The organism is Tumidithrix helvetica PCC 7403 (genome assembly GCF_965232925.1).
Lineage (GTDB): Bacteria > Cyanobacteriota > Cyanobacteriia > Pseudanabaenales > Pseudanabaenaceae > Tumidithrix > Tumidithrix helvetica.
On record NZ_CBDDRA010000023.1, the window covers coordinates 1 to 57,671 of the forward strand.

Below are 57,671 nucleotides of genomic sequence, written 5' to 3' on the forward strand. Positions count from 1 at the left end.
CTTAGGGAAAAGGTAGACCAACTTCTAGCAGAATTAACTCCCCAAGTTATAGCATCGATTACTGGATATCCTTTCATTTTGGAAGCCCTATCTGTTGCCAATATAATTTAAATTGGTATCATTTTTTTCTTGTGTCTCAATTCATGTTTTCTCAGACAGGATCGACGATTTTTTCTGGTTAGGCTTTGTCGTTGCTAGTGACAGAATACTGTGACTTGAGTAAGGCATTTCCTTAACGATTCATGGCAGTTACCCTTTCTAGCGATAAAGACCTTGAACTGATCATTATGCTGTCAAAATTGGCAGTGTCTCTAAGCGTTATGGCTTTTATGATCAGTTTGATCTTTCTGCTTAAAATCGTCAATTTAGAAAAACAACTCAAGGGTAAATTAGGGCGTAGTACAAAGTTAGAAAGGTTTTCCAGCCCCAAAACTGAGTTTTATAGTCCCCCTACCGAGCAAAGAATTCCAGTCAATCAATTAAGTCAGTTTCATACCCAAAACTTCGATCGCGAAGTTGAAAGATATCCGCTCAAACGCACGATCGCAGCACAAAATTGGAGTCGGTCAAATCATCCTCGCAAAGGGAACAAACGAAAAGATAAATACATTACCTTTTTCTTAATTACGATCGCATTATTTTTAATTTGTACTGTGGTGGTTTTTCAATTGGGTGATGTATTTGGCAAGGGAGATTACCCACTCTATCTGTGGCTGATTGTCGGCTTTGTGATGTTAGCGATCGCTACAGTCAGTGAGGAGCTATTTTTGAAATAAAGCCGCTGCTTCAAACTTCTACTTCAAGTTTGGTAAATATCCCACCTCATCCTGAATCGTGCTTGAATAGTCCTAGGCTTTTGAGGCGATCTAGGCTATGAGCGACCTACCTGATTTCTCATTGTATGGCTATCAAATCCACCGAGTACTAGCGCCCAATTACTTGAATGGGGCGACCTATCTTGCCACAGACATGCACAGGCAAGAAACCGTCGCGATCGCAGTATATCCTTTTCCTGAAGACCCCGCGATCGCCCAATCAAAATTTCCCCAAATCGAACGAGGAATAGAACTTCTACAGAGATTAGACCATAGGGGCATTCCCAAATATCACGGGGTCTTCTTTACGGAATCTAGTTATTGTGTCGTGCAGGCATATCAAGAAGCTGAAACCTTAGTCAGCCTGTCAGACTTTCCCCTAGAGGGTGTCAAGCAGATCGCCATCCAAGTCTTAGAGATTCTGATCTATCTCCAAAGCCACTATCCCCCGATCGTTCATCAGAATATTAGACCCGAGCATATTCTGCTCGGCGGTACGCATCCTGAAAGGAATCGCAGCTTCAATCACGTTTATCTGATTGGGTTTGAGGCGATCTTGTTTCGCGATCGCAGCGATTCCATGCAAGTTGTGGCTGAGCGATGCAGTTTTTGGGCGCCCGAACAGTGGCGCGATCGGGAATTGACCGCAGCGACAGACCTCTATGGGTTGGGAGTTGCGCTGATTTGCCTGCTGACAGGTACTCAACCTACAAATGTCAGAACTCTCTACGAGCATGGCAAGGTTGTGTTTGCCGATCGCGTTCCCCACATCGATCTTGGCTTAAGGGAATGGTTAGAGAAGCTGGTAAAACCAAATTCCAAATATCGCTATCCTGATGCGAAAACAGCGATCGCAGAACTCGAAACCATTGGGTTGAATCGCTTGCCCGAAGTGAGACTCAGCCACCAGCAGTTACATTACCTAGCAACCGAGATAGATGAAACCCTGGTACAGACCCTGACCGTGACAAACCCCATTCCTGAGGCACTTTTAGAAGGAAGTTGGTCGGTTATCCCCCATCCCTACGATCTCTATGCTTGGATTGCAATTGAGCCCTCTCGCTTTAGTGGCAATTGCATCACCTGTAATGTCATCCTCCAAACCAATCGCCTCATGGCAAATAGTCTATTTCAACGCCAGATCGTTTTGAATTCCAATGCTGCTGAAACCGCTGTATTAGTGCCTATTTCCTTGAGAACAGCACCCTTTATCCCCAGCGCGCCAACCCTACCCTATGCGGCGATCGCTATCTTTCTCCTTTGTTGTCTGACGATTCCTGGTGTATGGGGCTTATCAAAAACATGGCTTTGGCTGTTGTTCGGGATTGGTTTAGGCGCTATCACGGTCAATCTAGCAAGAAGATGCGATTGGAACATCACCGTATCTACGATCGGAGGTGGGCTCTTAGGATCTTGGGTGATTGCTGGCTCTTGGTCTTGGGTGGTCACGCGCTTTTGGCAGATCGCCACTGTTTACAGTGGGTATTTGGAAGAACATGGTCAAACAGTTCAAGATCCCTATGGAGGTTTTGCAGGAGTGTGGGGGATTTTAATTGGTGTCGCAATTTGGGTAGGATTTCTGACGGGGAGTGCGGCAACTGTAATGGTTGGAGCTTGTTTTCAGAAAAGATTGCCGCGCTCTTTTATTCTTCAACTTTTAGGTACGGCTTCTCTTCTCACGCTCAGTGTAGCAATCACCGCAAAATCAGAAACAGCGAATCTTTTGGTTTCTCTAATTTCCATAGGAAGCTTGGCAGGATTGGTTTTCACGATTTATAGACCCATACAAAAATTTCGCCAACAAATGTCTGCCTATAAAAAGCGAGCCAAGTCTTTGATTAAGTCGTGAGAAAGTTCTCGTAAAATGAGAAAATGCCCTCATGCCAATGAGGTTATCAAGGTGGAGTGAGATATGCAACAGGCTGTTTTATGTGGCTACTATGGCATGGGAAATGCAGGGGATGAAGCCCTATTGGCAGCTTTGCTGCAAATGTTGCCGCCAACAGTTCAGCCTTTGGTTCTCTCTGCGAATCCCAAAGCCACAGAAAAGCTCCATCAGGTAGAGGCCTGCGATCGCTATTCTGTCTTTTCTCTTATCAAAGCCTTAAAGCGATCGGATATCTTTATCTGGGGTGGGGGAAGCCTCATGCAGGATGTTACCAGTGCTAGAAACCCAATTTATTACGGGGGCTTGATGGGGCTGGCCTATGGCATGGGTCTCAAAACCGTAGCTTGGGCGCAAGGCATTGGGCCTTTAAATCGGGGACTAAGTCGGGCGATCGCCAAACAAGCCTTTCAACGATGCAGTCTCGTCAGCGTGCGGGATGGTGGCTCAGCGCAATTGCTCGCTGATTGGTCAGTGCCCTCTGTGATGGCTCCCGATCCAGTCTGGGCGCTAACTTCCGAACATCCTCACCATCTGTCTTCTATCCCTGCACCGCGTATTGCGGTGATGTTACGATCGCATCCCTTATTAACCGCCGAACGTTTAGCCCATGTGATTGAGGCGCTTATATACCTTCAGAAAACGACGGATACTTATCTCTTGCTGATTCCATTTCAGCCAAGTAAAGATCTGGCGATCGCAGAGCAAATTCATGGGTCGATACCCGAACAAAGCATCGTTTTGATGGATGAGAACCCACGATCGCTCAAAGGGATTTTTCACGGTGTAGAAATGGCGATCGCCATGCGATATCACGGCTTGATTATGGCGGCGGCTGAGGGCTGTCGATGTTCTGCGATTAGCTACGATCCCAAGGTTTCGCGCTTGATGAACGAGCAAGATATTCCTGGTTGGGATCTGGGAGATTTACCTGACGATCCGCACGCGATCGCAACAACATGGATAGAACAGTTTGCCAACGGCGATCCTATGAGTCACACCCAAATTTCTTCACTCAAAGATCGCGCGTTAATTCATCACCAACTTCTGACGAATTTGTAAAGCTCTCGTTTCCGCATGACAAAATCTAAACAATATGGCAATTCCCGACTTTCAAACTTTGATGCTTCCTTTTATGAAGTTTTCTAGCGATCGAAAAGAGCATTCGTTAAGAGAAGTTACTGATTACTTGATCGATGAATTTAAGCTGTCTGATGAAGAGAAACGAGCACTTTTACCTAGTGGGAAACAAAGGATTATAAATAATCGAGTTGGTTGGACAAGTACACACCTTAAAAAAGCGGGATTATTGGAATCTTCTAAAAGGTCGATTTTTAAAATTACAGCCAGAGGACTTGAAGTTTTAAAAAGTAACCCTACAAGGATCGATCAAAAGTTTTTAAGACAGTTTAAAGAATATTTAGAGTTTGTAGGTGCTTCAAACGGTACTGAGAAAGTAGTTGATGTTGTTGAAGAACAGGTAACTCAGGATACTCCAGATGAAATGCTGGACTTTGCCTATCAAAAGATCAGACAAGCTTTGGCACAGGAGTTATTGGATAAGGTAAAAAGTTGTGCGCCTAGTTTTTTTGAAATTCTAGTCGTTGAACTCCTCGTTAAGATGGGATATGGCGGCTCGATTCAAGATGCGGGAAAAGCGATCGGGAAGAGTGGCGATGAGGGCATAGACGGCATCATCAAGGAAGACAAATTAGGACTAGATGTAATCTACATTCAAGCAAAACGCTGGGGAGGCTCAGTGGGGCGACCAGAGATTCAAAAGTTTGTGGGGGCTTTAGCAGGACAAGGAGCAAATAAAGGAATCTTTATTACAACATCAACTTTCACAAAAGATGCGAAGGAATATGCCCCTAAAAATGCTGCCAAAATCGTCCTGATTGATGGTGAACAACTTGCCCAGTATATGATCGACTACAACTTGGCAGTCTCAACCGTATCAACCTACGAAATTAAAAAAATTGATTCAGATTACTTTGCTGATGAGTAAAACGATCTGAAAAAATATAATTATTTCTCACTGGAATTGCGACAATAACCAAGCTCCTGTTTTACTCTGATCGGATTGACGACTGCGTTGTAAAGCTTGCTCTAGAATAGAAATTTCTAAACCTGACAGAACTTGAGATTGGGTAATTTTCTCGCGATCGCGATCGGCAATCTTAAAAGCTAAAATTTCCATTTTTTCAACATTGACTAACCAATACTCAGGAACGCTTACATCTTGGTAAAGCAAAAGCTTCGCTTCTTTATCGTCTGCCAACGTTGTGTGTGAAATTTCAATCACTAGATCGGGAACTGGTGTTCGATCGAGATTTACCACAGAACTACCAAAGGGCGCAGATTGTAAGTTTTCATTCAAGTAGTAAGAGATATCTGGTTGAAACTCGCGTATACCATTTTTGCGATAACTACAGTTGATCAGTCCTTTATGGGGAATGCCTCTAAGCGTACAAAACAGACCGATCGCAAAGTGAATAATTCCATTGTCACTAGCATGATCTGCCCCCACTGGCATTGTCTCAATCCTCATCTGACCATTGTTGTAATAGCACCGAGCTTTTGCATAGGCAGGATCTGCTGTGATTTTGGCAAATTCATCCCATGTAGCAGTAACCCAACTACTAATCTTAGTCTGTTGTTTAGCTTCAAGTTCGAGCATTTCTACCTCCTGCTAGAGCCTGTACTAAAACTATGCTAACCGCGATCGCTCTATGATTGCAACGGATCTAGCGATCGCCTCATGCTCTTAAGAATACCCTTTATAAAAACTCAATGAGTCCGGTAGGGATCTACCAGACTCATGCAAAAATATAAATCACTATTTGAGGTTAACTAGGGTTTACTAGAGGTGGCTAATTGAACGAACTATCCTTTCCGATCTCAATAACCTTGAGTAGCTTGTCTTTAAGTCTTTCTATTTCTAACTCCTAGCAACTCCCTAGAACTAAACAGTCTCTAAAGGAACGTCCTAGCAATTGCTTCACCTGCCGATACTAACCTGTTTACTACTATGACATTTCATATTTAGGTTTGCTTTCAAGCAGTCTCAAATCGTTGTAGCTATCTCGTTTACCTAGGCTCTTATGAGCATAGCCCTAACTTTAAACAACAGAAAATAAGAAGCTGAAAAACCAAATAGTAACGCAGCGATAGTAACATTTACGGCAATCAAAAACCAAGAAGAAATTAGTAAATGTACTTGAGCTTAAATGACGTAAAACTAATTAGAAAGATATTGCTTAATTAGCTCTATGACTGGCTTGGGGAGGAGGCACTGCCCAGAACCACTTATCTATATGTGCCTATGAATACAATAGAAACAATTTCTTAGAAATGCAAGCGTTTTAACATATGTTTATATTCTGTGGTGCTAGATTGCACTTACAAAAAACTATTCTAAATACTACAATTCTTTGATTGCTGCCTCAGCGATCGCAACAGCACTGCTTAGAAGATTTATGCCTATGCAGACAAGATGCCTGCGCTACCAATAAATTAAAACTTGTTTGGGATTGCGAGATAACACATAGATTCGGTACGATAGGCTCCCTTGGGCTTTGGTTGGGAGATCGCGCTACAAATTGCCCTTAATCAATTGCCTTTACAAAAAACCCTTATAAAAACTCAGTGAGTCCGATAGAAGGCTACCAGACTCACGCAAAAATATAAATCACTATTGAATTATTACTAGGGTTTACTACAGTTTACTAACTCTACAACCCGTACTTTCTCTTCCTCAATTAACTTGAGTCGCCCGCCTCTCGATCTTTTCATTTCTAACTTTTCCCAGCAATCCCCTAGAACTATTGAGCAATAAAGGGAAAGTGTTCTAGCAATTGCCTTACCTGACTTTACTAACCTGCCTACTACTATGACACTTCATAATTAACTTGGCTTTCTATCCTCCTTGCCCCGTTGTATCAATCACGTTACCTAAATCTCTTCGAGCTTAGACGCAACTTTAACTAACAGGATACAAGACAGCAAAAACCAAATAGCAGTACAGGGCTAGTAACACCTACGATAATTAAACACCAAGGAAAAATTAGTAAATGTACTCAAATCTAAGAGAGACAAAACTAATAAGAAACAACTTGCTTAGTTAGCTCTGCAACTGGCTTGGGAAGGAGGCACTGCCCACAACCACTTGTCTAAATGTGCCTGTATTTAGAGTATTAAATCTGACGCTAAAGCGCAAGGATTTTAATATAAGTTCATAAAGTTTCTACCACTGCCCAATTAACTCTGAGAGATGGGTTGCCACGGCTTGCACGGAAGCGATCGCGCGTTCGTAATCGAGGCGGGTTGGGCCTAAAACACCAACACTACCCACAGGGGTGCGATCGCAGCTATAGGTCGTAGAAATCAGGGTGCAATGCTTGATTGGTTCCAGCGAAATTTCAGAGCCAATTTTTACAGTGACGCTATTTGGCTGTGCAGACTCAGGCCGATCGAAAATTAGGGGCAATAAAGAAGCCTGATCGGCTTCTAAAAGTTGGATCACGCTTTGGATTTGGCTAAGTTGGGTAAATTCGGGCTGACGTAGCAATTCTGTCATGCCACTGATGAAGAAATGTCCGACAGCGACAGGGTTGTAAATTCGCATCAACTGATGCAAGGACTGTTGCAATAACGTAGCGTACTGTTGAAACTTACTATCTAGTTCGTGCCATTGCAAAGTACTAGTTAGATCTGACCACCGCTTATCTCGCAAGTGAGCATTGAGAAAATTATTTAAAATTTGCAGTTCTGCTTCTAGCAACTCGGCATCGGTCTCTGAGGGCAAATCCATCATGACTGAGGCAGTATGGTAAGCGTCACTGACAGCGACCACCATGACCTTGCAGGTATCGACCATCACCAATTGCAAATGACGAATCTTGACCGTCTGCATATCAGGCGCGGTGATCAAGGCAATACAACCACTTAGAGTTGCCAAAATTTGCGCCACACCCCGTAAAATTTGCTCTAGGCTATTATTCCCAGATAAGCCCATTTTGCTCTGCAACATCTGAGCCGCATTATCCGTCAGTTCGCTGGAAGGGTTAATCAGTTCATCTACATAAACCCGATAGCCTGAGTCAGAGGGGACTCTGCCTGCGGAGGTATGGGGCTGGTATAACAGACCCGAACGGTCTAGCATACTCATAACATTACGAATCGTGGCAGAACTAATATCAAAGTTGTACCCTTCTAACAAAGCTTTTGAGCCAACTGGTTCAGCTTTTGCGATGTAATAGTCGATCGTCGCCCACAGAACTTTTTGTTCTCTAGCGTTCAGCTTTGTCTTCATAGGTTTTTGGATGAATCGAAATGGAGGTTAATATAGTGAAAACTAAAAAATAAAATTATGTTTTGTTTAAAATAAAGTCTGATTCTACTAGGATACTCAGATTAGACCAGAATTCTAGTATCACGTTAGACAAGTGTTTTGGGATCCCATCTGTGAGATAATTCTGAGATTTTGAACGATCGTATACTTCCCTATGAATAAGCAGGATCAATCTACGGTAATTCCGCGACAATATCTCTGGGCGGTAGGGATAGATACGGAAGCATTTCCTCAAGGATCGATGCTAGGCGATCGCTATCGTGTCATAGATTCTCAAATTGTGGTTGACACGCAAAGTTTTAAGCTGCCCGAAATTCCTGACGAGTTTCCCAACGATGTGGTTTCTTATCTCAGGTTATCTCGGCTAGTGATGCACTTACCTCGTCCCTATGGGTTATTGCGATTTGGAGAAGAGCTAGGCGTATCAGAAGTGTTGTTATTAGAAGATGTGCCGATTGACAACAGAGGCAAGCTTTTACCCACCCTAGAGGAAAGTTGGGGACAAGCTACGCCCTTGCGTCAAATTAACTGGCTCTGGCAGGTTTTGCAGCTGTGGCAGCCCCTTGCCGAGCAAAACATGACTAAAACACTGCTCAAGCCCGAATTTTTGAGGGTAGATGGGGCTTGGTTGAGACTTTTAGAATTGCAAGCTGATGATACTCCAGTTACGTTAACCCAACTCGGAGATCTATGGGTACATTGGTTAGATCGGGCTCAGCCAGAAATTGCCGAACCTCTTGCCGAGTTTTTCTATGGTTTGGGGCGGGGCGATCGCGACATTACCAGTGCGATCGCATTTCTAGACCAGTTATCTGAGCAAGTTTCACAAACTTTACCCCTCACCGTTCGGATTGCTAGCGCTACCGATAAAGGGCAAAGGCGCGACCATAACGAAGATACTTGCTACCCCGACCCCAAACGTCAAAAGAGATCGCAACAAAATGGGATGCTGCGCGATCGCGTCGCCATTATTTGTGACGGCTTAGGCGGCCATGAGGGTGGCGAAGTGGCAAGCTCGATGGCAATTAAAACCCTAGAACAACAGCTTCAGGTTTTATTACGCCAAGTTGAAACGGATTCAGAACCTTTCTCTGCTGCGGGATTTATCGCCCAGCTAGAAGCGATTGTGCGGGTAGTGAATAACCAAATCGTTGCACTCAACGATCAGCAGCAACGGCAGGCCCAGCAGCGTATGGGCACGACCTTGGTAATGGCAGTGATTCCTGCCCCTCAAGGGAAAACTCGCCATGAGGTCTATATCGTCCATGTTGGAGACAGCCGCATTTATTGGATTGATGCCGAAAACTGTCGCCAAGTCAGCTTAGATGATGATGTTGCCACCCGTGAGTCTATCCTCGGCTACAACTTTTATTCCTATGCTACGCAACGCATTGATGGCGGTGCGTTGATTCAAGCACTCGGAACTCGAACGTCCGATATGCTCTTGCCACGCGTTCAACGTTTCACCATTGATGAAGATTGCTTGCTGCTACTCTGCTCCGATGGGTTAAGCGACTTCGATCGCGTCAATATGCTTTATGAGTCTCATATTCGCCCAATTCTCACGCAAGACAAGCCCCTCGATCGCAGTTGTCAGGAACTGATTAAAGAAGGAAATCATCTCAACGGGCATGACAATATTACGCTAGCCCTGATGCGTTGTCGCCTTACTAAGCCAAATCCTGAAGAAGATAAAAAAGAAGAGGAAGAGCAGGCAACAGTCTTACAAACCTCTACCTCTATCTTGAACGCTAGTACCAATGTTGCGATCGCAGGGGCAAAAGCAAAATCTCAGCCCATCGATCCTGCATCCGCATTAGTTCTATCCACAACCAATGCAGATAACACAGCAGAAGAAAGCATAGACAACGAAAAAACAGAGCTAGGAGAAGTAGCGCCTAAGCAGACCAGTCAAGGGTTCTTGATCCTATTGGTCTGTGTGATGTTCCTCTTAGGCAGTGGTTTGGCAGCGACACAAATTCCTTCGGTACGAAAATGGCTAGAGAGGCAAATTCCTAAAGAATATATTCCACCTAAGATGTTTTAATACTTCCCGCCTAAAAGCACGAAATTCTTTCTTCTACGGGAATCACATGACCTCTTTCGGTTAAGCATTACAGTAGTAGGTAATACCAATTTCACATAAATTTGCAACAGATCGGTGTTTAGGCTCCGCTCGGAGCGCGGTCTTTCAAAAACAATGCGTCGCACTACTTTTTGAAAATGGTATTACTGTATTTAAATTGGTATCAGCAATAAGCCGCCAATTCAAGCTTGAATTGGCGACTGCGATGTCATTTTATTATAACAACAAAGAAGCTATTGACGAGAGCATCCAAGCTTCAGAAGCTTTTGCAGATTCTCTGCGTCCTATTTATTCTTCTGTTTTGCCAGAAAAATCAAGGTATTAAGGAATGTCAGAACGGATTCGTTACTCTGACTTTCAGGTAATTCTCTGCTCAGCCACAAAAGTTAGACCCATCCATTCCCCCTGGGCATTGTAGCTGCGAATTATGCGTTGGTGCAGATCGGGTTGCACGAGCCAAGAAACCGCGAGGCGAAATGGTTGGCCGAGTCTAAGGTGGGTGGGAGAAGTAGAGGAACTGCTATCGGGTAGAAATAGCGTCTGAATTGAGAGATTACCTGACATCGAGCCTGGTTCAAAGTTGAGGATATTGGGATTGGACTCATGGATGGTGGCGATCGAGGTAATTGCAGGAATAGAAGGATCGCTTCCCATCCTTAAGGTCATGCTCACTTGTCGATCCTGCTGGCTCCAAGCGCTGGCAGTTGGATAAATCTCCGATCGCCAATCAGGATAGATCGTAACCGCTTCTCCCTGCCAATGTCCTAGTAGAGATTCCAAGTTTAGTGGTGGTCGCTCTGGGATATCGCTCTCAGGTAAGCGCTCGCGAATCAAGGTTAAACTATCTAGGTTCCCTTCTTTGTTAAAGAGTTGTACCAACCGCAGGCGACGGGTACGATCGATCGATCCAAATTCAGCACCAAACTCAGATTGAAAACCTAGTTGTATCGATCCCTGAGAGAAGGCTCCATTCTCAAAAAGCAATATATTTCGACCTAAAGACGAGTAGGTTAAGACTTTCTCTTGGGTGCGATCGGGATAAAACTGACGAATGGTTTGCTGAATCGTTTTGCGATCGTCTAATCCTTCTAGAATCGTTTCGCTTTTGATATCTTCTCTAAGCTCACCTTGAGGTGATAATCGCGTGAATGAGCCTTGCCAGCAGCCAAGATTGAGTAATAAGCATTCCCACTGAGTTAAACCTTTGAGTGTTGTCATAAGCTTGAGAATTCTATCTCTACTATAGATATAAGTCGGGCTTCCCCCCTTTAATCCCCCATTTGTAAGGGGGAAGATCGGAAATTTAATTCCCTCCCCTGCCCTGCGGGAATTCGCTTCGCGGCTGGTAAAAGGGGAGGGCTAGGGTGGGCTAATTCCATCTATTTTGCGATCGCTTCGCTCCCAATCGCAAACCGCACCTTATCGATTAATGTATTAAATTCATCAGAATAGAGGCGATAGCTGAGTGGATGGGCAATCAGTCGGGCTGTACTTTCAAATAGGACTTCAATTTCCACCAGACCATTTTCCTTAAGCGTGCGCCCAGTCGAGACTAAATCGACGATCGCTTCTGCCATACCCGTAATTGGGCCAAGTTCCACCGAGCCATAGAGCGGAATAATTTCTACGGGTAAATCTAAGCTTTGGAAATATTCCCGCGCGCAACGCACTGACTTAGAAGCAACGCGGCAATGGGGTGGTAACTCTAACGCCGAGGTAAATCGGCTAGCCTCTGAGACAGCGACCGACATCCGACATTTGCCAAAGCCTAAATCGACTAAACAAGCAACCTTAGGTAATTTTTCACGTAAGACATCTTCACCCACAATGCCTATTTGTGCCTGCCCATATTCAACGTAAACAGGAACATCCTGCGCTCTCACCAGCAAAGCCTTTGCCGAGCCAGTGGGGTCAGCGATCTGTAACTGGCGACTGGACGGATCGAGAAAAGCACTAAAATCCAAGCCAACAGACTTTAGTAAGCTAATCGAATCTTTGAGTAGCGATCCTTTGGGTAAAGCGAAGGTAAACATAAAAAGGTAAAAGGTAAGGGGTGAGAGGTTATCGGTTATCGGTTATCGGCTATCGGTATTTTGGGATTAACACTGAAAACCGATCGCTGACAACTGACAACTAAATAACTGACAACTAATAACCTATTCTGTCAGCATCGATAGCAGTTTGAATAACCCTGCCGCTAAAATCGCCGCAGCAGGAATTGTGATTAACCATGCCATCACTACTTTTTTCATTACGCCCCAATCGATCGCATTGGTTCCAGTGTTGAGTCTTTTGGCTAAACCAACCCCCAAGACGGCTCCAACTAAGGCATGGGTTGATGACACAGATAGGCTGAGGCTAGAGGCAAGCAAGACCGTAACTGCGGTTGATAGCTCCGCAGCAAACCCACTTTGCGGCTCGATCGCGGTGATCTCAGAGCCAACCGTAGCAATTACTTTTCTACCGAAAATACTTAATCCCAGCACAATGCCCATGCCGCCCAAAACTAGGAGCCATAGGGGAATCGTTAATTCTTGAGACTGTAAAGCTGTACCGTTTGTGACGATCGCCACTGCCACCGCTAAGGGTGCGATCGCATTGCCGACATCATTAGAACCATGGGCGAAGGCAACAGAACCAGCACTCAAAATTTGCAATTGCCCAAATACTGGGGTCATGCCTTCTTTACTTTTGTGCCATAGCCTGAGGGTCAAACCAGAAACCGCGATTGCCCCAAGCCCAAAACCCACTATGGGCATTGCAAACCGATCGCCTAAACCGCGATCGATATGATTCACAGATAGTCCCATTAACCCCAATGTCCCGACACTGAGCCAAGGTATCCATTCAGATAGGGTGCTAGACGATATCCAAGTGTGCATAAAGGTAAGCAGCAAAAAGCTAATCGTGCCACTAACTAAGGGTGTGATCAACCAAGCCAAACTCAGAATCCCGATTTGATGCCAGTAAATTGCTTGAATTCCTTGGGCTATGCAGCCAAACCCCACCAAGGCCCCAATAATGGCATGGGAAGAAGCCACAGGTAAGCCTTTCCAGTTAGCAAAGTTGAGCCAAATCGCACAGGCTAACATGACTGTTCCCATGCCCAACAGTAGTTGATTGGGGTCAGCACGAAATACTTCTGGCGAGACCACACCTGTGGCGATCGCATTGGTAACACGATGCCCAAAAAGAGATGCCCCAGTAAACTCGGCGATCCCCGCTAAAGCGATCGCTTTTCTAAGGGACAAGGTTCCCGACCCCACAGAGGTTCCCATCGAGTTGGCGACATCATTTGCGCCGAGCATGGCTGCTAAGTAAACCGCCAAAAGGATCAGGAAAAAAAGCGCAAAGGACATTCGTGCTAACGCCGACTAATCTCTTCACCGATCGCAGCTAAGGTTTCTCTTAGAGAAGCTTTAAAGATTTGATAAAAAACATCTGCGGGTGTGGAGTCGTTGGGTTGAACGTTTACCGTATAGGTAATCAGCACCTGGGTTGGGGGTTGACGCGGTACGACAGAAACAGGTTCGATCAGCCAAGAGCCTGTGAGCCCTGCTAGATCGCCACTGATCAAACTAAAATCAATCTGTTTCTGATTTGCCTCTGTAATTGCCAATTTGGTGCGAGAGGTAATTGTGGTCAAAAAGACTTGGCGCTGATCGACCTGCTCCACCACCTTGCGATCGCCATTATTCTCTAGTACGCGACTAGAAGCCATGTTGGGAATAAAGTTGGCAAGGTTGCCGTAGTCTGTAAGCACATTCCAGGCGGTAGGTACAGAAGCATTGACCAAAATTCTTGCAACATACTGACCGCGATCGCCTGTTACCACCACCATGCCCTTGCGGAGGGCGTCCCGTTGAATTGGCGGTAACACATCGACTGGGCCATCAAAAAATTGAGCCTGTGCGGGTAATGCACTCGTAGCACCGCAGACAATTGCGAGAACTGTGACGCAAGTTAGGCTAACTTGTTTAAATGTACGAGTGAGTCTATTCACCCTAGAGGGATGACCCTGAAATTCGATCGGAGATTTGGTGGGAATCACTAGGTTTCGATCTAGGCTTTGATTTGGGGTTCGATCTAGATTTAGGTTCCTTGGCATTTCGCTTTTCACGGGTACTCTCAAGATTATGTACGTCAAAATTTGTGGAATTACGCAGCTAGAACAGGGCTTAGCGATCGCCAAGATGGGAGCTAGCTGTTTGGGATTTATTTGTGTACCCTCATCGCCACGCTACATTGATTCTAAGCAAATTCGTCTAATTACCGACAAACTGCCTTTTAGTGTAGATCGGGTTGGCGTATTCATGGGTGTAAGTGTAGATACAAGCGTTGATGAAATTTGCCAAGTTGTCCGACAGTCAGGATTGAGTGGTATACAGCTCCATGGTAACGAATCTCCTGAATTTTGCCGCGAAATTAAAACGAAGTTACCCGATCGCCAATTGATTAAAGCCCTCAATATTCGATCGCCACAGGAATTAACGCGGGTCGATGCCTATAGTAACTACGTAGATGCGATCTTACTGGATGCATACGATCCCAAACTGGCGGGTGGTACGGGTAAAACCCTTGACTGGCAAATGCTCGCGTCATTTCGCCCTCCCTGTCCTTGGTGGCTGGCTGGGGGCTTGTCACCTGAAAATATTATGAATGCTTTATCCCAAGTTTCGCCCGATGGTGTAGATGTATCGAGCGGTGTCGAGCGATCGCCTGGAGACAAAGATCTAGAGCGTGTAAAGAATTTTATTGAGGCTGTCAAAAAGTCAAACGACTAAATCTCAATTTCTCAATTAATGTTTTAGCAACTCGATTAATACTCTTCCTATAATCCCTCCGAAGGTTGCTGTACCTGAAATCACTCCAGAGGCTTGTGCCACCATCTCCCCACTGTAATTAACTAGTACAGCGTGGCATAAGTAAATCGACTATTTAAAATTTCAGACATCAGACACTATGTACACGATCACTACTCAATGGCGCATGGATTTCCGCCACGGTGTACTAGCTTGCTCCTAACAGCATGCAAAAATAAGCTTCTTACTGAGTATGATCGTGGACATTATTTAAGTAGAAACTTGTGTTAGCTATTTGAATCTACTTCAGCATATATTGTCAAAACCCCTCGACTAGGAAGAGATTCGATGTTTTCCCATTTTCCGTTTCTAGTCAACGTGCTGAATTTATATTTGAAGTCTTTTAGGAGTTTAACTAAAGCTTCAAACTGATTAATTTCTGATTCTTTGTATCTAGATGGGGAAAATTCAAACAAAAGTTTTGGTTTGTGCTTGACAATTGTTTCACTCATGCCTAATAGGGCTTTTACTTCTGCCCCTTCAATATCCATCTTTATAAGATCTAACCTAATAAGGTTTTCTTTCTGAACAAATTTATCTATAGTAATACCTGCTACCTCGATATCACCTATCTCACTACTAGATAATGAACCAGATCCTTGCTCTTGAGGGTTTCGTGGAAGATTAAATTTTAATATACCTTCATTGTCGGAAACTGCAAAATTCAAGGGGGAAATATTTTTATTGTTACTTAAACAGCAGTTTTTACAAAGTAATTCATAAACTCTTGGAGATGCTTCAAAAGAAAAAACGTGACCTTTTAATCCAACTCGCTTTGAGGCAATGAGTGAAAAATAGCCTATATTAGCTCCTAGATCCATTACTACATCATCTAGATTTATAGAGTGGGTAAATTTTCTTGTCTCATATCTTTCATATTCGCCAAGAAAATACATGTACGATTGGATTCTTTCAAATATGTCAACAAATATTGGTATATCATTATCAACCGTAGCTTGACGCATAGTACCTTCAGAAAAATTCAGGGATTTTCTAATATAATCTACGATTCTTTCCTTACCTTTTCGGATTGGAATTAGCTTTATAAGTTTTAGAGACAATTCTTCTAGAAAGATTTGAATTGGCGTTGTTGTATTCATGGAATCTTGTTTCCTCTTGGGTAACTGATCAGCGCAATAAGCAGAGTGTAATTGAGAATTAGTTAAGATAGCTTGTCTTTATTTATAGGGTAATTATCACTTAGATCTTGAAAAAGCCTAAAGCTTACAAAAACACCGATGTTACTGCCAAGCGTTGTTGCAAATACCCATTTAATCCAAAAACTTTCATTCACTGCAATCTAGGATATCTGCAAATCTTCTTTTTGTTTAAATTACTTTTTTAGGAGATCAATCAATGATCTTCCTGTAATTTTGCCATAGGTTGCTGCACCTGCTATTCCTCCCGTGATCGCCCCGCCCTACCCAGAAGCAACATCCCCAAAGTCTCCCATGAGTAATTAATTATCGCGCCAACAACAATCCAAACTAAAACAAAACATAAGCATCCTACGATCGCCAAGCTAATTAGCCCCCCTAAAGTTTCTAGCACCCACTGCCAAACCTTTGCTTGCCCCAGTACCCTACCTTGAGCAATTCCCATCCCGATAAATCCTTGCGATCGAGGCTGCGGTTTGAATCATAAGCTGCAATAATTAGAGCAAAATAAAACATTTCGTTAAGGTAATTAAATATGGATATTGATTTAAGACCAGTACTAGTCTTAGGCCCAATTGTTCTAGTAATTGGCTGGGCAGCTTTTAACATCGGCAAGGCTGTAATCAGTGGTGAAGCTTCCCTATTTGGTAGTAGAGGCAACAACCCATTTAAGTAATTGGGCAAATAATTCAATGAGCCAAAGGCTGTGGTTAGCATTGCGTTAGTCCTCAGCCTTTTTGTTTTAGCTATTTTCTCGTCAGCGATCGCGCATACCAGAATATTTCTAAAATCCAGCCAACCGATCGATACCCCTAAGGGCGATTTGGTAGATCGCGCGTAACTCGTAGTATGAGTAGCGATCGCAATTCCTAGCAAACTTGATATCAAGCAATTTGAAGCTCAGGCTTAAGAATGATGGATGGCGAGTGAGATGCTAGATTTATGATCGAGATTCTGAGTTGCTTCAGAGACATTTGTAAACATTCTTTCAGAGTTAAGGTAGCTGTTTATGGCAGTTGGTGAATATAAGCCCGGGTTAGAAGGAGTTCCTGCTACTCAGTCCAACATCAGTTACGTAGATGGACTAACGGGGCTACTGGAATATCGGGGTATCCGAATTGAAGACCTATGTAAGTACAGTAGTTTTCTAGAGACAAGCTACCTGCTCGTATTTGGAGAATTACCTAAAGCACTGCAGCTCAAAGAGTTTGAACATGAAGTCGTGCATCGGCGGCGGATCAAATATCGCATCCGAGATATGATCAAGTGCTTCCCAGACAACGCCCATCCCATGGATGCGCTTCAGACCTGCGTGTCTGCTTTGGGGATGTTTTACCCCCTCGAAGACTTGCATGATGCCGAATATATCTATCAAGCCGCGATTCGGTTATTAGCCAAAGTCCCCACAATGGTGGCAGCATTTCACATGATGCGGCAGGGTAACGATCCAGTCATGCCCAAAGATGGTTTGGGTTATGCCGCCAACTTTCTGTATATGCTCAACGAGAAAGTGCCCGATCCGCTGGCTGCCCATGTATTTGATGTTTGTCTTACCTTACATGCCGAGCATACGGTCAATGCCTCAACCTTTTCGGCTTTGGTGACAGCCTCCACGCTCACAGATCCCTACACGGTTTTAAGCTCGGCGATCGGTACGCTTGCAGGACCTCTGCATGGTGGGGCAAATGAAGAAGTCATGAAGATGCTCGAAGAAATCGGCAGCATTGAGAATGTTAAGCCCTTCCTAGAACGCAAAATTGAGCGCAAGGAAAAAATCATGGGCTTTGGGCATCGCGTCTATAAAGTTAAAGATCCCCGCGCTCCGATTTTGCAAGATCTAGCCCACAAGTTATTCGATCAGTTTGGTCACGATCGCTACTATGACATCGCCCTAGAACTAGAAAAACAGGCTACCGAAAAACTCTCTGCCAAAGGTATTTACCCAAATGTCGATTTTTACTCGGGCTTGGTTTACAAGAAACTAGGTATTCCTTTGGACTTATTTACGCCGATTTTTGCGATCGCCCGCGTACCAGGTTGGTTAGCCCACTGGAAAGAACAGCTTGCGGATAACCGCCTTTTCCGTCCAACTCAGGTTTACACGGGGTTGCACGATATTACTTACACGCCGATTGAAGCAAGGGAACCCACATAAGTTAAAATACCTATTCGGTATCCTCTCACTATTCCCAAGATCCGAGTCTGCTAAAATCAGGTCAGATTTTGTTCGATCTGTTACTCTTTAGTCCCAAAACGGGAAATTTGATTATCCCATCACAGCCATGATGCAATCTGAAACAATCCGCCAACGCGCTTCTATTCTGGGTGTACAAGTTATTAGTAAAGCGACCGCCACGAGGTTAGGTATTGTTACGCAAATTTGGCTGGATGTCGATCAGCGCAGAGTAATGGGACTAAGCGTAGCTGAGCGGTTTATTCCGGGCACACCGATCGGTATTGGTGACACCTTTTACATGACCCTCGATCGCATTTCACTGTTGGGGCCCGATGCCATCCTCGTCGATGATGAATCGGTCTTAGAAGACATTCTCGTGACCGAGAAATATACCAACCTGATCGGGAATGAAGTGGTCACAGAATCGGGCGAGTTGCTGGGTAAAGTCAGAGATTTTAAGTTTGACCCTGAGACTGGCGATCTGGTCTATCTCATTTTGGCTTCCCTCGGTAGCCCCTTGATTCCGTCCGCCGTGATCAGCACCTACGAGCTTGATGTCAATGAGATTATTGCCGTCGGCCGCGATCGCATCATTGTCACCGAGGGCATGGAAGATCGGATGACGCAGCTTTCTAAAGGGATCTTAGAGCGACTAGGTTTAGGCAAGCCTCCTTGGGAAGACGAGTTTGAGGATGAGTACAACATGCCTCCTGCCACCTTTAACAACTTGCGCGATAACGCCTTGTCTTCGGGCAAGCGATCGAATAGTTCCTATAGCGATCGACAACCAGAGCAGCGTCCAGTCTATCGTCGCGAAGAAGCATGGGAAGAAGAGGATAACTGGTCAGAAGAACGCGTACCCGTCTCACCACCTCCACGCCGTCAAGCTAGAGCCGAGCCTAGACCCGAGTCCAGACCCGAGCCTAAACCTGTTAGACCAGTCACACCTCCACCTCTGGATGATGATTACGATGACTATGATGACTTTGAGGATGGCTATCCTAAAGCCAAGGGCTATCGCGAAGAAACCAGGCAGCAAATTAAAGATGCTTGGGGCACGGATAAGCCAAAGCAAGTAATCCCCGAAGAAGAGTTTGAAGAACTATAAAACTGTTTCGGGAAACCCTACAGAGTAATCGTGCCGAAAAGTCTTAAACTATCTACAGTTAAAGCGTTACAGTCGTAATTATTGATTTCGATGTGTAACATTTAGCAGCGATCGCAGCAAGATAGTGAAGGTAGAGGCATGGTTTTTAATTGGTTTCGGCGCAAATTTGACGATGAAAAGCAGTCTGAAGCGCAGTCTGTAGAAGAGCAAAAAGCTGAAAGTCAAGCAGAGGCAGAACCTGTCGCACCTCCAGCCGAAACCACAGCTACTTCTACGCCTCAGTCTCAAGATTTACTCAATTGGGCAAAAGCTGCCTACGTCAATATTCAAAAGCAACAGGCTGAGGTCGTTCAACCTGAAGTTACCGAATCAACACCTGCGACATCACCAACGACTGAGCTAGTCACCGAACAGCCACCCGAACCGCTGACAGAGTCGGCGGAACCAGTTGCAACAGAGCCAATTGCAGAAACTATTTCAGAACCTGTTTCAGAGCCCGTATCAGAACCTATTTCAGAGCCGATCGCCGAAGCAGCGACCCCAGACATCTCTGTTGAAGCAGAAGCAGAGTTGCCCACAGAAACGATCTCTGCCGATCCTGTTGCCGAGCCTATTACAGAACCTGTTGTAGAGCCTTCTAGCGAATTCATCCCAGATGCAGTTCCTGAAACGACTCCTGAGCTAGTAACCGCTCCCCCAGTGGAAGCAAGTCTTGAGTCCGAACCTGAAGCGATCTTAGTAACCGATCGCAGCCAAGATACGCCGTCAGCGGTCGAACCCATCGCCGAAACCGTTGAAATCATTGATGCAGGGATTCCAGAAACTATCCCCGAGCCTGCTGCTGAAAGTATTCCTGAAACTGCTGTTGAAGCCGTTATAACTCCGACTGTTGAGGAACCTGTTGTTACGGACGCACCTATCGTCGAACCAACACCTGAACCAATTGCAGAACCAGTTATAGAAACTGTTGCAGAGCCTGTTGCCGCCGAGTCAGTTCCAGAAAATTTGCCTGAATCCTCGACCTTCGATCCCAACGAGGAACCAACCGTACCTTTACCATTTTGGATGCAATCTGAGTCCGATCGCCTTGCCAGAATTGCGGCATTGGAGGCAAATGCGATCGTCGAACCAGAACCCGAAACTCCTCAGCCCGTGGTTGTAGCCCAGACCCAACCACAGGTTCAAATCACTTACGAACCCCAACTCCCCTTCGATGAGAGTTTTCTGTGGTCGGCAGAGGTTCTAGCCTCTCAGGGACGGCGACCCGAAGATATTTCGGCAGAGGAAATCACATGGTTAAAGCGCTTGCGTCAAGGCTTAGATAAGACGCGGTTAACGCTGGTAAATCAACTTAAAGCCTTAGTAGGAAAAGGGCCTCTCGGTGCTGATGATGTTGATGAGATTGAGGCTTTATTGCTGCAAGCCGATGTGGGCGTACAGGCAACCGACAAAATTGTCCAAGCCCTGCAAACCAAACTCAGAGATGAAGTCTTACCACCAGAAGCCGCGATCGCCTTCTTAAAGCAAATTTTGCGAGAAATGCTGGATGCACCGCTGTTGGTCGAGAAAAAAGGGGCTAACAAGAAACCACCGGTTGCCAATCTAGTCCCCGAAAAAAATCAACTAAATATCTGGTTGATTACGGGCGTTAATGGAGCTGGCAAAACTACTACGATCGGCAAACTTGCCCATATTGCTAACAAATCTGGATATAAAACTTTAATTGCTGCCGCCGACACATTTAGGGCAGCAGCCGTACAGCAGGTTCAGGCTTGGGGCGATCGCTCGCAGGTCGAGGTGATCGCCAATACGGGTAAAAATACCGATCCCGCCGCCGTGGTGTTTGATGCTATCATAGCGGCGCAAGCGCGTGGCTCGGAACTGTTGCTAATTGACACGGCTGGAAGACTCCAAAACAAAAACAATTTAATGGAGGAACTCAGCAAAATTAGACGCATTGTTGATAAAAAAGCGCCTGAGGCAACCATTGAGTCTTTATTGGTTTTAGATGCCACGTTAGGGCAAAACGGCTTACGCCAAGCTGAGGTCTTTTCTAAATCTGCGGGTATTAGCGGTATCGTGCTAACCAAATTAGATGGAACAGCCAAAGGCGGTGTAGCGATCGCGGTCGTACAACAACTCGGACTCCCCATTCGCTTTATTGGTGCAGGCGAGGGGATCGAAGACTTAAGACCCTTCTCTAGTTATGAGTTTGTTGAGGCACTCTTGAGCAACTAGATTAAATCTCCCCCCGATGGGTTGACACTTCGATCTAAGTAAATCCTTAGTAAATCTCTCAACCCATATGAATACTGAATACATAGATATTTATCAGCTTTTGACTGCAAGTTACGCTAAACTATTTGACTAAATTTGCTGAATTACTTTCGAGAATTTTTTTTATTTCTAGCATTTTTGCCCTAGACTGTTGCCTAAGATTTTCGCCCAAGATTTTTGCCACAGTATGTCTTTATCACTGCCACCTAGAAAATCGTCTCCACCCAAAAAAGTCTCTAGAACTGAACTAGATGACTCGCTTGTGTTGGTGAAAGATCTAAAAGAAATCTTACGGCGGTCCAATCAAGATCGTGAAAAAATCTCTGAGCTATTGAGCTTCTTGGGCTATGCCCTCCGCAGTCTGAGTAACCTCAACCAGTTTTTAGAATTAATCCCCCTAATTGCCTGTCGGGTAACTGACTCCGATGGTGGGGCGCTGATTTTATTTAAATCAAGCGGACAGATGAGCCTAGAGTCTTTGCACTGCCCCGATAATGGTGCCCATGGCATGCAATCTCAACAGGTGCGGTATGCGATCGAACGGGCAATCCAGCAAGTATTCTCAGGTTCGACGACAGCTTTAGATGAATTAGTCAGTCGCTACTTAGGGGCAGATGTCCATCTATTCGGGACATCGATCCTAGTCAAAAATGCCGTGCGCGGTCGCCTGTACATCTTTAGCCGCAAGACTGATTATCCTTGGGATGATACCAAGCGCAAGTTGATGCGCCTAGTTGCCGATCAAACGGCAGTGGGTCTAGAAAATAACGAATTAGCCGCAGAATTAATCAAAAAAGAACGCCAAGATCGAGAGCTAGAGATCGGTGCAGAGATTCAACGGCAACTCTTACCTCGCAACTGCCCAGTGATTCAAGGGATAGAAATTGCGGCGCGTTGTCTGACGGCAAGCCGTGTCGGAGGCGACTACTACGACTTCATTCCCATTCAAAAAGGCGAACGTTGGAGTTTTGTCGTTGGGGATGTCATGGGGAAAGGTGTGCCTGCGGGTCTCATCATGACCATGACCAGAGGAATGCTGCGGGCTGAAGTGCTGAATAGTCATTCCCCCAGTAAAATTCTCGAACATCTAAATGAGGTTATGTACGATGACCTAGAGAAATCTCATCGTTTCGTGACCATGTTCTACTCGGAATACGATCCCAAAACACAGATTTTATCCTTTAGCAATGCGGCGCATACCCCTGCGTTGCTGTGGCGATCGCAAACCCGCACAGTCCATGCTTTAGATACAGTTGGGGCGCTGATCGGTCTAGAGGTCGGCTCCAAGTTTGAAGAGCGTAGCGTCCATCTACAGCCCAATGATGTTGTGATCTACTACACCGATGGCTTTACCGAAGCCGCCAATGATAAAGGCGATCGCTTTGACGAAGAAAATCTACGACAGGCTTTAGATTATGCTTGTCAACATTGCATTCCCGAGTCCTCAGAAATTAACCATCCTCAGGCAATACTTGACTACATTTTCAAACAGGTGCAAGATTTTATCGGAGAAGGTCATAGTCATAGCGACGATATGACTTTGGTCGTCCTAAAATGCCAAAATAAGCAAGTCTCAGCTTAAGTACAATCTAAGTCCCCTTCCAACTCCCGCCAAATTTAAAAGTGAACTCTGTGGTCTTAAATTATGATTGATATTCTCTCTTCCCTAATTGGTTCTGTTGATGTTAGCAGTTTTGATGTCAATCTTTTTAACTTCAATCTGCTAGATTTTAATGTTTTCGATACAGATTGGACAACCTTAGCCCAACAGTTTAACCAAGATGTTTTAGGTGATATGGGCAAAGGCTGGAATGGTTTCGTCAAGTCTGGGCAAATTTGGGCACTTTTGATCGGGTTAATCGCTGGCTATCTATTTAGAAGCATTACGGCTGGATAGCATTTACATGAGCTGTTTTGCCAACATCGCGATCGCAGCTTCGGCAGTTGCCAGATTGACCGCGATCGCAACATTGTATAGTTCGCAAACACGTAAAAGCGCCAAAATATCTGGTTCGTGCGGCTGAGCGTAGAGCGGATCGATAAAAAAGAAAACAGCAATGATATTGCCTGTAACAACTTGCGCTGCAATTTGGGCATCACCGCCCAATGGTCCTGATAACACGCATTCCACAGGTAAGTCTGTCGCGTCTTGAATGCGCTGTCCAGTTGTTCCTGTAGCAATCAGATGGAATCGAGCAAACACATCTTGATGCTCTTTGACAAACTGAACGATGCTATCTTTTTTGCGATCGTGAGCGATTAAGGCAAGGGTTTTCATGTTGGCAATGAGCGTTATTTCAAGCTTTCGAGCAGGGCTGAGTATAGACTAAAAAACTTAGCTTCTTCTAGAACTGTGGTGTTATTCCATGTGGCTGAGACACAATAGGTTTTTCCACTTTTGGCTTTAAGCCATGTGGTTAGATTGAGAACACCCATATCAGATCCGCCTTTAAATGCAATGCGCTCCCAGTCTTTCGGATTTGCGACACCAGGGTTAATCGACATTAACGGCAGGTCTGCAACATCTTCGATCAAATTGCAGAGTTCTCTATTGGTCAGAAACCATTCTGCTTCTAACTCGATACTAGGTATTAATGAAAGTTCCTCAGCTTTTGGGAGTGGAAGCTTGGCTAGCTCCATCAATAGGCTCCTTCGTTCTGCCTCACTGCTAGAATGATAGCGTTTTAATAACTCTGAATTTTGGGAACTCTTGAGTACAAAGAATTCTCTCAAAGTTAAAAGAGGACGATTTCTGGTGGCGATCGCTTCGATTGTCTCTCTCCCAACCAGATCGATCAGCATATCGGTAGCTGTGTTATCGCTTTGGGAAATCATCAAACTTGCCACGCTTTGAATCGTTAGCTGAGATCCCTCTGGCCAAGTTTGCAAAATTCCTGTGGGGAGTACTTTGTGTTTGGCTTTAAGCGAGATCGCCTCGCTCCAAGTTCGCTTGCCTGATGCAATCTGAGCTTTAAGTGCCTTTAACACCGCTAGTTTAAAAGCCGAACCCACAGCAAGGGGAGTGTCTTCATCGATCGTAATGCGTGGAGAGGTTTCTTCCATGACCAAAAGCCCGACTTGACCTGGTAAATCTTTAAAGCCTTTCACAACATCCTTGACATCGTTAATGCTTGGATTGCCAAAATACAAACCAGAAATTTGCCCGCGATCGTTCAGCGCAATTGTGACGGGAAGTGTGCCGCGCTCGCCAATTACCACATAGTTTTCCCCTGATTCTTTGACTTGTTTGTAAGTGCCTAGGAGGGGTTTGAGACTGGCAATTATCGCCTCAATTTGGTCTGTTGAGACCTGTGCCAAAAACTCGGCGGCAAACCAATTCTTTTGAAGTTTAGTTGTAAAGAGTCTTTCAATGACGGCTTTAGGAGTTAACGGTCTGATAAAACTTGTAGGTTTGTCTGTGGGTCTATTTGTGGGTTTGGTCTCAGCGATGACATTCGCGTCGGAACGAATCCTGAAAGAAATCGCGCTTTGCGATGTTTGAGAAAGCTTTGCCGCAAAATCTGCTGGACTTTTGATGACTTCCAGCGAAGGGGCGTTCAGCAAGGTAAGCAAGAATAGTTTAAATAGCATCACTCACACATCTCCCTCTAAATTCGCAAGAATTGGTTAAACCTAATTACTGAATTTACTACCTTACTGGGTGATTTAAACGCGATCGCTTCTCTCAAAAATAACTTTTCAGTAACCTTCTGTACAGATAGCTTGAAGTAACCTTACCTAACTAAACATAGCTTGAGATTTTGGCTGCCTTTTCAAATCAAATTTCTTTGCGAACAACTTTACAAATCTAAAGACTTAGATTAACAAATGTTGCGCTTACATCACAATTTAGCGGTTTAGAACTTAGCAGATGCCTTACCCCTCAATGTCTCTACTAAGCTAAATAAGCTGTACTCTCCGTCTTGATTAAGTTTTGGTAATTAATGATTCGTTGCTAAAAGTTGCATTACAAACAACTAAAGTTGCTTACTGTGTGGGTATTTCACCTATATAACAGGAAGACTTATAAATAACGTCTACATGCTACATATAACTTTTATATAAATTTTATATAACTGATGGAATAACTTTGCCTAGCCGAAAACTAAATGCAGATATGTTACGGTTAGCCTACACAGTTTATTGACATAACCTTTAGAGTTCTGTTTTAAGAAATCATCAATTCTCATCATTGTTTTGGTTAGCTCCAAATAAATCGTGAAATCGGAAGCCCCATTTTTCTGTAGCGAAACGTCATGAAAAATGAAACTTAATGAAACTTTCGGAGTTCTCAAACAGTCTCTTCAGTATCGATAGTATTCTCTCTTAGTTCATTACCCCTCTAATAAAACTATGAAATTATCTAAGGCTATTGCTGGAATATTTGGCATTGCGTCGGTTTTGGGTATTGCTAGCTCAGCCCAAGCTGCTTCCATTACAGGTATCACTGGCTTTCAGACTTTTGGCGATCAAATGACTGGAATGCAAGTCAAAGTAACCTATACTGACAATTCAACTAGTTCGGCAGTATGGGCGGCAACAGGTGCTGGATCAGGGGGAGCATCCACAAGCGACTGGTCTCTATCTCAAACAGGAGATACCTTTGGTGGAGATTGGACGTTTATCAACACCGGATCCAAGACTATATCTTCTTTGTTCATTAATGCGATTACTGGCTCGACAGTTTTTGATCAAACTGACCCATCTCCAGGTACACCAGACTCAGCACAAGGTATAACTTTCGCTGCCGCCATCGGTTTTTTAGCACCTGATTTCGTTGAGTATGGCGATATTGTTAATGTCAATGGCAATCCTGCTGTCGGCGATATCTATGGCAATCTAACACTTACCTGGAGAAACGGTTTCGCCACAAATCAAAGGTTGGTTTTTGACGCAGATACCGATACTGTAGCGAGACCGGTACCAGTTCCTGGTCTTGCTGTTGGAGCGATCCTTGCAGCAGGGGTATTCAGTGGTGCTGAAATCAAGAGACGTAAAGCTCAGGCCAAGCAAGCTCAGGCTTAATTTAGAGTTTGAGAAGGCAATAAATATAAAAACCTAAAAGAGAGGGACAATATACTATTGTCCCTTTTTGTTTTGACCGATGGCTAACTACTGCAATGCTTGCCAAGGATATCAAATCTTGTTGACTTTCAAGCCTCAACCTTACACCTGATAGAAATTTGGGCAATCATCCATAACTTTCCATTAAACTTAAGCTATTACAAGCATTCCCAAAACTTGGCTCAAGCTTGACGAAATGAATGAAACATTGAATACCGATCGCTTATTATCTTGCCTACAAAAGTCCAAGCGCAGCCTTTGGGCAATTACATGTGGATTGGCTAGCAGTTTTGCGTTTCCCCTGTGTGCTTTCGCGCAGCCCGTATCGGATGGCACAACTGGAACGCAAGTTACCCCCAACCTTATAATTAATGGAATTCCTAGCGATCGCATTGATGGGGGCACGCAACGCGGAAACAACCTTTTTCAAAGTTTTACGAGGTTCGATGTCGCCAATAATCGCGGTGTATATTTTAGCAACCCTGCGGGTATCACCAGTATATTCGCGCGGGTGACAGGGGGGACAAATTCAAATATTCTCGGTCGATTGGGAGTTCTGGGTAGTGCAAATTTATTTCTGCTCAACCCCAAAGGTATTATTTTGTCACCGAATGCGAGTTTGGATGTTACTGGCTCTCTTGTGCTGACATCAGCCGATCGCATCTACTTTGTAGATACTACGACCTTTAGTGCGGTCAATCCTGAGCCTGCATCTTTACTGACTTCTAGCATCCCGATCGGTTTGGGCTTTGGTAATAACGCTGGAAACGTTCAATCTAATGCCTTAGAAAGCCAATTTGCTGCTCCACTAGCGATCGTTCCCAAAAATGGCGGTGATTTTTTAGTTAGCAATGGTTTGTTGACGGCACCTAGCGGAAAAATCCAGCAAGGTAATGGGAATAGTTCAGTGGGTATTATTCTGCAAGCTCCTGGTACAGCAGGCAGCAACAATTCGATTTTTTTGAATGGGCTAGGGGCGGGTGGCTTACGTCTTTTTTTTAGCGGTCAATTTGCGTTGCTCTTTGGTGCATCAAATGCTGAAGGTGGATTCGGAGCCACAACCATTACCAATCTGATTAGCAATATCCTTGTATTTCGAGAAGCAGAATATTTGGATTTAGCAGACTATCTTAAATTTGCATTATTATTAGGTAATTATCGGGAAAATAACATTCTTATTACCAATAGTTGTTTGGCAAAGCGCAATGCTGCCCAAGGCAGTTTTGTCGTTACTGGAGCGGGTGGTTTACCCTATAATCCTTACAATCGATTTGTGGGCGAGTATCATGTAACATCAATCCAAGACTTGCCGCATATCCAAGTCAAGCCCTTGCTAACACCAGGCGCTGACCAGCGATCGCCTTCATCTAGCTGGCAATGGCAGGTAGGCGATCCGATAGTCGAAATGCGGGGGGTAACCAAGACCGCAAGTGGGCAGATCGTGCCTGTCATAACATATGCCGATGCAACTGCGTTGGGATGCCTGCCAGATCGAGGTCGCCAGCCATAAGTTAACTATCGAGCAGAATTCGCATTCTGTGACGAATTTACTCAGTTTCAGTAATATTTACAGTCCCAATCGTGTATTTGGGTAACAGGCTTTTTTAAATCTATGAAGTTGGATAAGTTATGGCTCTTGTTCTTTGCCGCTCAAATAAGCTTCGCAACCGCAGTTAGCGCTCAGAACATCCCTCCAAACTCTCCTGCGATCGCCCAAGAAGTGACTGTAACTGTTCGCAAGATTGAAATACTGGGCAGTACGGTCTTTTCCGAGCAGGAATTACAGCAAGAAGTTGCTTCTTTTTTAGGCAAGTTATCCACCACACAAGACTTATTGGCAATTCGTGCTGCCATTACCGATCTCTATACACGCAACGGCTATCTAACTTCGGGAGCATTTCTACCCGTACAAAACCAAGATTTTACGAAGGGGATCGTTCGCGTTCAAGTCGTAGAGGGTGAACTGGAACGTATTGATATTGTAGGCTTGTCCCGTTTACAGGAGGATTACGCGCGATCGCGTCTTACGCAAGTGGGATCGCGACCAGTTAATATCCGCAGCCTCGAATCAAGTTTGCAACTCTTACAAATCAATCCCTTATTTAGTTCTGTAAAAGCTGAACTAAAAGCAGGAAGTAGTGTCGGTCGCAATGTTTTGACCGTGCAACTGACAGAAGCGAATCCTTGGATCGGCTCGCTGACACTTGCCAATATTGAGTCTCCTAGCGTGGGGGATACGGGGCTATATGGTACTGTGGCTACCCGCAATCTCACTGGTTTTGGCGATCTTTTGAGAATCGATCTAGGAGGTACGGAAGGCACGCGCAGATATGGCGTGCGCTATGAATTACCCATAACTGATCAGTCCGATTTGTTACTGCGTTATGACTGGGATTCGAGTCGAATTATCGAACCGCCTTTCTCATCGATCGGAATTAATAGCCGATCGCAAACTGCTTCCATCGGTTATCGCCATTTCCTGTTTCGCGATCCCAACAGCGAACTTTCTTTAGGTCTGACGCTTGACCTAAGGGAAAGCCAAACATTTTTACTCGATGATATTCCCTTCTCTTTTTCAGTTGGTCCTGAAAATGGACGTTCGGCGGTGAGTGTTTTGCGCGTTAGCCAAGCCTGGTCAGAACGTACGACCAATCGAGTGTTGGACGCGCGATCGCAGTTTAATTTTGGGCTTGGCATTTTTGGCGCAACGGTGAATGACTCGGGAACAGATGGCAGATTTTTTAGCTGGCAAGGACAGTTTCAGTGGGTACAAGCCCTAGGAAAGGACTTTATCTCAATCGTCCGATTGGGGACGCAACTCACCGACAATTCGCTTTTACCGCTCGAACAGTTTGGCATTGGTGGCAGTGAAACCGTGCGTGGCTACCGCCAAAATCTGGGTGTTGGCGATAGTGGAGTGCTCGGTACGGTCGAATTTCGCATACCCTTGTTACGCGATCGCGCGCTAGGCTTAGTACAAATCGCTCCGTTTTTCGATATTGGTCGGGTTTGGAGTAGCCGCAATAGCGATATTCCTCCTAGTACGCTATCCAGTGCGGGCATCGGTCTACATTGGAATCCTCACCCCAATGTGCGGGTAAAGTTAGAGTGGGCAACACCGCTAACTTCTGTCAACAACCTCGGAAGTGGAACCCAAACCCAAAGCCTTAATTTTTTGTTGCAGGTGACGGGTTTTTAGGATTTGGAGGACATAGCAACGCGATCGCCTCGGCATAGGAAACCACGGGTAAAATTTCTCCGCTACTTGTCTTCGCTAAACCTCGCACCTCCACAATCGGATCGCCTGGTTGCCATTGTCGGTTATCCTGTGGATTCTTTAAAGAGTTAGGGGGTAAGGAGCTAGGGCTTAAAGAATTAGGATTTAAAGAGTTAGGATTTGTGGAGGGTGAAAGGGAACTTGCCAAGTCGGGAATTGGCTGAATCGGTGTCACAGGATATCCCCCCACAAAACGATTGTAAGGATTATCGGGCAATCCGCCTGCCCCCGTTACGACAAAGCTGCCCTGGGTGGCATTGCGCTTTGCCAAACAACTGTTTGAGACTAGGGTATCGACCTTGACGAATTCGAGCGATGGCGAGACAAAAGCATTTTTGGAAGTTAGATCGAGGTTCGAGACAGATACAATCCCACTAATACCTAATGTAGAACTGGCTGTAATCGAACTATCAGGCGTAAAAAACAAGCCTTGTGCCCTAATAAAAATATTGCCACCTGTCCCCATAAATGCGTTCGCATTAATTTGGCTTCCTTCTACACCCACGATTAGCCCTGCATCGATTGTAATGTTGCCGCCATTTCCCGTTCCCCCCGCAGTGGCTAAAATTTGACCGCCTCGCAACAAAAGCAGATCGCGCACCTGTAAGTTAATATTTCCTCCTCGACCCAAAGCAGTTGCTGCTGTGATGCTACCGCGATCGCTGACTAAGATGGTATTTGCATTCACGCTTAAATTTCCAGCCACACCCATACCATCATTGCTAACAGAAACCCTTGCACCATTGGTTACTTCTAGTTTGGGCGTATTGATAGTTAACTCGCCAGAATTACCGACTAAAGGCAATGTCACACCAATAAGTTGCTGTAAAGATGGATCGAGCGCATTTGCTGAAGAAATAATCAAACTGGGATTGCGGGAATTCGGTACAGTACCGCTGACTAAAATTTGTTCGGAAGCATTGACCGTCAAACTGCCAGCCGAACCAACAGCAGCAGTGGAAGCATCGAGTCTACCACCATCTAAAACAGACAATAAACGCGTGTTGATGGTTACGTTGCCAGCATTGCCCAGTGTGAGCGTTGAAGCAGAAATTGCACTGGGGATAAAGAGCGTCGGGACAAACCCTTGAAGTTTGATGGAATCAGCTTGAATGTTAATATTCCCACCATTACCCGTTCCTACTGCGGTCGTCGTGAAGATTCCCCCGTTTAATATTTGAAATTGCTTTGTGGAAACACTTAAATCCCCTGACTTTCCATTCGCAAAGGATAAGGAATTCACTGTACTCGTAACAATATTATTGCCAAGCGCACTCGCACTAAAACCATCGATAGAAAAAGAATCTGATATGTTGAAACTGATATTTCCACCGTTGGCATTGCTATAGGAACGCGTAGCAATGCCTGTACCATTAGCGATCGCCAGATGTTTCGCCGAAATCAAGATAGAGCTACCTGCACCTGAGCCAAAAATTTCACTTCTAATATTTCCAGCTTCAATAGAGCCTGTGGCATTAAGGATAATATTCCCTGCGGGCAGATTGCTAAAATTTTGAGATAAAATATCTGAACCGCGCAAGTACATATTTTCTGCTTGCAACTGAATCAATCCACTGGCGTTTAGTCCTGCGGCAGATCTGGTTTCGATGTTGCCAAAACTTATGATATTACTGTAGTTAAGTGTCGTGTCTGGGTTTAAGCCAACGATTCCTCCTCGCACGCTACCTAGCTCAATTTTGCCATTAGGGGCGGTTAAAATGCCACGATCCAAAAGGATATCGCCACCAATTAGGGCAATGGTTTTTCCTGGTTGAACTTTTAATCCATCAGGAGAAGTCGCTGTATTAATTGGACTATAAATAGACTGTGTTACAAGCTGATTTCCTAAGCCTTGGACTACAATTCGACCAGGATTAGAGCCAAAACCAAGACCGACTGGAATGCTGGAAGTCAATAAAGATGAAGGCTCAGGGTTGACCGCACTAAAGGTTGTCCCATCGGCAAAATGGATGCGATCGGCTGAAGTCACAAATAGAGAGCCATTCAAATCTAAACTTGAGTTAGGTCCAAAGAGAATGCCCTGAGGATTGAGCAAAAACAGATTGGCATTTCCTAACACACCCAATCGCCCGAGGATCGTAGAAGCCGTGCCACCCGTCACGCGGGCAAAAATATTTGCGACATTGGCAGGATTGCTAAAATAAACACCCCGTCCGCCTGCCACATCAAAGCGGCTAAAGCTGTGGAAGAGATTATTCACTCTCTGAGTTCCCCCATCAATGCGATCGCTAGGAATTCCATTAATCGTGAGATTGGGTGTAACCAGCGTCCCAGTTGTGCTATCGGATACGGGCTGCGCCGAAGCGATCGATGGTTTGCATAGTAAATTTCCTACAAAACTTAAACCTAAGGCAAGCACTCCATTTGCGATCGCTTGCAAGGCTAGATTTGGATATTTACTGTGATAGGTTCGCAAAAAAATCATACTTACATTGTTCACGACATCCTGTGATGTTCGTGTCTTCCCCCCTACACCATCATAGTGCCACATTCTCCCATCGATCTAAACTTTACGCAGCTTTACATTTTGGCAAGGACTTCTATTTTATAGAGTCAAGTCTAATTTCCTACCAAGATAAATGGAGACCAGATCGCAGGATGCCCGCTATAGCTGGTAATGCTCTTGATTTGGGCGCGTTGCAATGCCACCGCTTTCGTTACGCCAGGTTTGCGCAATTCACGATAAAAATCTGCCATCAAAGGGACTACATCCTCATCATTCACTGCCCAAAGCGGTGCAAGCACGCTTTTTACACCCGATCGCAGTGCCATGCCTGCCAATCCTAAGGTTGCGCGGTTATCACCCTCTGCGGTCTGACAGGCGCTTAAAACCAATAGTTCGATGGAACTAGCACTAGAACGTAATAGCGTTTCCAATTGCTCTAGGGAAATTTGGCGATCGAATGCCTGGACAAATGTTGCGTTTGGCGTAGTCCCAAACTTAGCATGGGATGCAATATGGACAACCGTAAAGCCCTCTTTGATTTTGCGCTCTAAGGTTTCAAAGGTAAAATCGCGATTTAGAAACTTCTCGCCGCCGATTAAGTTGTTAATTTCTTGAAGTTCTTGGGGCACGCTTGGCAAGGCTGTAAAGGGCGCAATCGCTTCGCTGAGTCCAAAGGAAATCAGGCGTAGCTGAGGCAAATCTGTGGATGCGCTGGAAAGATTTGTGCCTAACAGAGAAACAATGGGGTATTTTTGAATTAAGAATTGCTTGCCGTCATGTAAGGCTGCCATCGGAATGCTTCGCAAAGCCCCATCATTAATAAATACTAGTAAATCGATCTGCGATCGCGCTAAATCTGCCTCCATCGGACGGATTAGTAAATTATAAATTTCTTGAGAAGGCAAGAGGTATTCGTCAGTGGCGATATTTTCTAAGGCAAAACGGAAGGACTCGATCTTTTTGCCAAACTGCTCCTGCGATCGCTCAACCTGAAAGGTCTTGAGCCTGCCATCGGGTAAGCGTAGAACCATGTAAGTTTGGCGATCGAGAATAATGGAATAGACAAAGGCGGCTTTTTGTTGCCCAAAAATTTGCTCGACTTGACGCACGGCCTGAATTTCTAAGCATTCATCGCCAAAAAAGTTTTGTAGTTCCGATAAACGCAATAGTTCGGAAACTTGTAGGGCTTCTTCGATTTGGCGGTTGCGAGTAGGGGATTCGGGTGCTGCCAACAATAACTCCATCAACTCGCGATAGACGGGCTCAACTTCGTCGCGCACGTCAAATTGAAAGCTGCGATCGGCGGCGATAAGATCGCTGCGAATGCTCTGTAAGGATGCGATCGCTTGGCGATAAGCCACGATCGCGTCTTGATGTTTCCCTTGCGCTTTATAAATCCTGCCTGCTTGCCACTGCCAGCGATAGAGGCTATCTCCTGCATTAATTTGTTGGGCGATCCATTGGGCGCGATCGGTAAAAGTCAGTGCTTGCGCCAGCTCGCCGCGCAGTTCGTAAATTCGACCTAGCGAACCTAGGGCAAAGGATTCCGATCGCCGATCGCCAATGATTTGGGCAGTAGCGATCGCGTTCTCGAGGGTAACAATCTCTTGGGTAGAGCGGATTTTAGGATTCAATGTTGGAGAAAGAGAAGCCAGATCGATCAGGGCTTGGACTTTGTCGCGAGAAGGAGGGATTGCAGCAAGCATTGCTGCGGCTTCCTGTTGATAGCTGGCAAATTGTTCGTTTTTAGAATCTCTAAGAAGGTGGGCAAGATTGAGCAGAACTTTTACCCTAAATAGCGGATCGGGATGTTGGAGCTTTTGATTGAGGCTGCGATCGTAGGCACTGCGGGCTTCTGCTAAATCGCGATCGCGTAGTTCTTTTAGGCGTGCTACCTCTATCCGTTCTCCCTCATCTTTTGCAGATTTAATCTGGATATTGTAACGTTCTGCCCGTTTGGCTAAGGCATTACCGACATTTAGCCATCCCAAAGCTAAGGATTTGGAATTCTCTGTAAGTGCAGACGCGAGGTTCATCCCCTCCTGATAGAAGGTTAGGGCTCGATCGTAGTCACCCGCAGCAAAGTAGGCATTCCCTAGGGCTCCCTGGGTGGCGATCGCCAGTTGTTGATATTCTGGACGCTTGGCCGATTGCGCTAACAACGGTACTACCGATCGCAGTAAGTCGATTGCCTGTCGATGTTGACCGATCGCTGTATAGGTCTGTGCCCGATCGATCGTTACTTGGATGAGTTTCGTGAGATCGCTTGGGTCGTTAGAGGTTTGATAAATGGTTTGATAGATTTTAATCGCCTGCTGCCATTGCGCGATCGCCTCAGACATCTGCCCGACTTGACGATAGGCAATCCCCAAATTGCTATGAAGTGCTGCTTTGATTGGGGGACTCGTCACCTGCTCCAGCATTTGCAACCACAGGGCGATCGCCTCGCGAAACTGTCCCTTCTGATAAAAAGACTCCGCCTGTTGACTCGTACCTTCGGTTTCTGCCCATGCTCTTGTACTTGGCAGGGTTGGACAACTGAACGTAGCATTTAGCCAAGCAATCGTAAGCCCCAACCAAAATAGAGAGCTAGGATGATTCTTGGAAGGAAATTTGGCACGGTTTGGATGTCGCAAGTAGATCGTTGAGTTCAATGGGATCTTCATAGAAAACTCTGACAATAAATTAGACAATTAATTGCCACAGGACATTTGATTGCTTTAGAGTTCAATCCGAGATAAATATATTGTAGACTGGGATTGTAACCTACACAGTTTATGGTTTTTATTAGGTTTCCATCATTTTTCTGTTAAGAATTTAGTCATAAAATTTATCTTTGAGTTCAAATTCTAAAATTTTGTAGGTTCTTAGTGATTCAGTTTTATCAGTCAACAAACATCCAAAGTAACCGTCGATCGGATGTGTTTTGGGCTAAGACATCTAAAAATTATGAGGTGGGTAATGACTCCTATACTAAAAAAATTACATCTTCACGCTTCAATGGGTCTAGCTGGAGCTTTGCTGATCGGGTTGTGTGAGCCAGCGATGTTGTTCGCACATACCGAGCAGGGATATGTGCCTCCAGCGGGTCGCTCTCGTCCACAGCGCACTCAGGGAGGTGGCGCAAGAGGATGCCCCAACGCTCAGCCTGTCAGCCTACAGTTGCTAATTCCTAACGATCATACCGCTCGCACGATCGCCGCTCGTCCCACCTTTGCTTGGTATCTCTCCGCAGTCCCCTCGATGCCATTGCAATTTGCCCTGACTGAAACGGGTGCAGCCCAGCCTATTTTCGTTAAGGAGCTACCTGTTAAACAGGCGGGAATTATGCAATTTACCCTGCCTCCTGAAGCAGCAGAGCTACAAGTTGGTAAAGAATATCGCTGGACAGTGTCTTTGATTTGCAATCCCGAACGTCCTTCCCAATCGGTTTATGCCCGTGGCTGGATCGATCGCGTTACGCCTAGCACAGAACTCAAGGAATGCTTAGCGAGGGCGACATCTAACGTTCAAAAAGCTGCTGACTATGCAGGTAGTGGACTCTGGTACGATGCCCTCACTGCTTTGTTGGATACACCAGCAAGTAGTCCCGATCTCGCTAAAGGAGAAGCACTGCTCCAGTCATTGCTCCATCAAGTTGGGCTCAACGAAACCATTGCCAGCAAGTCGATGTAGCGATCGCCATTAAACAATTGAAATTCTTTAGGGCAACGCTGACACAGCAGCTAAAAAAGTGGAGCGGTCTAGCGCTCTCTGTATCGAGTGTTTCATTGATCGTCCTAGGTGTACGTTGGTTGGGGTGGTTGCAACCGAGCGAGTGGACAGCCTTTGATGTATACATGCGTTTGCGCCCAGCCGAAGCATTGGACGAGCGCATATTAATTGTTGGCGTCCAGGAGTCGGATATTCGTTATCTGGGTAAATGGCCCCTATCGGATGCGACCTTGGCGCGATTGCTACGTCAAATCCGCGCTCAAAAGCCGAAAGCGATCGGCTTAGACCTGTATAGAGATGTACCCGTTGGTTCTGGCTATAGCGAACTTGCCGAAGTTTTTAGGACGACCCCAAATCTGATTGGCATTGAAAAAAGCATCGGCGATCGCTACAGTCCTAAAATTTTACCGCCACCTGTTTTAAAGCAACAAGGACAGGTCGCTGCCAATGACGTGATTGTTGATGCCGATGGGAAACTGCGGCGCGGCTTACTTTACCCCATGCCTGATGGTGAGGAAGAACTGCCGAGTATGGGCTTGGCATTGGCTTTGGCTTATCTCAAAGATCGGGGTGTCTCGTCGAAAACATCCAAGGATGGATTTCTGCAACTCAGCAACACAGTTTTTGCACCCCTTGAAGCAAACGATGGGGGCTACGTTCGCACCGATGCGGGCGGTTATCAAATTTTGGCAAACTATCGCGGCTCGACGCTCAAATTTCGCAGCATTTCATTGGAAGATGTCTTAGAAAATCGCATTCCTGCCGATCTGATGCGCGATCGCCTCGTTCTGATTGGCGCTCAAACCCCTAGTTTAAATGACGTTTTTTATACGCCTTACAGCAGTAACTTTTCCGCCTCACCCATCCAACTTTCGGGAGTGGAGTTCCAAGCAAATCTTGCCAGTCAAATTCTTAGTGCCGTTTTGGACAACCGCCCTCTGTTCAAGACTTGGAGCGAACCAGCAGAAATGCTGTGGATTGTGGGCTGGGCATTGCTGGGTGCAGGTATGGTTTGGAGGGTGCAAACAAAGCGATCGCTCGTCATTTTCTCTTTAAAAGCGATCTTGATTTTGGCGATCGGCAGCGCGATCGCGATCGGCACCACCTACATTCTCTTTTTGAATGCTTGGTGGATACCCGTTATCCCACCCTTGCTGGCGCTGGCTGGCTCAGTATTCATGATGACTGCCTGTGTCTATGTGTCACAATTACAGGAAGCCAATGCTGCCCTAGCGCTCTCAATTCAAAATCTAGAGAAAGCCAATCTACAGTTGGCTGAGTACTCTAATTCCTTAGAGGCGAAAGTAGCGGAACGCACGAGCGAATTAGATACCGCTAGACAGCTAGCCGATGCCGCGAATCTTGCTAAAAGCGAATTTCTTGCCAATATGAGTCACGAGCTACGCACCCCCCTGAATGGTGTTTTAGGCTACGTGCAACTATTGGAATTCTCAAATAAATTAAACGATCGCGATCGTAAAAGCGTCAGGATTATCAAGGAATCTGGCAATCACCTCTTGGACTTGATTAATGACGTGCTCGATCTTGCCAAAATCGAATCCCGCAAAATGGAACTTCTACCCACAAATGTGCAGTTGCTTGCATTTTTGGATAGTGTCAAAGAGTTTTGTCTTATGCGATCGCAAGAAAAACAAATTGAGTTTATCTATCAGATCGATCCTTCCCTCCCAGAAGTTGTGAAATTAGACGAACGGCGGCTACGACAGGTGTTACTCAATCTGGTCGGTAATGCCTTTAAATTTACCGATCGCGGCTCAGTCTCCTTGAAAGTTGATGTTCTAAGTCAGATGGCATCTTCAATGAAGATCCGCTTTCAATGCCAAGATACGGGTATCGGCATGACGCTAGAACAGATGGAGAAAATTTTCCAGCCCTTTGAGCAGGTAAGCGTTCCAACCCATCGTATGGGAGGAACGGGTTTGGGCTTAACGATCAGCCAGCAAATCGTCAAGGTGATGGGCAGTGCGATCGAGGTCAAGAGTACGTTTGGTAAAGGGAGTACATTTTGGGTGGATCTAGAAATCCCTATTGTTAAAGGGACAGAAGGTTTCCTCCTTCCTCAAGAAAAAAGGATTACTGGCTATATGGGCAAAAAACAGATAATTTTAGCGATCGACGATAAATTGCATAACCGTTCCATCATCACTCAACTTTTAGAACCCATCGGCTTTGAGGTTGTCGAGGCAAATACCGGTCAAGAAGGTTTAAGCAAAGCCATAGCAAGGCAGCCCGATCTAATCTTAGTAGACCTTTGGATGCCTGAAATGGATGGGTTTGAGATGGTTGCTCAACTGCGACAGCACCCTAATTTCAAAACGCTTCCAATTATTGCTTGGTCGGCAAGTGTCTTAGAAAGCGATCGCCAAAAAAGTATCGAAGTGGGATGCAATGATTTTCTCGACAAACCTTTACAGTTCCAAAATCTAATTTCTATGCTAGAGCATCACCTAAAAATTAAATGGAATTACTAATATGGCCAATATTTAAGCAAACGCCTATTTGGTTAGAATAAATTGGGCTTCAACTCAGTTCGACATCGCTCACTCACCTCCGTTCAGCCAATTGATGCAGTGACATCTTATCCAATAAAATATTTGGCTAAATCAGAGTTTTTTCTTAAAGTGTTTTGTAAAGATCTTGTCCAAGCAAGTAGATACTTGCATCCAAGGCTATTTCATTCTAAATAACGTCTTGAGCGTGTTAAGACTAAAACCAGCATTTCGTTGAGCTTGAGCCATATTTTGAGAACCTTGAGCTAAAAACCATACAATTTCATCAGGTCAATTGCCTAAAGCCGCTTTTAGGAGTATCTAAGCGATGCCTTCACCTTTCTCTGGAATGAATGCTTATTTAGATCATCCCGATCTCTGGTCAGAGTTCCATAATCGTCTGATTGTGGCATTGACCGACGATCTAGCGTCATTACTGCGTCCCACCTATCGCGTAGCCATCGAAAAAAGAGTATACGAAGTATGGGATAACGAAACGCTTTTAGTGGGCATTCCCGATGTTTCGGTATATCGTCATCATCGCCTACGATCGCGATCCTCAGATTGGGTTGACTGACCCAGAGCACAGGTGGATAGGAAACTGGCTAATCGAAAAAGGCTTGAGAAACTCTGTGGGTGAGGCTTTGTAGCCACTGCTATGAGATCCAGACCCGCACGAGAGAATGCTATGATAGGCTTCAGCTTAAATTCCCGATATGTCTGACGTACTTGTAGCATCTCAACCGCATCAAACTCCAGAATTTGTACAGGTATTGGTGGACTGTATTGGCATTGAGGAACTGCTGACCTATCGCATTCCTGCAGAAATGACCGTGCAAATTGGCGATATTCTCAGCGTTCCCTTGGGGAATCGTCATGTGGGGGCGATCGCCTTGCACTTCCCCAATCAGCAAGAATTAGCGGAATTTACAGGTGAGACCAAAGCGATCGCGGCGATCGTCAGCACGGGCATGCTGTCCCCGAAATATTGGGAACTGCTCCTGCATACGGCGGATTATTATCGCACTGCCTTAATGCAAACGGTTAAAGTTGCCCTGCCCCCTAAACTAATGGATCAAGGCTGTTATCGCGTCAAAATTCGGCAAGAGCAGACGGAACGGGGAGAAACTGTAAATTCTCATCCGATTCCTGCTCTATCGCCTGCGGCACAGGCTGTCTGGGCTTTCCTAGAGGAACACGCGCAAAGCAAAAAAGGCATGAGTCGGCGCTACATTCAACAACAGGTGGGTCGCTCTGCCAATGCTGGACTGAGGGAACTGCAACAATTCGATCTGATCGCAACGGTGTTAGATGCCCCCCAGAGACCCCAGCCTAAATTTGTCGATGCGATTGTGCTTTTGCCAACACCTGACTCAGGGGAATCTCAACCCACAGCCAGACAGACAGAGATTCTCACAGCCCTACAAAGAGAAGGCGGCGAATCGCCTAAAGCTGAGTTTCTCAAACTAGCGAAAACCACAGTGACGGCTTTGCAGACGCTCGCGAACAAGGGCTACATCGCGATCGATCGACGGGAATATCTACGACTGGGAGGTAAAAGCCACTTTGTCACTGCCGATCGCCCCAAGCAACTTACACCAGAACAAGCGCAGGCTTTAGCAAAAATCCTAGAAGCCATTCAAACCGCTTCAGTACAGAAGACCACGCAGCAACTCTTACTGCATGGCGTGACAGGTTCTGGTAAAACGGAAGTCTATCTGCAAGCGATCGCCCCCGTCTTAGCCGCAGGAAAATCGGCACTGGTTCTCGTGCCTGAGATTGGCTTAACGCCACAGCTTACCGATCGCTTTCGAGCGCGGTTTGGCGATGCCAAAGTCAATGTCTATCACAGCCAACTCTCTGCTGGAGAACGCTTTGACACTTGGCGACAGATGCTCACAGGGGATGCTCAAGTGGTTGTGGGAACTCGTTCGGCGGTCTTTGCTCCTTTGCCCAAACTGGGACTAATCGTGATGGATGAAGAACATGATGGTAGTTTCAAACAAGATCAACCCCAACCCTGTTACCATGCCCGTACTGTTTCCCAGTGGAGATCGCAACTAGAAGGTATTCCTCTTGTTCTAGGTTCGGCGACGCCTTCTGCGGAAATGTTGTATTTGGCGAACGGGCAGAAATTACTCAGCGATGCAGATCGGGTGAAACTTCCCAAGGGTGAGTCCAATCATCATTCCAATAGCACAGCTAATTCCAATAGTACAGAATCTGCAACGGATACCATTCAATATCTCAAGCTTCCCAATCGCATTGGCAATAAACCGATGCCCCCGATCGCCGTGGTGGATATGCGAGAAGAATTGCAGGCGGGGAATTGGTCGATTTTTAGTAGGACATTACGAGATGCGATCGCGCGGATGTTGGAACAGAAAAAACAAGGGATTCTCTTCATCCATCGGCGCGGTCATAGTACGTTTGTTTCCTGTCGCAGTTGTGGCTACGTGATGAAGTGCCGTCACTGTGATGTGTCTCTTGCTTATCATAATCCGCTTCCGATGGCGACCTCTGCGCCAACAGTTTCGCATCTGCGCTGTCATTATTGCAACTATACCGAGGCAAAGCCCAATCGCTGTCCTGCCTGTAACTCTGCTTATTTTAAGCACTTTGGTAGTGGCACGCAAAAAGTAGAACAAGAAATCGCCGAACTCTTCCCTCAAATTCGGCTAATCCGCTTCGACAGCGATACGACCCGCAATAAAGATCAACATCGGTTGTTATTAGATCGATTTCGCGATGGTGAAGCCGATCTCCTGATTGGAACCCAGATGCTGACCAAGGGGCTAGATATTCCCCAAGTTACCTTTGTAGGGGCGATCTCAGCGGATGGACTGCTCAATTTTTCTGATTATCGTGCAGGAGAACGGGCTTTTCAAACCCTCATACAGGTGGCAGGACGAGCAGGACGCGGCGATGATGCGGGGGAAGTGATCGTTCAAACCTACACCCCCGAACATCCTGTCATTGAAGCTGTGAGAAACTATACTTCGGAACAATTTATGCAGGTAGAACTGTCTCAAAGGGCAGCATTAAATTATCCTCCAATCGGACAGATGGCTTTGATTCATCTCAGTAGCGCCGATGCCATTGTCGTAGAGACTGCGGCGAATCAACTAGCGGAATCTTTGAGATCGCTAGAAATGGATTGGGAATTACTCGGGCCCGCCCCCGCTTCGATTGTCAAGGTTGCCAATCGCTATCGCTGGCAGATCTTACTGAAATTCGCACCAGAACATGTATCGAGCTTACCTAGCCTAGATATTTTGCGATCGCTGGTAAATCAAAAGTCAGTCAGAGTCGCGATCGATGTCGATCCGCTGACAATTCTTTAAAAGAATTCACTTCGTTATTCTTTGGAAAGGATAGAGCAGTTGCTGCCAATAGCTGTGCGGGATATATTCATCTACGCCATAGGTTTTAGGCATTCTATCGTTTGGCATATAGAACGTGCCCAATAAGATATCGATGAGAGGAAACCCTGAAAAGTTTCTATCCCGCGCATCGGGATCGTTGTTGTGATGCCAGTGATGAAACTCAGGCGTAGCAATAATCCAGCGCAAAATTGGAAAGCGCAGGTTTGTATTTGCATGGTTGAAGATCGGTAAAAATGCTGCGAAGATCAGATAGAAGCCAAAGGTTTCCTCCGTAAAACCCAATAGGAATAAAGGGATACCGACAGCAACATTTACCGCGATCGCTTCGATTGGATGCAGTCGCGCCGAGGCTAACCAATCTAGTTTGGCACTACTATGGTGAATTGCGTGAAATCGCCACAACCAAGGAATTGTATGGGCGAGGCGATGCAGAATATAAAAGATGAATTGTGACAAGAAAAAAGCTTCGATAAACTGGAGCCCTTCTGGTTGACTGCGCACGGCAAGTTGCAATGAGGGAGCGATCGCCCCATGAAAGAGAACGTATAGGAAGACCACAACCACAAAGGTTCCAGCATTCACCAGAATATGATTGATAAAGAAATGCGCGACATCTGTGAGCCAATGCGTTCGGAACCATTTCTGCTCTTTTCTAAGCGGAAACAGTCGCTCTATCGACCCAAATATTACCCATAAGATCAGGAAAGCAACAACAGGCTTCATCATAATGGTATCGAGAGATTTTTGGTTTAGACTAGCGATCGCCGATTAAGGTTCAACACAAGGAGTACTTTTGTCATTCAATTATTCATGCACAGAACCATCTGGCATGATTGCCCCACTGATTTTGGTATGGTCGAGTTTAGCCAAACTTAGATCGGCTTTGAGTAGATTTGCACCTTGCAAGTTAGCACGACTGAGATCGGTGCGCGTGAGAATTGCGCCACGCAGATCGGTGTTTTCCAGATTGGCGCGGCTGAGATCCGCCCAGCCCAGATCGGCTCCTCGTAGGTCAGCACCGCTAAAATTGACATGGGTAAGAATAGACTCGCTCAGGTCAATACCGTGCAGTGCCACACCTTGCATATCGACATCGTGCAAATGAGTTTGCTCGAAATTACGTTCTCCTTGAGCGTAGCGATCGAGCAGTTCTTGTTTGCTTAAGGCAGCATGAGGCGGCAAAGTCATAGGGTGAAACTCTCTGAACAATTTTATAAATTTAGCGATGTTTAGCGGCAACTTTACAAAGGTAGGAATTGATAGCGATCGCACGCATGCTGAATTTCGCACCACCTACAGGCATTGACAGGTATTCAAATGCCCGAACACAATTGCCATTCTAGCTTTTGAACCTTGACAAAGCAATCCCATGCGATCGGATGCAATGATTTGTCATACTCCGATCGCATTTCTCTTTCACTCCATTCAGCAGATCTAAAACCCCATCCAGAAAAGCATTACAAGGATTCCGAAACCATATTTTACGAATTGCTAAGGTCGATCTCCTTTCATGGTTCGAGGAGTAGAATTAGGTATAAATACTACCTAGGAGGTTCTGATGGTTTCCTACAAATGCCCAGATCGAATCCGCGAAAATTACTGCAAACACCCTGGTCAATGTTCTCGTGAATGCCTAGTACAGCGTTGTTTAACAGTTCTCAATGAAAGTGAAACCAATCCTGCCTATGCGAATTGGGCGAACCAAATGCTCAAACTCATTACAAATAAGAATGCTACTACCGCCTTTCCTTAATGTTGGCGAGAAAGTTAAATAAGAGCGTGTTTGAGAAGTTCTTCCCCCCCTTAATCCCCCCTTGCAAAGGGTGGAAACTTAAACCCTCCCCCTACCCTGCGGGAAGTCGCTTCGCGGCTGGTGCAAGGGGGAACTTGAGGGGGTAAAAGTAGAAATTTATACAAGATACTAGACTTCTCAAGCTAAATGTCCCTGAAGGAGTTGATTCGCAAGATCTAAAAATCCTTAGCCCTTACTCAAGTTTAATTACTCTCTGCTTTTTGGGCTGCTTTAAGATTTGCACTAAAAAACATTGGAATGAACTTCTCAACAAACTGAACGGGATCGCGTTCCCAAGCCTTTTGGACGAGGTCTATACGGGTTTTTTGTAGTTCGGGAGAGAAAAGGGTTTGGGGTAGATGTTCCATGAGATATTGGGGACGTTGCCACAATGGAAGGGTATCGACAACCTTCATCAAGTTGTTCACCCGACGGAGTTCAGCCCCTGCCAAGACATCCATACCAGACTCAAAGGCTGCCTGTTCGATCGCTGTATATTTGCGCTTCGCATTCTCTACCTTTTCCCGATGCTGGGGACTTTTTTTAGCAATTTCGGCTAACTTAGCATTGCCCCAACGAACGTGAGTTGCTTCTTCGGGCATAATCATTTCTATGGTTTCCCTAATTTTGTCATTTTCAGGGCTTGGTAATGCTTTGAGTGCCTTGATATGCGCCGAAAAATATTCGCAACCGCGTTTTTCGGTGACATTGATCGCTGCCAAAGCATCAATCAACATATCTTCAGGATTCTCATGCACGCTCCGATCGAGCAACCGCTCAAATTCATCCACATAAGAAGTTCCTGGTGGCGTACCAATGGGCTCGTTTAGTTCGTAGAGCAGATCGGTAAGCCAATAGGCATGACGCGCTTCATCGGAGACGTGATGGGATAGTTCTTTACAGAGTTGACGAGGCTCTCCATTCAAACGTTCGACCACGTCTGTTAGATCTTTACAACTGCGCTGTTCGCTAAAGCGATAACGATTGAGCGTTACCATGTGAATTTCACGATTTAAAACAACTTGATTTAAGATGTCTTGAGCGCTGAGCTGATCTCGAAACTTACGGGGGTATGTGACTGTCATAGCAACGATTATTTTTTAATTTTAGATTTGATGTTTAAAGGTAATCGAAATTTTACATCAGATCGATGGAATTGTAAAGAAATGTAAACTAAGCTCGAGATTCCCTGTTGCTCTCTTTAAATTAATTCCCTAATGTTTGTGGTACTTTCCTTGCAACAGATAGGTTGTCATCGTGCCTTTCCCTTTTATGTCAATCCCCTCGCGAAGTTGAAACTCATATTTCCCTTTGAGATGGGCATAGGTGGTCTCAGATACTTGAATGCAATTCGGTAAACCATGAGATTCCATGCGACTGGCTGTATTCACCGTATCTCCCCAAAGATCGTAGGCAAATTTTTTGATGCCAATCACCCCTGCCACCACGGGTCCGCTACTGATTCCAATCCGAATTTGTAGGGTAGATGCGCTGTCATGATTAAAGCGATTGACTTCCTCTCGCATACCTAGAGCCATATCTGCGATCGCTTCCGCATGGTTGGCAAGGGGAAGGGGTAGCCCTGCCACTACCATATAGGCATCCCCAATCGTCTTGATTTTCTCTAGGTGTTTGCCTTCTGCCAAGCGATCGAATCTAGAAAAAATTTGATTGAGAAGTTCCACAAGTTGACTGGGCGGAATTTGCGCAGAGAGTTGGGTAAAACCAACAATATCAGCGAATAGAACGGTCACATCCGCAAAACTATCCACGATGAGGGATCGATCTTTTAAGCGTTCGGCAATTGATTGGGGCAAAATATTGAGTAGAAGCTGTTCCGATCGCTCTTTTTGAAACGTTAACTCTTGATAGGCTTTGTTAAGCTGCGATCGCGCCATAAATTCGCTCTTTTGTAGGCGCTCATAAAGGAATACAGAGAGATTCTCCATGATGCAAACCCAAATTAGCAATAAAAAGATGATGGTTGATGGAATCGCGCGATCGCCTAAGGTAATTGTGAGTACATGGGAAATGTCTTCTCCAAAAGCCCTGATAATTGCGAAATAGCCCAAAAAAGCGGCGACCTGCAAGGTTAAGTGTAACTGCCAGCAAACGGGAACTAGCGTGGCGTTCCCTAAAAAAATTAAAACCCAAGCCACGAAAGCAGGGCTGTAGATACCACCAAGACCAACAATAACTTGACTAGATAAAATCGTTGAGAGCGAAGGAACTAAGAGAAAATAGCCAATATAGCGCTTGTTGAAAAAGAATCTCAAAAAAAGAATGCAAGCAATAAAAATTGCCACATTGAGAACTTGTATGCTCAAAACCAGGGAATGACCAGAGGGACCAATATCCTCTGGCAGAATCCTCAGCGTAAGCGTCCAAACAATAAAACTGAGGTTGCAAATAAAGCCGACCCAAGCCAGCAAATAAAGCCGCGATCGCATAAATTGCGATCGCCATTCATAGTAATCAGGAGTAGAGCTAGGACAGGGAGTTGGCAGAGACAAAAATCGGAAAACCGAATTGAATACATTCTGACTCCGAGGCGAAGTTTTGTCTGACGCTTTCACAGCCATGTTCAAAAATCCCCCTAAGTATTTGTCATGCCCTAATAAAATCGCAGTACTGACCTAAGAGAATTTTAATACTGTTTTGGGATATCTAAACTTTTACGATTCGTCCCCCTTGCAGTTTATATTTCACAATTTTTGTACCTGTTTGTTCTCGATTTAGTATGGTCACAGCAATCTCACCAGATTTTAGAAGCGCAATTTTCTTGACCTTGATCCGATCTTCTAAATAGATGGTGTCTATATTGACTGGACTACCCTGCTGATTTATGACGACAGCTAAAAATTTATAGTTATTCGGAGCCCCAGGGCTGACACTCAAAACGACTACAGCATCTTTCGCTCCATCTTGGTTTAGGTCTACGATCGCAGTATAGGTCTCAAGCTTGATCGATGTTTTTTGAGATGCCCCTGTTTTGTAGACATATTGACCGTTGACCAGTCTAAATTGACCGTAGTCAGGCACTTGATATTCAACATTGAGGAGCGCTTCTTTTGTTAAGGAGGAAGCGTTAACGACTCTTGTCGTTTGAGCGATCGCACCTTGTTTTAAAACAGCTTCACCCAACATAGCCGCAAAAGTTGTTGGCATAACCGAACTCGAAGCACCGAATACTAGCCCTGCGATCGCCATTTTTTGCCAAAGTTTCATCAATGCAACCCTCACATTTTTTTATAATTGAGATCTAAATTTGTCACCTTATATCCTGCATTGTGCATCGTTAATCTACGCAGCCAGATTTGCGAAACCCCAAGCCTCACAGTCACTTGTCTGTCAGCCCTAAACAGACCAACCGCATCCAAGGTTTGTTCCATTCTGATGGCATAGCAATTTCCCTAGATTATGTTTTACCTTGAGGAGTCTATATAAATGGGGGGAACAGCTCATCCTCAATGCATATGTCTTTATGATGGGCAAAATAGCAGGCGAGACATATCCTTGGCTAGATTCTCATTGTACGAATTATTGTTACAGTTCTTTACATAGAGTTAAGAACGGGAAAAAACAAATGCAAAGCGGATTTACCATCAACGACCAAGGTCTACTCAACAACTACGCGATCGAACCTCAAATGTATGTTGACGATGCCGATCGTACTGGCTTTACGCCCTTTGCCGAGAAACTGAACGGTCGCCTCGCCATGATTGGATTTGTCTCTTTACTTGCGATCGAAGTTTTAACCAGACATGGTTTGATCTGGTGGCTCAATAACCTATAAATTCCTACAGAGATTTTTCCTCCAAATAGTCAAGCAAAGATAATAACGGTTCTCTCCCTACCTCAACAGTAGGGTTTTTTTCTTGAGTCAATCAATCCCAAATTCTACAGATGCCAATATCTGATTCCATTTAAAAAGTTACAAGAGATTAAAAAATTCGCGATCGATTTCATAGCCGAGGCTTTGCGTCATTTGTTGTAGCTTTGCCGTGTTAAAAATTTCGCGCTGTTTGAGCCAGAGCGAAATACTAAACACCTTGTGCATCACAAAAAGCTCCAATGCCTCTGGGTTGAAAACAATGCCATCGGTACTGCTAAATTGATGCGGTACGAGCATGGCAGCGTAGCGGGTGAGTTCGCCACTACGCCAGTCAAGGATATAGGGCAACCAAGGGTACATAGCATCAAGACGCACGAACCAGAGACGAACTTCAGGAATTTCTGAAAGTTCGCGTGGATCGCCTAGCTCTCGCGGATACAGAATCTCAAATCGCAACTGGGGTTCTGAAATCGCAGGATCGTCAGAATTACTCGCCAACTGTTCGAGAACTTTATCTATGACGAGCTTTGCTGGAGTGATATCGATCGCTTCAATACAAGCCAAGTTGAGATTAATCGTCGTCATAGCATGGAATCCTTATTTTGTCCCTTATTTTGCCTTAGTGAGATTCTCACGCGGATCGAAAGATTGAACTTTTAGCAGTTGTTCGTATAGTTCGCGCTCGCGGTTGGAAGGATTTTTGGGAACCACAATTTGCACCTCCACATACTGATCGCCAAAGCCCCGACCATCTTTGGGGAACCCTTTACCCGTAAGTCTCAGTTGCTGACCTGACTTAACCCCAGGGGGAATCGTGAGCTTCACCGCTCCGCTCAGGGTTGGCACTTCTACTTGGATACCAAGCACAGATTCGCTCGGTGAGATGGGAAGTTGGCAGCGCACATCCGAACCTTCAAGGGTAAAGAAGGGATGTGTTTTAAGGCTGATTTTGAGATATAGGTCTCCCCCCGAAGGACCCTGTCCTTTAAGGCGAATCCTTTGTCCTGACAGAACGCCTGCGGGCATATTGACCTCAAGCGATCGCCCATCCTCTAGCCGAATGCGTTCGCGCCCACCCACATAGGCACGCTCTAATGGAAGTTCTAACAAAGCTTCAGAGTCGCGCCGCGCCGCAGGACGTGGAGGAGCCTGTGTATTGGTGCGATAGCCATAGTTTGGATCGGAGGGACGACCTTCTGTCGTGCGAAATTTGCCTAAAAGCTGATCGACAAATTCTTGGAAGTCGCTAAATTGGCTAAAGTCAACATCACCCGAAGCATAGTTGCGCTCGAAGTCGGGGTTATAGGTTTCTTGGCGGGGCGCACTCGAAGCACCTCGATTACCACCTTGAAACCCACCCTGTTTCCAAAATTGCCCAAATTGATCGTACTGCTGTCGTCGAGACGGATCGGATAAGACCTCATAGGCCTCACCAATATCTTTAAAGCGTTCTTCCGCAGACTTATCGCCCGGGTTAAGGTCAGGGTGATACTTACGAGCTAACTTACGATATGCCCTCTTGATCTCATCGACGGAGGCTGTCTTAGGTATACCTAAAATTTCGTAGTAGTTGCGAAAGTTTTGCATAATCACTGAATCACGGCGGTGGAGTTGTTAAACCCTTGAGATATCCTAGCTTACATCGCTTCAGATTTTTTTAATCTTGGCTTGCAAGAATTTGCTAGCACCAGAAGTAAGTCTCATAAAAGTTACGTCCAACTAGCAAACCACATTAGCATGCGAAAATGTGCTGATGAGATCGGTAAACCGATATAAATTGGCAACCAAAACACGAATGAGGCTGTAATTCCGATCGCCGCAGTCATCCCAACCGCTCTAAAAAAATCATGCTGTTGCTGCCAACACCACTCAACCGCCAGCGAGATCGCCATAAAGGCAAACACAGAAGCAGGCATGTAGTGGTACAAAAATGTACAACGACGGCTGAGACTCCAAGGCAACCAGTTGCCCAAAAAACTGACGACAATGTAAAACGCCATCCAAGGAAAATTTGCGATTCTGCATTGAGAAAATTGCTGCGATATTTGCTGAGAAAGTTCTTGAGAAAGCTGGCAAACTAATTTGTTTTTCTGTCTTGTTAAAACTTGCAAAAAATTTTGTAGACAAGCTTGCAGGGTTGGACTAATTGCTATTACTAAAGTCAAACTGCCCAAAATTAGCGCGATCGCGCTAAACCAATATAAAAAAGGGTTGCCCAAGCCATGTACAAACTCAACGATCTCACCATTGGCTTTGGTCTCGTAAAAGTAAGCCACTGGGCGGATCAGCCAAATCCAAGTCCACCATGCCGAGCAATAGGGATGAATCGGTTCTTTTGCGCCCACGCCTAAATTTTGATGAAAACCAAAAATCTGTCGATGTTGCTCGAGCAGATCCATGCTTGGGTTGAGTTGTAAATGGGGTTGCCACTGCAACCAGTAAAAACCAAGCGGCAAAAGCACCAATCCCAAACCGACTTGTAACCAACTGAGGGACTGCTTGTACTTTAAACGAACGATCAGTGCGATCGCTGCTAACCCCACCCCATAGCCCAAGCCCGTCCATTTCACGCTGACAGCGGCTCCAAACATGACACCTGTAGCCAATACCCATGCCCATCGCTGTCTAGAGCGTTTGAGCGCTAATACCATGCATACCTGACTCAGCATGCCAAATAACAGGATGTAGATATTGATCAAGCCATAGCGAGATTCCACCAATAGCAGACCATCTACAGCCGTAAACCAACCTGATAACCATGCCCACACAGGGCGATTGCTCAACTGAGCGACCAAGGTATAGGTAATCAGGGGAACCAAGGCTCCTGCTAGCGCAGACATACAGCGAAACCCAAAGGGATTGTAGCCAAATAGCTGAATCCCTAAAGCAATCATGTATTTGCCTAAAGGCGGATGAGCATCAAAAAATGGCTCACCATTGAGGTAGTCAAGCCCAAACTTGGGATAATAAACCTCATCAAATACGGGCTTTTCTAGATAATCTAACTGCCAAAATCTCGTGGCAAAGGCAACCAAAGCGATCGCTGCTATCCCCAACCATGGATGCTCGAAAAAATAGACAAATAAGTTACGGGGAGAACTAAGCTTCATGGCTCTCCATCTCCCCTAGTTTGCTTGAATGCTTGATAACATCAAATTTACTTAAAATTTACTTAGCTAATTTATTTAGCTGCCTTTACTTGCGCTAAATAGGACTCTAGGTCTGCCATTTCAGCCACACCCGAAAACAGGAATCCGTTAAAGATAAAGGTAGGCGTACCTCGAATTCCAAGGCTTTGTCCTAGCTCCATGTCTTTTTGAATCGCAGTTTTAGCGGCTTCACTATTACGATCTTGATTGAATTTAGCGACATCTAGCTTTAAATTTTGAGCGAGGGCTGGGTAAAACGACTCATCTAACTTGTCTTGCTGCTCAAATAAGCCGTCATGGTATTCCCAAAATTTACCTTGTTGACCAGCCGCCCATGATGCCAGCGCTGCGGGTAACGCTTGAGGGTGAATCTGAACCAGAGGGAAATGCTTGTAAACCAAAGTCACTTCGTCTTTGTGCTTTGCGATAAACTCTTTGGTGACGGCTTGAGCTTTAGAGCAAAATGGACATTGAAAATCAGAAAATTCAGCGAGTACAATTTTTTGAGAGACTGCACCCATTACAGGCGAGTTACGAATAATCAGACGTGGTTCTTGCTTGATCTGTTGCAAAACTTGATCGCGAAGCTTTGTCTGCTGCTGCCTTTGCGCTTGGTCGTAGGCTTGGATTGAGTCTAAGATCGCTTTGGGATTTTTGCGGATCACCTCTAACACTTTCGTCTCAAATTCTGTGTCGGTCAGTTGTCCGCTGCCAGATTGCCCCGCAGAAGCACAAGCTGTTGCAGAAAATACTAGCAACAACAATGTGGCAAAGAGAGAGACCCAAAACCTTATGGTAGAACGCATGATGAAACGCCTTAGTGAAATTCGCAAAAACTAGTCCCAGTCTATACCATAAGTTAGCATCGTTTGCCACAGCCAAAGAGACAATCAAAATAATGAAGTCTATAGCGCACCTTAATTGTTGGTGAACGCAGTACGGGCATCTAGCCTGTGCAGGCTAGATGCCTGCGCTACAAATTTACAACTCATTTTAGGATTGCCCTATGCATATCGGAATCGAATATAGGCGCGATCGCGTACAAGGAGAACGCCTCTGAAATTTCCTAAAGCAGCATATGTTTGCGCGTTTTAGAGCTAGATTCTTTCAGCGATCGAGTCAATTCTCTCAATCGGAAAAATTATTTTTATGTTAAGAGAGTCATGATTTCAACATATATAAATTAAATTTAAAACTTACCTTTTATTCGCATTGTGCTGATTTAACTTGAAACCTATGAGTTTAAATCTGTTAGATCTGGACGATTCCCCACCAGAAATTCAAACTTTGGTAATTGCGGGAAATTATTGGGAATATTTACAATGGAGGCGAGGATTTGTTGATATCAAGACTTGTAAATATATTGAAAGTCTTGAAGATATCGAAGGATTAAATGGTTTTTTTGTAGATCTGGTGTGTTATGGCACGTATCAGCTCAATCCAGTTTACTGTTCCCGTCAAATGCAAAAGCTGATTGCTGAAAGTCAGTCTCCATTTAGAGCCTATGTCAATATCTTCACAAAAAACAAAAGAATACAGGAATTGACATCGCAGGTACAAGAGATCGTTTTTCCCTTCAAATTTATATACCCATGATGTAGGTTTTGTGGTGACTTACCTAGCTCCTGTCGCTCTATTCCGATTTCTCTTGAATGCTAACTTCAGTTAATTTCGCACTTTTCTCATTCATAGAAAAGCGTTAGACTGACTTGGGAAAAAACGGCTTTTACTCCCCTCAGTTGAACGATATATCGAAATCATGTCACTTTCAACCAAAACAAATATTCTGCATCTAAAGCCCGTTAATACCTGCGATTCGACATGGGCAGATCGCAGAATCCAGAAATTAGGCGATCGCAATCTTTCATGTAATTTTGACAAAAACAACGCATCTAGGGCTTAAAATTCAAAAGTTATACTAAATTCGCTACAACAAGATCTAAATCACCGATCGGCGATCGCTACCCACTGAATAACTGAATAACTAACTCACTAGTATGGAATGGCACATCACGGACGCACAGAGCCTTGCAATTATCGATCGAGAGGTTGGGGAGCATACCCTATCACCATCTGAATACGAAATCGTGCGCCAAATTATTTATGCCACTGCCGACTTTGAATATCAAGACTTAGTGAAGTTTTCAGAACATGCCCTGCAAGCGGGTGCTGCTGCATTGGCTGCCCGCACGACGATCGTGGTTGATGTATCAACCGTTCAGGCGGGAATTGCCAAAAAGGTTCGCTCTACATTTGCCAATCCTATTTATTGCGGTACAGAAGCATTTACACGTCCGCAAAAAGATAAATCGCAAGCTGTTTGGGGAATTGAAACCCTAGCCAAGCGATACCCCGAGGCAATCTTTGTGATTGGGGAGTCGCAAGCCGCTTTGGCATCTCTGGTAAATTTGATCGAACTGGAAGAAGTCAAGCCTGCTTTGGTAATCGGTGCCCCATCAGGCTTTATTGAAGTCCATGAGATTAAAGATCGCCTCAACGATACTCTCGTGCCGCATATTCGAGTCAACGGTCGCAAAGGAAATGCGATCGTGGCTGCCACCATTCTCAATGCTCTGACTGAGCTAGCTTGGCAGGCTTACGGGCAAAATGGCGAGGCTTAGAAAATTCCATGTAATTTGTAGCGCAGGCATCTTGCCTCCACGCGTTGGAAGCCAATACCCCATTCACAAGCAATTAAGGATCGCTGGTATATATGCATTCCGATCGCGAAGCATTTCCAAAGAATCTTGGGAATCGTTTGGCTAATGAGTGGTTACTTGCCATAACAATAATCTTTCATAATGCTTTCATTATTTGAGAAAAATGTAGCATAATTAGCATTATTGTGTTTCGTTTTCTTTGCTCCTCTCGTTATGCAAAACACACCAAGTTTGCCCGAAGTCCATCGCAGTATTCCTGTACCCAATGGGGGTGGCTTTTGGCGTAAGTTATTTGCCTATGCAGGACCTGGATATCTCGTCTCTGTGGGCTACATGGATCCTGGTAATTGGGCAACCGATCTAGCGGGTGGCTCAAAATTTGGCTATGCACTTTTAAGTGTCATCCTGATTTCTAACCTGATGGCAGTCTTGTTGCAATCTCTGTGTGTCAGGTTAGGAGTGGCAACAGGCAAAGATTTGGCGCAAATGTGTCGAGCCTATTTTAGCCCCCGTGTAAGCTTTTGTTTGTGGGTGTTGTGCGAACTGGCGATCGCTGCTTGTGACCTTGCTGAATTGCTTGGTAGTGCGATCGCTTTACAGCTTCTCTTTGGCATGCCCCTCGTTTGGGGAGTTTGCCTGACAGCCTTGGATGTGCTTGTACTGCTATGCCTACAGAGCAAAGGCTTTCGCTATGTCGAAGCCTTGGTGATTATGCTGGTGTCAACCGTAGGAATTTGCTTTGTGGCACAGATTATCTTTTCTCGTCCCGATCCAGCAGGGATCCTGTGGGGATATGTGCCAAGCATGAGCATTCTGCAAAATCCTGACAAGCTCTATATCGCCATGGGAATTTTGGGTGCGACGGTGATGCCCCATAATTTATACCTACATTCAGCGATCGTCCAAACGCGAGCATGGGAACCCACGCCTAAAAAGAAATGGGAAGCGATTAAATTTGGTACGATCGATTCCACCCTAGCGTTATCCCTCGCATTACTGATTAACTCTGCCATTCTGATTGTTGCGGCTGCCACATTCCACACTTCAGGACATCACGATGTTGCCGAAATTCAGGATGCTTACAAACTCCTATCTCCGCTCTTGGGGGTTGGGGCAGCCAGTGCAATTTTTGGCATAGCACTATTGGCTTCAGGACAAAGTTCGACCTTGACAGCAACCTTAGCCGGACAGATCGTGCTGGAAGGCTTTTTGCAATTTCGCTTACCGCCTTGGTTGCGCCGCCTCGCCTCGCGTTTGCTAGCCATAATTCCTGCCCTGATCGCGATCGCTTACTTTGGCGAACAGTCAACAAGTAGCTTATTGATTTTTAGCCAAGTGGTTCTGAGTTTGCAATTATCGTTTGCGGTGGTGCCTCTGGTCATGTTTACCAGCGATCGCCGTTTGATGGGCGAGTTTGTCAATCCGCAATGGCTAAAGTGTTTGTCATGGTTGGTCGCGATCGCGATCGCCGTGTTGAATCTCTGGCTCCTATGGCAAACCCTATCTGGTTGGTTAGGCTATGCCTAATTTCAGCGCTCATCAGGACTTGTGTTTTGCGATCGCGTCGGCATAGATTTGCTCGTACTTTTGGGCGACGAGTTCCCAACTAAAATCCCGCGATCGCACCAAACCTAGTTCTGCATATTTTTGGCGCAAATTTTCATTTTCCAAGAGTAAATTAATCTGGTTCCCAATCTGGTCGTCCTCAGCCAAGATGCCATACTTTCCTTCTTCCAAAATTTCCCTTGCACCCACATTCAAACTGGCAACAGTTGGAGTTCCTGCGGCGAGTGCCTCCACATAGGGAATACCAAAGCCCTCGTAGGTACTAGGCAAACAAAAGATCCAAGCACGGCGATAGAGTTCGCATAGAGCATCTTGAGAAACCCTGCCAAAGTTAAGAATACCTTCGCCTTCCATAGGCTTTTCTGCAACTGTCCAGAGTTCTGCCTGAGGGAATTTTGTTCTCACCTGCTGGCGAAAGATCTCTGCCAGAAATTCTCCTCGTTTGCGTCCTCCCGTTGTGCCGACAAATAGGATAGAGGGATGTTCTGATTTTTGACCTGGTGAGAAGCGATCGGTGTCTACACCATTAGGAACCACGATCGAGACTGCTGGAATACGCTTCTGTGTTGCCTTAGAAACCCCAACATTTACATCTGCAATCCAAGCTCCTACTTTTTCTAAGCCCGCAAATACAGTTTGATAGGCTCTAAAGCGCCATGTCACGGCTGAGAGAGCTTCATCAATGGCAGAACCGTGGAACGTACGCACCTGCGGATGTTTGCCAAACAACAGGAAATTATCCCCATGGGTATGCACGATATCAAACGCCGAGAAGTCCGTTTTTGCTAGATTGCCAGCCAGTAAAAATGCATGGAATTTTTTTAGTTTCGGCGCGATCGCATACTGATGCACCTGATAACGGCATTCTTCAAACCAAGGACTAAAGGTAAACATTGTGACATCATGACCGCGCTCTACGAGTACATTAGCTAGATAATGGGCTTGAAATGCTACCCCGCCCTTTGACTCGTTGGGCAGATCGACATGAGTCATTGCTATTTTCATACTCTAATTTCCTTCCCAAATGTCGATTTTAAGATCTTGTCTACTATAGAATCACTTTGGTCAGACTAGGTAATCGATCGCGGGTAGATCCATCATGGTTGTTAAAATTCGCTATATTTTAGTTGCTGTTCTTATCCTTGGGCTTTGTGGCTCTATCGGTCTTAACATTTTGCTCTACTTAAGAGGGGTAGATCTCTTTTTGCAATTAAATCGGGTTCGCCTCGATCCATTGGGATTACAGGGATATACTCCTATCAATGAGCGAGAAACGATCGCAAGCGATCGAAAACCTGTGGTTATTTTTTTTGGTGATTCTCGTGCCTTTGAATGGACACCTCCACAAAATCTGCTCGATAGTTTAATCGTTAATCGCGGAATTAACGGACAGACATCCATTCAAGTAGCTGGACGCTTTGATGCCCATATTACTCCGCTACGCCCAAAGGTGATGGTGCTCCAAGTAGGTGTTAACGATCTCAAAACCATTGCACTTTTTCCCAACGAGAGCGCTCAGATTGTGAGAAATTGTAAAGAGCATATTAAACTGATCGTCGATCGCGCCAAACAACACAATATCAAGATTATCTTAACCACCATTTTCCCTGTGGGCGAGCCGTCTCTTGAGTGGCGACTCTTTTGGTCTGAGGAGGTCGATCGCGCGATCGCGGAAGTCAATCAATACATCCTGTCATTAAAAGGCGATCGGGTAATTGTCTTAGATACAACCCCGATATTGGCAAATCCGCAAGGTAGGGTTCAGCCAGACTACAGCCGTGATTTTTTACACTTAAATGCAGAAGGATATGCTGCGCTAAATCGGCAGCTAGCTCCTATCCTCTCAGACCTGTTGCGTTGAGCCTATTACGTTGAGGATTTTGCGTTGAGAATTTTTGTAGGTCGTCGTCATTGCCCTCAAGGTGAAATCTGTTAGCTCTGAAGGTCTTGTAGCCCTTATAGTAGATGCATTCTTAGGAACTTATATCATGACTTCCAAAACATCATCTCAACCTCGGATTGAGTGGTTAGACATGCTAAGAGCGCTTTGTGCCATAGAAATTGCTGGTCATCATTGGCTCCGTGCCTGTTTGCACGTTCATCTATTTGAGAATACAAGCGTATCAAAACAGTTTCGCAACTTTATTTGGAGCTACAAAAATAATAATGCTGGAACTCAGCTATTCCAAAATTTTCCTAATCCTTTACTGTTAGATAGCCAGAATAGCTTTTCGGCAGCTTTGACTAATTTTACAGGATTTTTATTTGGGTTTGGTTGGGAAGCCGTCAATGTTTTTATTTTACTAAGCGGTTTTTCTTTAGCCTTGGGTTTGGGAGATTGGCCCGAGCGCGCAAAAGAATATTGGATGGGATGGTACAAACGTCGGCTCAAACGCATTCTATTCCCTTATTATCTAATCGCTGGAATTTTACTTTTCAGTTATATCTTTATTTATTTGGGTTCCAGTCTGCCTTTCTTCGATCCTGTGCGACCGAAAATACAAGAGAAAATAGGTAAAGGTTGGCTAGAAC

Annotated in this window: 46 protein-coding genes (1 of these 46 running past the window's edge); 24 read left to right on the forward strand and 22 right to left on the reverse strand. The window is 45.2% G+C overall.

Annotated features, from left to right (window positions below; translation table 11 throughout):
• Positions 1-242: 242 nt before the first annotated feature.
• From ACP2WE_RS19105 to ACP2WE_RS19120, 4 genes are all read left to right on the forward strand, one after another.
• Positions 243-776 carry a hypothetical protein gene (locus tag ACP2WE_RS19105; protein WP_425217136.1) on the forward strand — a complete coding sequence of 178 codons (534 nt, stop codon included), beginning with the start codon at positions 243-245 and terminating at the stop codon, positions 774-776.
• Between the two features lie 97 nt (positions 777-873).
• A complete protein-coding gene (locus ACP2WE_RS19110) occupies positions 874-2,664 on the forward strand; it encodes a serine/threonine protein kinase (protein ID WP_425217137.1) in 1,791 nt (596 codons plus the stop codon).
• A gap of 63 nt (positions 2,665-2,727) precedes the next feature.
• Positions 2,728-3,762: a polysaccharide pyruvyl transferase CsaB gene (gene csaB, locus ACP2WE_RS19115; protein WP_425217138.1), complete on the forward strand. Its 1,035-nt coding sequence runs from the start codon at positions 2,728-2,730 to the stop codon at positions 3,760-3,762.
• A gap of 34 nt (positions 3,763-3,796) precedes the next feature.
• The gene (locus tag ACP2WE_RS19120; RefSeq protein WP_425217139.1) at positions 3,797-4,708 is read left to right on the forward strand and encodes a restriction endonuclease; all 912 of its coding nucleotides are present in this window, start codon (positions 3,797-3,799) and stop codon (positions 4,706-4,708) included.
• Between the two features lie 27 nt (positions 4,709-4,735).
• Here the strand turns inward: ACP2WE_RS19120 and ACP2WE_RS19125 are convergent, their stop codons facing one another.
• Positions 4,736-5,380, reverse strand: coding sequence for a Uma2 family endonuclease (locus ACP2WE_RS19125; RefSeq protein ID WP_425217140.1), 645 nt, complete (start codon positions 5,378-5,380; stop codon positions 4,736-4,738).
• A gap of 1,566 nt (positions 5,381-6,946) precedes the next feature.
• The gene (hrcA, locus tag ACP2WE_RS19130) at positions 6,947-8,014 is read right to left on the reverse strand and encodes a heat-inducible transcriptional repressor HrcA (protein ID WP_425217141.1); all 1,068 of its coding nucleotides are present in this window, start codon (positions 8,012-8,014) and stop codon (positions 6,947-6,949) included.
• 193 nt (positions 8,015-8,207) lie between these two features.
• On the opposite strand from hrcA, the gene ACP2WE_RS19135 reads away from it, so the two are divergent.
• Positions 8,208-10,100 carry a protein phosphatase 2C domain-containing protein gene (locus ACP2WE_RS19135; protein WP_425217142.1) on the forward strand — a complete coding sequence of 631 codons (1,893 nt, stop codon included), beginning with the start codon at positions 8,208-8,210 and terminating at the stop codon, positions 10,098-10,100.
• A 396-nt stretch (positions 10,101-10,496) separates the two neighbouring features.
• Here the strand turns inward: ACP2WE_RS19135 and ACP2WE_RS19140 are convergent, their stop codons facing one another.
• The 4 genes from ACP2WE_RS19140 to ACP2WE_RS19155 form a co-directional block, all read right to left on the reverse strand.
• A complete protein-coding gene (locus tag ACP2WE_RS19140) occupies positions 10,497-11,357 on the reverse strand; it encodes a DUF3598 family protein (protein WP_425217143.1) in 861 nt (286 codons plus the stop codon).
• 161 nt (positions 11,358-11,518) lie between these two features.
• Positions 11,519-12,172, reverse strand: a complete 654-nt coding sequence (gene hisG, locus ACP2WE_RS19145) for an ATP phosphoribosyltransferase (protein WP_425217144.1) — start codon at positions 12,170-12,172, stop codon at positions 11,519-11,521.
• A 123-nt stretch (positions 12,173-12,295) separates the two neighbouring features.
• Entirely contained in the window at positions 12,296-13,498 is a 1,203-nt protein-coding gene (locus tag ACP2WE_RS19150; protein WP_425217145.1) for an inorganic phosphate transporter, read from the reverse strand.
• 5 nt (positions 13,499-13,503) lie between these two features.
• On the reverse strand, positions 13,504-14,259 hold the full coding sequence (locus ACP2WE_RS19155; RefSeq protein ID WP_425217146.1) for an SRPBCC family protein: 756 nt from the start codon (positions 14,257-14,259) through the stop codon (positions 13,504-13,506).
• A gap of 16 nt (positions 14,260-14,275) precedes the next feature.
• Here ACP2WE_RS19155 and ACP2WE_RS19160 point away from each other — a divergent pair, with 16 nt between their 5' ends.
• The gene (locus ACP2WE_RS19160; RefSeq protein WP_425217147.1) at positions 14,276-14,923 is read left to right on the forward strand and encodes a phosphoribosylanthranilate isomerase; all 648 of its coding nucleotides are present in this window, start codon (positions 14,276-14,278) and stop codon (positions 14,921-14,923) included.
• 305 nt (positions 14,924-15,228) lie between these two features.
• Here ACP2WE_RS19160 and ACP2WE_RS19165 read toward each other — a convergent pair whose 3' ends face one another.
• Together ACP2WE_RS19165 and ACP2WE_RS19170 are read right to left on the reverse strand one after the other, a co-directional pair.
• On the reverse strand, positions 15,229-16,101 hold the full coding sequence (locus ACP2WE_RS19165; RefSeq protein ID WP_425217148.1) for an FkbM family methyltransferase: 873 nt from the start codon (positions 16,099-16,101) through the stop codon (positions 15,229-15,231).
• Positions 16,102-16,545: 444 nt separating this feature from the next.
• Entirely contained in the window at positions 16,546-17,046 is a 501-nt protein-coding gene (locus tag ACP2WE_RS19170; protein ID WP_425217149.1) for a hypothetical protein, read from the reverse strand.
• Positions 17,047-17,167: 121 nt separating this feature from the next.
• On the opposite strand from ACP2WE_RS19170, the gene ACP2WE_RS19175 reads away from it, so the two are divergent.
• From ACP2WE_RS19175 to ACP2WE_RS19195, 5 genes are all read left to right on the forward strand, one after another.
• On the forward strand, positions 17,168-18,313 hold the full coding sequence (locus ACP2WE_RS19175) for a citrate synthase (protein ID WP_425217150.1): 1,146 nt from the start codon (positions 17,168-17,170) through the stop codon (positions 18,311-18,313).
• 127 nt (positions 18,314-18,440) lie between these two features.
• Positions 18,441-19,442, forward strand: a complete 1,002-nt coding sequence (locus ACP2WE_RS19180; protein WP_330484618.1) for a PRC-barrel domain-containing protein — start codon at positions 18,441-18,443, stop codon at positions 19,440-19,442.
• Positions 19,443-19,580: 138 nt separating this feature from the next.
• Positions 19,581-21,680 (forward strand): signal recognition particle-docking protein FtsY, encoded by a 2,100-nt coding sequence (gene ftsY / locus ACP2WE_RS19185; protein ID WP_425217151.1) that lies wholly within the window; start codon positions 19,581-19,583, stop codon positions 21,678-21,680.
• A 226-nt stretch (positions 21,681-21,906) separates the two neighbouring features.
• The gene (locus ACP2WE_RS19190; protein ID WP_425217152.1) at positions 21,907-23,301 is read left to right on the forward strand and encodes a PP2C family protein-serine/threonine phosphatase; all 1,395 of its coding nucleotides are present in this window, start codon (positions 21,907-21,909) and stop codon (positions 23,299-23,301) included.
• 63 nt (positions 23,302-23,364) lie between these two features.
• Positions 23,365-23,616, forward strand: coding sequence for a hypothetical protein (locus tag ACP2WE_RS19195; protein WP_425217153.1), 252 nt, complete (start codon positions 23,365-23,367; stop codon positions 23,614-23,616).
• A 3-nt stretch (positions 23,617-23,619) separates the two neighbouring features.
• Here the strand turns inward: ACP2WE_RS19195 and mgsA are convergent, their stop codons facing one another.
• Together mgsA and ACP2WE_RS19205 are read right to left on the reverse strand one after the other, a co-directional pair.
• A complete protein-coding gene (gene mgsA, locus ACP2WE_RS19200) occupies positions 23,620-23,997 on the reverse strand; it encodes a methylglyoxal synthase (protein ID WP_425217154.1) in 378 nt (125 codons plus the stop codon).
• Between the two features lie 14 nt (positions 23,998-24,011).
• Positions 24,012-25,310 carry a serine hydrolase gene (locus ACP2WE_RS19205; protein ID WP_425217155.1) on the reverse strand — a complete coding sequence of 433 codons (1,299 nt, stop codon included), beginning with the start codon at positions 25,308-25,310 and terminating at the stop codon, positions 24,012-24,014.
• A gap of 762 nt (positions 25,311-26,072) precedes the next feature.
• On the opposite strand from ACP2WE_RS19205, the gene ACP2WE_RS19210 reads away from it, so the two are divergent.
• From ACP2WE_RS19210 to ACP2WE_RS19220, 3 genes are all read left to right on the forward strand, one after another.
• Positions 26,073-26,744, forward strand: coding sequence for a hypothetical protein (locus tag ACP2WE_RS19210; RefSeq protein ID WP_425217156.1), 672 nt, complete (start codon positions 26,073-26,075; stop codon positions 26,742-26,744).
• A 235-nt stretch (positions 26,745-26,979) separates the two neighbouring features.
• Positions 26,980-28,293: a two-partner secretion domain-containing protein gene (locus tag ACP2WE_RS19215; protein WP_425217157.1), complete on the forward strand. Its 1,314-nt coding sequence runs from the start codon at positions 26,980-26,982 to the stop codon at positions 28,291-28,293.
• Between the two features lie 102 nt (positions 28,294-28,395).
• Positions 28,396-29,982: a ShlB/FhaC/HecB family hemolysin secretion/activation protein gene (locus tag ACP2WE_RS19220; protein WP_425217158.1), complete on the forward strand. Its 1,587-nt coding sequence runs from the start codon at positions 28,396-28,398 to the stop codon at positions 29,980-29,982.
• On the opposite strand, the gene ACP2WE_RS19225 is transcribed toward ACP2WE_RS19220, so the two are convergent.
• The gene (locus tag ACP2WE_RS19225) at positions 29,951-32,521 is read right to left on the reverse strand and encodes a two-partner secretion domain-containing protein (RefSeq protein WP_425217159.1); all 2,571 of its coding nucleotides are present in this window, start codon (positions 32,519-32,521) and stop codon (positions 29,951-29,953) included. The two genes, ACP2WE_RS19220 and ACP2WE_RS19225, sit on opposite strands and share 32 nt — an antisense overlap.
• Before the next feature lie 119 nt (positions 32,522-32,640).
• Positions 32,641-35,193 (reverse strand): CHAT domain-containing protein, encoded by a 2,553-nt coding sequence (locus ACP2WE_RS19230; protein ID WP_425217160.1) that lies wholly within the window; start codon positions 35,191-35,193, stop codon positions 32,641-32,643.
• Positions 35,194-35,488: 295 nt separating this feature from the next.
• Here ACP2WE_RS19230 and ACP2WE_RS19235 point away from each other — a divergent pair, with 295 nt between their 5' ends.
• The 4 genes from ACP2WE_RS19235 to priA all read left to right on the forward strand — a co-directional run bounded on the left by ACP2WE_RS19235 (position 35,489) and on the right by priA (position 42,095).
• Positions 35,489-36,202: a DUF928 domain-containing protein gene (locus ACP2WE_RS19235; protein WP_425217161.1), complete on the forward strand. Its 714-nt coding sequence runs from the start codon at positions 35,489-35,491 to the stop codon at positions 36,200-36,202.
• A 17-nt stretch (positions 36,203-36,219) separates the two neighbouring features.
• Positions 36,220-38,733 (forward strand): CHASE2 domain-containing protein, encoded by a 2,514-nt coding sequence (locus tag ACP2WE_RS19240; RefSeq protein WP_425217162.1) that lies wholly within the window; start codon positions 36,220-36,222, stop codon positions 38,731-38,733.
• Positions 38,734-39,079: 346 nt separating this feature from the next.
• Positions 39,080-39,328 (forward strand): DUF4058 family protein, encoded by a 249-nt coding sequence (locus tag ACP2WE_RS19245; RefSeq protein WP_425217163.1) that lies wholly within the window; start codon positions 39,080-39,082, stop codon positions 39,326-39,328.
• A gap of 139 nt (positions 39,329-39,467) precedes the next feature.
• Entirely contained in the window at positions 39,468-42,095 is a 2,628-nt protein-coding gene (gene priA / locus ACP2WE_RS19250; RefSeq protein ID WP_425217164.1) for a primosomal protein N', read from the forward strand.
• Between the two features lie 6 nt (positions 42,096-42,101).
• Here priA and ACP2WE_RS19255 read toward each other — a convergent pair whose 3' ends face one another.
• From ACP2WE_RS19255 to ACP2WE_RS19275, 5 genes are all read right to left on the reverse strand, one after another.
• Positions 42,102-42,863, reverse strand: coding sequence for a sterol desaturase family protein (locus tag ACP2WE_RS19255; protein WP_425217165.1), 762 nt, complete (start codon positions 42,861-42,863; stop codon positions 42,102-42,104).
• Between the two features lie 78 nt (positions 42,864-42,941).
• On the reverse strand, positions 42,942-43,325 hold the full coding sequence (locus ACP2WE_RS19260; RefSeq protein ID WP_425217166.1) for a pentapeptide repeat-containing protein: 384 nt from the start codon (positions 43,323-43,325) through the stop codon (positions 42,942-42,944).
• An 807-nt stretch (positions 43,326-44,132) separates the two neighbouring features.
• Positions 44,133-45,014 (reverse strand): ferritin-like domain-containing protein, encoded by an 882-nt coding sequence (locus ACP2WE_RS19265; RefSeq protein ID WP_425217167.1) that lies wholly within the window; start codon positions 45,012-45,014, stop codon positions 44,133-44,135.
• Between the two features lie 129 nt (positions 45,015-45,143).
• Positions 45,144-46,511: an adenylate/guanylate cyclase domain-containing protein gene (locus tag ACP2WE_RS19270; protein WP_425217168.1), complete on the reverse strand. Its 1,368-nt coding sequence runs from the start codon at positions 46,509-46,511 to the stop codon at positions 45,144-45,146.
• A gap of 85 nt (positions 46,512-46,596) precedes the next feature.
• Complete coding sequence (locus ACP2WE_RS19275) at positions 46,597-47,157, reverse strand: hypothetical protein (RefSeq protein WP_425217169.1); 561 nt, start codon at positions 47,155-47,157, stop codon at positions 46,597-46,599.
• Between the two features lie 358 nt (positions 47,158-47,515).
• Between ACP2WE_RS19275 and ACP2WE_RS19280 the strand changes: the two genes are divergently transcribed.
• Positions 47,516-47,725: a CAB/ELIP/HLIP family chlorophyll-binding protein gene (locus ACP2WE_RS19280; RefSeq protein ID WP_425217170.1), complete on the forward strand. Its 210-nt coding sequence runs from the start codon at positions 47,516-47,518 to the stop codon at positions 47,723-47,725.
• Between the two features lie 138 nt (positions 47,726-47,863).
• On the opposite strand, the gene ACP2WE_RS19285 is transcribed toward ACP2WE_RS19280, so the two are convergent.
• The 4 genes from ACP2WE_RS19285 to ACP2WE_RS19300 form a co-directional block, all read right to left on the reverse strand.
• The gene (locus ACP2WE_RS19285) at positions 47,864-48,349 is read right to left on the reverse strand and encodes a CRR6 family NdhI maturation factor (RefSeq protein ID WP_425217171.1); all 486 of its coding nucleotides are present in this window, start codon (positions 48,347-48,349) and stop codon (positions 47,864-47,866) included.
• A 24-nt stretch (positions 48,350-48,373) separates the two neighbouring features.
• Positions 48,374-49,351 carry a DnaJ C-terminal domain-containing protein gene (locus tag ACP2WE_RS19290; protein WP_425217172.1) on the reverse strand — a complete coding sequence of 326 codons (978 nt, stop codon included), beginning with the start codon at positions 49,349-49,351 and terminating at the stop codon, positions 48,374-48,376.
• A 122-nt stretch (positions 49,352-49,473) separates the two neighbouring features.
• The gene (locus ACP2WE_RS19295; RefSeq protein WP_425217173.1) at positions 49,474-50,874 is read right to left on the reverse strand and encodes a phospholipid carrier-dependent glycosyltransferase; all 1,401 of its coding nucleotides are present in this window, start codon (positions 50,872-50,874) and stop codon (positions 49,474-49,476) included.
• Positions 50,875-50,945: 71 nt separating this feature from the next.
• A complete protein-coding gene (locus ACP2WE_RS19300) occupies positions 50,946-51,719 on the reverse strand; it encodes a DsbA family protein (RefSeq protein WP_425217174.1) in 774 nt (257 codons plus the stop codon).
• Between the two features lie 430 nt (positions 51,720-52,149).
• Between ACP2WE_RS19300 and ACP2WE_RS19305 the strand changes: the two genes are divergently transcribed.
• The 3 genes from ACP2WE_RS19305 (at position 52,150) to ACP2WE_RS19315 (ending at position 55,100) form a co-directional block, all read left to right on the forward strand.
• Positions 52,150-52,509 (forward strand): hypothetical protein, encoded by a 360-nt coding sequence (locus ACP2WE_RS19305; RefSeq protein ID WP_425217175.1) that lies wholly within the window; start codon positions 52,150-52,152, stop codon positions 52,507-52,509.
• Positions 52,510-52,910: 401 nt separating this feature from the next.
• Positions 52,911-53,534: a precorrin-8X methylmutase gene (locus ACP2WE_RS19310; RefSeq protein WP_425217176.1), complete on the forward strand. Its 624-nt coding sequence runs from the start codon at positions 52,911-52,913 to the stop codon at positions 53,532-53,534.
• 252 nt (positions 53,535-53,786) lie between these two features.
• Positions 53,787-55,100: an Nramp family divalent metal transporter gene (locus ACP2WE_RS19315; protein ID WP_425217177.1), complete on the forward strand. Its 1,314-nt coding sequence runs from the start codon at positions 53,787-53,789 to the stop codon at positions 55,098-55,100.
• 12 nt (positions 55,101-55,112) lie between these two features.
• Here ACP2WE_RS19315 and ACP2WE_RS19320 read toward each other — a convergent pair whose 3' ends face one another.
• A complete protein-coding gene (locus ACP2WE_RS19320; protein WP_425217178.1) occupies positions 55,113-56,144 on the reverse strand; it encodes a glycosyltransferase family 4 protein in 1,032 nt (343 codons plus the stop codon).
• A gap of 94 nt (positions 56,145-56,238) precedes the next feature.
• On the opposite strand from ACP2WE_RS19320, the gene ACP2WE_RS19325 reads away from it, so the two are divergent.
• Both ACP2WE_RS19325 and ACP2WE_RS19330 read left to right on the forward strand, forming a co-directional pair.
• Complete coding sequence (locus tag ACP2WE_RS19325; protein WP_425217179.1) at positions 56,239-57,000, forward strand: SGNH/GDSL hydrolase family protein; 762 nt, start codon at positions 56,239-56,241, stop codon at positions 56,998-57,000.
• A 127-nt stretch (positions 57,001-57,127) separates the two neighbouring features.
• Positions 57,128-57,671 carry the 5' portion of an acyltransferase family protein gene (locus tag ACP2WE_RS19330; protein WP_425217180.1) on the forward strand. The gene runs 731 nt beyond the window's last position, so only the first 544 of its 1,275 coding nucleotides appear in the window; its start codon is at positions 57,128-57,130; the stop codon falls past the right edge of the window.

Coding starts and splice junctions, on each gene's coding strand:
- ACP2WE_RS19300 (WP_425217174.1), bottom strand. CDS start 51,719: ATGCGTTCTACCATAAGGTTTTGGGTCTCTCTCTTTGCCACATTGTTG.
- ACP2WE_RS19320 (WP_425217178.1), bottom strand. CDS start 56,144: ATGAAAATAGCAATGACTCATGTCGATCTGCCCAACGAGTCAAAGGGC.
- ACP2WE_RS19210 (WP_425217156.1), top strand. CDS start 26,073: ATGAAATTATCTAAGGCTATTGCTGGAATATTTGGCATTGCGTCGGTT.
- ACP2WE_RS19150 (WP_425217145.1), bottom strand. CDS start 13,498: ATGTCCTTTGCGCTTTTTTTCCTGATCCTTTTGGCGGTTTACTTAGCA.
- ACP2WE_RS19235 (WP_425217161.1), top strand. CDS start 35,489: ATGACTCCTATACTAAAAAAATTACATCTTCACGCTTCAATGGGTCTA.
- ACP2WE_RS19280 (WP_425217170.1), top strand. CDS start 47,516: ATGCAAAGCGGATTTACCATCAACGACCAAGGTCTACTCAACAACTAC.
- hrcA (WP_425217141.1), bottom strand. CDS start 8,014: ATGAAGACAAAGCTGAACGCTAGAGAACAAAAAGTTCTGTGGGCGACG.
- ACP2WE_RS19255 (WP_425217165.1), bottom strand. CDS start 42,863: ATGATGAAGCCTGTTGTTGCTTTCCTGATCTTATGGGTAATATTTGGG.
- ACP2WE_RS19125 (WP_425217140.1), bottom strand. CDS start 5,380: ATGCTCGAACTTGAAGCTAAACAACAGACTAAGATTAGTAGTTGGGTT.
- ACP2WE_RS19325 (WP_425217179.1), top strand. CDS start 56,239: ATGGTTGTTAAAATTCGCTATATTTTAGTTGCTGTTCTTATCCTTGGG.
- ACP2WE_RS19180 (WP_330484618.1), top strand. CDS start 18,441: ATGATGCAATCTGAAACAATCCGCCAACGCGCTTCTATTCTGGGTGTA.
- ftsY (WP_425217151.1), top strand. CDS start 19,581: ATGGTTTTTAATTGGTTTCGGCGCAAATTTGACGATGAAAAGCAGTCT.
- ACP2WE_RS19270 (WP_425217168.1), bottom strand. CDS start 46,511: ATGGCTGTGAAAGCGTCAGACAAAACTTCGCCTCGGAGTCAGAATGTA.
- ACP2WE_RS19290 (WP_425217172.1), bottom strand. CDS start 49,351: ATGCAAAACTTTCGCAACTACTACGAAATTTTAGGTATACCTAAGACA.
- mgsA (WP_425217154.1), bottom strand. CDS start 23,997: ATGAAAACCCTTGCCTTAATCGCTCACGATCGCAAAAAAGATAGCATC.
- ACP2WE_RS19285 (WP_425217171.1), bottom strand. CDS start 48,349: ATGACGACGATTAATCTCAACTTGGCTTGTATTGAAGCGATCGATATC.
- ACP2WE_RS19135 (WP_425217142.1), top strand. CDS start 8,208: ATGAATAAGCAGGATCAATCTACGGTAATTCCGCGACAATATCTCTGG.
- ACP2WE_RS19120 (WP_425217139.1), top strand. CDS start 3,797: ATGGCAATTCCCGACTTTCAAACTTTGATGCTTCCTTTTATGAAGTTT.
- priA (WP_425217164.1), top strand. CDS start 39,468: ATGTCTGACGTACTTGTAGCATCTCAACCGCATCAAACTCCAGAATTT.
- ACP2WE_RS19315 (WP_425217177.1), top strand. CDS start 53,787: ATGCAAAACACACCAAGTTTGCCCGAAGTCCATCGCAGTATTCCTGTA.
- ACP2WE_RS19160 (WP_425217147.1), top strand. CDS start 14,276: ATGTACGTCAAAATTTGTGGAATTACGCAGCTAGAACAGGGCTTAGCG.
- ACP2WE_RS19310 (WP_425217176.1), top strand. CDS start 52,911: ATGGAATGGCACATCACGGACGCACAGAGCCTTGCAATTATCGATCGA.
- hisG (WP_425217144.1), bottom strand. CDS start 12,172: ATGTTTACCTTCGCTTTACCCAAAGGATCGCTACTCAAAGATTCGATT.
- ACP2WE_RS19245 (WP_425217163.1), top strand. CDS start 39,080: ATGCCTTCACCTTTCTCTGGAATGAATGCTTATTTAGATCATCCCGAT.
- ACP2WE_RS19110 (WP_425217137.1), top strand. CDS start 874: ATGAGCGACCTACCTGATTTCTCATTGTATGGCTATCAAATCCACCGA.
- ACP2WE_RS19165 (WP_425217148.1), bottom strand. CDS start 16,101: ATGAATACAACAACGCCAATTCAAATCTTTCTAGAAGAATTGTCTCTA.
- ACP2WE_RS19305 (WP_425217175.1), top strand. CDS start 52,150: ATGAGTTTAAATCTGTTAGATCTGGACGATTCCCCACCAGAAATTCAA.
- ACP2WE_RS19190 (WP_425217152.1), top strand. CDS start 21,907: ATGTCTTTATCACTGCCACCTAGAAAATCGTCTCCACCCAAAAAAGTC.
- ACP2WE_RS19295 (WP_425217173.1), bottom strand. CDS start 50,874: ATGAAGCTTAGTTCTCCCCGTAACTTATTTGTCTATTTTTTCGAGCAT.
- ACP2WE_RS19220 (WP_425217158.1), top strand. CDS start 28,396: ATGAAGTTGGATAAGTTATGGCTCTTGTTCTTTGCCGCTCAAATAAGC.
- ACP2WE_RS19105 (WP_425217136.1), top strand. CDS start 243: ATGGCAGTTACCCTTTCTAGCGATAAAGACCTTGAACTGATCATTATG.
- ACP2WE_RS19275 (WP_425217169.1), bottom strand. CDS start 47,157: ATGAAACTTTGGCAAAAAATGGCGATCGCAGGGCTAGTATTCGGTGCT.
- ACP2WE_RS19205 (WP_425217155.1), bottom strand. CDS start 25,310: ATGCTATTTAAACTATTCTTGCTTACCTTGCTGAACGCCCCTTCGCTG.
- csaB (WP_425217138.1), top strand. CDS start 2,728: ATGCAACAGGCTGTTTTATGTGGCTACTATGGCATGGGAAATGCAGGG.
- ACP2WE_RS19175 (WP_425217150.1), top strand. CDS start 17,168: ATGGCAGTTGGTGAATATAAGCCCGGGTTAGAAGGAGTTCCTGCTACT.
- ACP2WE_RS19195 (WP_425217153.1), top strand. CDS start 23,365: ATGATTGATATTCTCTCTTCCCTAATTGGTTCTGTTGATGTTAGCAGT.
- ACP2WE_RS19260 (WP_425217166.1), bottom strand. CDS start 43,325: ATGACTTTGCCGCCTCATGCTGCCTTAAGCAAACAAGAACTGCTCGAT.
- ACP2WE_RS19215 (WP_425217157.1), top strand. CDS start 26,980: ATGAATGAAACATTGAATACCGATCGCTTATTATCTTGCCTACAAAAG.
- ACP2WE_RS19265 (WP_425217167.1), bottom strand. CDS start 45,014: ATGACAGTCACATACCCCCGTAAGTTTCGAGATCAGCTCAGCGCTCAA.
- ACP2WE_RS19230 (WP_425217160.1), bottom strand. CDS start 35,193: ATGAAGATCCCATTGAACTCAACGATCTACTTGCGACATCCAAACCGT.
- ACP2WE_RS19140 (WP_425217143.1), bottom strand. CDS start 11,357: ATGACAACACTCAAAGGTTTAACTCAGTGGGAATGCTTATTACTCAAT.